Annotated in this window: 50 protein-coding genes; 24 read left to right on the top strand and 26 right to left on the bottom strand. The window is 52.0% G+C overall.

Annotation, left to right across the window (positions count from 1 at the left end):
• Positions 1-76 precede the first annotated feature (76 nt).
• From MED297_RS21545 to MED297_RS17405, 6 genes are all read left to right on the top strand, one after another.
• Positions 77-517, top strand: coding sequence for a nuclear transport factor 2 family protein (locus tag MED297_RS21545; RefSeq protein ID WP_008047259.1), 441 nt, complete (start codon positions 77-79; stop codon positions 515-517).
• Between the two features lie 2 nt (positions 518-519).
• A complete protein-coding gene (locus tag MED297_RS17425; protein ID WP_008047257.1) occupies positions 520-1,236 on the top strand; it encodes an alpha/beta fold hydrolase in 717 nt (238 codons plus the stop codon).
• Positions 1,215-1,703 carry an SAM-dependent methyltransferase gene (locus MED297_RS17420; protein WP_008047235.1) on the top strand — a complete coding sequence of 163 codons (489 nt, stop codon included), beginning with the start codon at positions 1,215-1,217 and terminating at the stop codon, positions 1,701-1,703. The genes MED297_RS17425 and MED297_RS17420 overlap by 22 nt, the downstream gene beginning before the upstream one ends.
• Before the next feature lie 67 nt (positions 1,704-1,770).
• The gene (locus MED297_RS17415) at positions 1,771-2,817 is read left to right on the top strand and encodes a TRAP transporter substrate-binding protein (protein WP_050762945.1); all 1,047 of its coding nucleotides are present in this window, start codon (positions 1,771-1,773) and stop codon (positions 2,815-2,817) included.
• A 24-nt stretch (positions 2,818-2,841) separates the two neighbouring features.
• Positions 2,842-3,330, top strand: coding sequence for a universal stress protein (locus tag MED297_RS17410; protein WP_008047231.1), 489 nt, complete (start codon positions 2,842-2,844; stop codon positions 3,328-3,330).
• Positions 3,331-3,498: 168 nt separating this feature from the next.
• Positions 3,499-3,768, top strand: coding sequence for a hypothetical protein (locus MED297_RS17405; RefSeq protein WP_050762944.1), 270 nt, complete (start codon positions 3,499-3,501; stop codon positions 3,766-3,768).
• Between the two features lie 81 nt (positions 3,769-3,849).
• Here the strand turns inward: MED297_RS17405 and pobA (MED297_RS17400) are convergent, their stop codons facing one another.
• Positions 3,850-5,070 (bottom strand): 4-hydroxybenzoate 3-monooxygenase, encoded by a 1,221-nt coding sequence (gene pobA / locus MED297_RS17400; protein WP_008047229.1) that lies wholly within the window; start codon positions 5,068-5,070, stop codon positions 3,850-3,852.
• Between the two features lie 104 nt (positions 5,071-5,174).
• Between pobA (MED297_RS17400) and MED297_RS17395 the strand changes: the two genes are divergently transcribed.
• A complete protein-coding gene (locus tag MED297_RS17395; protein ID WP_008047228.1) occupies positions 5,175-6,080 on the top strand; it encodes a helix-turn-helix domain-containing protein in 906 nt (301 codons plus the stop codon).
• Between the two features lie 45 nt (positions 6,081-6,125).
• Here MED297_RS17395 and MED297_RS17390 read toward each other — a convergent pair whose 3' ends face one another.
• Positions 6,126-6,974, bottom strand: a complete 849-nt coding sequence (locus MED297_RS17390) for a class III extradiol dioxygenase family protein (protein ID WP_008047227.1) — start codon at positions 6,972-6,974, stop codon at positions 6,126-6,128.
• Positions 6,967-7,326, bottom strand: coding sequence for a protocatechuate 4,5-dioxygenase subunit alpha (locus MED297_RS17385; RefSeq protein ID WP_008047226.1), 360 nt, complete (start codon positions 7,324-7,326; stop codon positions 6,967-6,969). Before MED297_RS17385 ends, MED297_RS17390 begins: the two co-directional genes overlap by 8 nt.
• A gap of 200 nt (positions 7,327-7,526) precedes the next feature.
• Between MED297_RS17385 and MED297_RS17380 the strand changes: the two genes are divergently transcribed.
• Positions 7,527-8,723 (top strand): LysR family transcriptional regulator, encoded by a 1,197-nt coding sequence (locus MED297_RS17380; protein WP_008047224.1) that lies wholly within the window; start codon positions 7,527-7,529, stop codon positions 8,721-8,723.
• A 9-nt stretch (positions 8,724-8,732) separates the two neighbouring features.
• Here MED297_RS17380 and MED297_RS17375 read toward each other — a convergent pair whose 3' ends face one another.
• Positions 8,733-10,652, bottom strand: coding sequence for an FAD-dependent monooxygenase (locus MED297_RS17375; protein WP_008047223.1), 1,920 nt, complete (start codon positions 10,650-10,652; stop codon positions 8,733-8,735).
• A 146-nt stretch (positions 10,653-10,798) separates the two neighbouring features.
• On the opposite strand from MED297_RS17375, the gene MED297_RS17370 reads away from it, so the two are divergent.
• Positions 10,799-11,233, top strand: coding sequence for a MarR family winged helix-turn-helix transcriptional regulator (locus tag MED297_RS17370; RefSeq protein WP_040557492.1), 435 nt, complete (start codon positions 10,799-10,801; stop codon positions 11,231-11,233).
• A 66-nt stretch (positions 11,234-11,299) separates the two neighbouring features.
• On the opposite strand, the gene MED297_RS17365 is transcribed toward MED297_RS17370, so the two are convergent.
• The 8 genes from MED297_RS17365 to MED297_RS17330 form a co-directional block, all read right to left on the bottom strand.
• Positions 11,300-12,250 carry a Gfo/Idh/MocA family oxidoreductase gene (locus tag MED297_RS17365; RefSeq protein ID WP_008047221.1) on the bottom strand — a complete coding sequence of 317 codons (951 nt, stop codon included), beginning with the start codon at positions 12,248-12,250 and terminating at the stop codon, positions 11,300-11,302.
• The gene (locus MED297_RS17360) at positions 12,247-13,143 is read right to left on the bottom strand and encodes an NAD(P)-dependent oxidoreductase (protein WP_008047219.1); all 897 of its coding nucleotides are present in this window, start codon (positions 13,141-13,143) and stop codon (positions 12,247-12,249) included. Before MED297_RS17360 ends, MED297_RS17365 begins: the two co-directional genes overlap by 4 nt.
• Complete coding sequence (locus MED297_RS17355) at positions 13,144-14,019, bottom strand: amidohydrolase family protein (protein WP_008047218.1); 876 nt, start codon at positions 14,017-14,019, stop codon at positions 13,144-13,146.
• A gap of 35 nt (positions 14,020-14,054) precedes the next feature.
• The gene (locus tag MED297_RS17350) at positions 14,055-15,101 is read right to left on the bottom strand and encodes a 4-oxalomesaconate tautomerase (RefSeq protein WP_008047216.1); all 1,047 of its coding nucleotides are present in this window, start codon (positions 15,099-15,101) and stop codon (positions 14,055-14,057) included.
• Positions 15,094-15,765, bottom strand: a complete 672-nt coding sequence (locus MED297_RS17345; RefSeq protein ID WP_008047215.1) for a 4-carboxy-4-hydroxy-2-oxoadipate aldolase/oxaloacetate decarboxylase — start codon at positions 15,763-15,765, stop codon at positions 15,094-15,096. The genes MED297_RS17350 and MED297_RS17345 overlap by 8 nt, the downstream gene beginning before the upstream one ends.
• A 24-nt stretch (positions 15,766-15,789) precedes the next feature.
• Entirely contained in the window at positions 15,790-17,076 is a 1,287-nt protein-coding gene (locus MED297_RS17340) for a TRAP transporter large permease (protein ID WP_008047214.1), read from the bottom strand.
• Positions 17,073-17,585 carry a TRAP transporter small permease gene (locus tag MED297_RS17335; RefSeq protein ID WP_008047212.1) on the bottom strand — a complete coding sequence of 171 codons (513 nt, stop codon included), beginning with the start codon at positions 17,583-17,585 and terminating at the stop codon, positions 17,073-17,075. The genes MED297_RS17340 and MED297_RS17335 overlap by 4 nt, the downstream gene beginning before the upstream one ends.
• Before the next feature lie 91 nt (positions 17,586-17,676).
• A complete protein-coding gene (locus tag MED297_RS17330; protein ID WP_008047210.1) occupies positions 17,677-18,699 on the bottom strand; it encodes a TRAP transporter substrate-binding protein in 1,023 nt (340 codons plus the stop codon).
• Between the two features lie 264 nt (positions 18,700-18,963).
• Between MED297_RS17330 and MED297_RS17325 the strand changes: the two genes are divergently transcribed.
• Positions 18,964-20,193 carry a LysR family transcriptional regulator gene (locus MED297_RS17325; protein ID WP_008047208.1) on the top strand — a complete coding sequence of 410 codons (1,230 nt, stop codon included), beginning with the start codon at positions 18,964-18,966 and terminating at the stop codon, positions 20,191-20,193.
• Between the two features lie 148 nt (positions 20,194-20,341).
• Complete coding sequence (locus MED297_RS17320) at positions 20,342-21,355, top strand: amidohydrolase family protein (protein ID WP_008047207.1); 1,014 nt, start codon at positions 20,342-20,344, stop codon at positions 21,353-21,355.
• Positions 21,356-21,436: 81 nt separating this feature from the next.
• Here MED297_RS17320 and MED297_RS17315 read toward each other — a convergent pair whose 3' ends face one another.
• Positions 21,437-22,411, bottom strand: coding sequence for an aldo/keto reductase (locus tag MED297_RS17315; RefSeq protein ID WP_008047205.1), 975 nt, complete (start codon positions 22,409-22,411; stop codon positions 21,437-21,439).
• Positions 22,412-22,751: 340 nt separating this feature from the next.
• Here MED297_RS17315 and MED297_RS17310 point away from each other — a divergent pair, with 340 nt between their 5' ends.
• On the top strand, positions 22,752-23,936 hold the full coding sequence (locus tag MED297_RS17310) for an MFS transporter (protein WP_040557491.1): 1,185 nt from the start codon (positions 22,752-22,754) through the stop codon (positions 23,934-23,936).
• Here the strand turns inward: MED297_RS17310 and pobA (MED297_RS17305) are convergent.
• The gene (gene pobA / locus MED297_RS17305) at positions 23,933-25,123 is read right to left on the bottom strand and encodes a 4-hydroxybenzoate 3-monooxygenase (protein ID WP_008047203.1); all 1,191 of its coding nucleotides are present in this window, start codon (positions 25,121-25,123) and stop codon (positions 23,933-23,935) included. The genes MED297_RS17310 and pobA (MED297_RS17305) overlap by 4 nt on opposite strands.
• Before the next feature lie 216 nt (positions 25,124-25,339).
• A complete protein-coding gene (locus tag MED297_RS17300; RefSeq protein WP_008047202.1) occupies positions 25,340-26,866 on the bottom strand; it encodes a winged helix-turn-helix domain-containing protein in 1,527 nt (508 codons plus the stop codon).
• Positions 26,867-27,013: 147 nt separating this feature from the next.
• Between MED297_RS17300 and MED297_RS17295 the strand changes: the two genes are divergently transcribed.
• Entirely contained in the window at positions 27,014-30,646 is a 3,633-nt protein-coding gene (locus MED297_RS17295) for a hypothetical protein (RefSeq protein ID WP_008047201.1), read from the top strand.
• A gap of 65 nt (positions 30,647-30,711) precedes the next feature.
• Here the strand turns inward: MED297_RS17295 and MED297_RS17290 are convergent, their stop codons facing one another.
• From MED297_RS17290 to MED297_RS17280, 3 genes are all read right to left on the bottom strand, one after another.
• The gene (locus tag MED297_RS17290; protein WP_008047200.1) at positions 30,712-31,242 is read right to left on the bottom strand and encodes a GNAT family N-acetyltransferase; all 531 of its coding nucleotides are present in this window, start codon (positions 31,240-31,242) and stop codon (positions 30,712-30,714) included.
• 36 nt (positions 31,243-31,278) lie between these two features.
• On the bottom strand, positions 31,279-32,064 hold the full coding sequence (locus MED297_RS17285) for a phosphotransferase enzyme family protein (protein ID WP_008047199.1): 786 nt from the start codon (positions 32,062-32,064) through the stop codon (positions 31,279-31,281).
• Positions 32,065-32,142: 78 nt separating this feature from the next.
• On the bottom strand, positions 32,143-33,057 hold the full coding sequence (locus MED297_RS17280; RefSeq protein ID WP_008047198.1) for a LysR family transcriptional regulator: 915 nt from the start codon (positions 33,055-33,057) through the stop codon (positions 32,143-32,145).
• Positions 33,058-33,161: 104 nt separating this feature from the next.
• Between MED297_RS17280 and MED297_RS17275 the strand changes: the two genes are divergently transcribed.
• The 9 genes from MED297_RS17275 to wrbA all read left to right on the top strand — a co-directional run bounded on the left by MED297_RS17275 (position 33,162) and on the right by wrbA (position 41,434).
• The gene (locus MED297_RS17275; protein WP_008047197.1) at positions 33,162-34,397 is read left to right on the top strand and encodes an acyl-CoA dehydrogenase family protein; all 1,236 of its coding nucleotides are present in this window, start codon (positions 33,162-33,164) and stop codon (positions 34,395-34,397) included.
• Positions 34,394-35,209, top strand: coding sequence for an SDR family oxidoreductase (locus MED297_RS17270; RefSeq protein WP_008047196.1), 816 nt, complete (start codon positions 34,394-34,396; stop codon positions 35,207-35,209). The genes MED297_RS17275 and MED297_RS17270 overlap by 4 nt, the downstream gene beginning before the upstream one ends.
• Positions 35,199-36,266, top strand: a complete 1,068-nt coding sequence (locus MED297_RS17265; protein ID WP_008047195.1) for a phosphotransferase family protein — start codon at positions 35,199-35,201, stop codon at positions 36,264-36,266. Before MED297_RS17270 ends, MED297_RS17265 begins: the two co-directional genes overlap by 11 nt.
• Positions 36,263-36,931, top strand: coding sequence for a histidine phosphatase family protein (locus MED297_RS17260; RefSeq protein WP_008047194.1), 669 nt, complete (start codon positions 36,263-36,265; stop codon positions 36,929-36,931). The genes MED297_RS17265 and MED297_RS17260 overlap by 4 nt, the downstream gene beginning before the upstream one ends.
• A gap of 22 nt (positions 36,932-36,953) precedes the next feature.
• Positions 36,954-37,703, top strand: coding sequence for an SDR family oxidoreductase (locus MED297_RS17255; protein WP_008047193.1), 750 nt, complete (start codon positions 36,954-36,956; stop codon positions 37,701-37,703).
• A gap of 69 nt (positions 37,704-37,772) precedes the next feature.
• Positions 37,773-38,306, top strand: a complete 534-nt coding sequence (locus MED297_RS17250; protein ID WP_008047187.1) for an NUDIX hydrolase — start codon at positions 37,773-37,775, stop codon at positions 38,304-38,306.
• Positions 38,307-38,383: 77 nt separating this feature from the next.
• On the top strand, positions 38,384-40,093 hold the full coding sequence (locus tag MED297_RS17245) for a formate--tetrahydrofolate ligase (protein WP_008047184.1): 1,710 nt from the start codon (positions 38,384-38,386) through the stop codon (positions 40,091-40,093).
• 69 nt (positions 40,094-40,162) lie between these two features.
• Positions 40,163-40,681, top strand: coding sequence for a BLUF domain-containing protein (locus MED297_RS17240; protein WP_008047183.1), 519 nt, complete (start codon positions 40,163-40,165; stop codon positions 40,679-40,681).
• A 153-nt stretch (positions 40,682-40,834) separates the two neighbouring features.
• A complete protein-coding gene (wrbA, locus tag MED297_RS17235; RefSeq protein ID WP_040557489.1) occupies positions 40,835-41,434 on the top strand; it encodes an NAD(P)H:quinone oxidoreductase in 600 nt (199 codons plus the stop codon).
• Positions 41,435-41,500: 66 nt separating this feature from the next.
• Here the strand turns inward: wrbA and MED297_RS17230 are convergent, their stop codons facing one another.
• On the bottom strand, positions 41,501-46,450 hold the full coding sequence (locus MED297_RS17230; protein WP_008047180.1) for an alpha-2-macroglobulin family protein: 4,950 nt from the start codon (positions 46,448-46,450) through the stop codon (positions 41,501-41,503).
• 76 nt (positions 46,451-46,526) lie between these two features.
• Complete coding sequence (pbpC, locus tag MED297_RS17225) at positions 46,527-48,797, bottom strand: penicillin-binding protein 1C (protein WP_008047179.1); 2,271 nt, start codon at positions 48,795-48,797, stop codon at positions 46,527-46,529.
• 231 nt (positions 48,798-49,028) lie between these two features.
• Here pbpC and MED297_RS17220 point away from each other — a divergent pair, with 231 nt between their 5' ends.
• Positions 49,029-50,180 (top strand): DUF7151 family protein, encoded by a 1,152-nt coding sequence (locus MED297_RS17220; RefSeq protein WP_008047178.1) that lies wholly within the window; start codon positions 49,029-49,031, stop codon positions 50,178-50,180.
• Between the two features lie 49 nt (positions 50,181-50,229).
• Here the strand turns inward: MED297_RS17220 and MED297_RS17215 are convergent, their stop codons facing one another.
• The 4 genes from MED297_RS17215 to MED297_RS17200 all read right to left on the bottom strand — a co-directional run bounded on the left by MED297_RS17215 (position 50,230) and on the right by MED297_RS17200 (position 54,427).
• Complete coding sequence (locus tag MED297_RS17215) at positions 50,230-50,505, bottom strand: hypothetical protein (RefSeq protein ID WP_008047176.1); 276 nt, start codon at positions 50,503-50,505, stop codon at positions 50,230-50,232.
• 72 nt (positions 50,506-50,577) lie between these two features.
• Positions 50,578-50,898, bottom strand: a complete 321-nt coding sequence (locus MED297_RS17210) for a DUF3301 domain-containing protein (RefSeq protein WP_008047175.1) — start codon at positions 50,896-50,898, stop codon at positions 50,578-50,580.
• Positions 50,895-52,676: an ABC transporter ATP-binding protein gene (locus MED297_RS17205; protein ID WP_008047173.1), complete on the bottom strand. Its 1,782-nt coding sequence runs from the start codon at positions 52,674-52,676 to the stop codon at positions 50,895-50,897. The genes MED297_RS17210 and MED297_RS17205 overlap by 4 nt, the downstream gene beginning before the upstream one ends.
• Entirely contained in the window at positions 52,673-54,427 is a 1,755-nt protein-coding gene (locus tag MED297_RS17200) for an ABC transporter ATP-binding protein (RefSeq protein ID WP_008047172.1), read from the bottom strand. The genes MED297_RS17205 and MED297_RS17200 overlap by 4 nt, the downstream gene beginning before the upstream one ends.
• A gap of 331 nt (positions 54,428-54,758) precedes the next feature.
• Between MED297_RS17200 and MED297_RS17195 the strand changes: the two genes are divergently transcribed.
• Positions 54,759-55,100 (top strand): carboxymuconolactone decarboxylase family protein, encoded by a 342-nt coding sequence (locus MED297_RS17195; RefSeq protein WP_008047171.1) that lies wholly within the window; start codon positions 54,759-54,761, stop codon positions 55,098-55,100.
• Between the two features lie 71 nt (positions 55,101-55,171).
• On the opposite strand, the gene adk is transcribed toward MED297_RS17195, so the two are convergent.
• Together adk and MED297_RS17185 are read right to left on the bottom strand one after the other, a co-directional pair.
• On the bottom strand, positions 55,172-55,822 hold the full coding sequence (gene adk / locus MED297_RS17190) for an adenylate kinase (protein ID WP_008047170.1): 651 nt from the start codon (positions 55,820-55,822) through the stop codon (positions 55,172-55,174).
• 294 nt (positions 55,823-56,116) lie between these two features.
• On the bottom strand, positions 56,117-57,671 hold a 1,555-nt coding region (locus MED297_RS17185; RefSeq protein ID WP_008047169.1), incomplete at its 5' end, for a phosphoenolpyruvate carboxylase.

Here is a 57,671-nt window from a genome sequence, read left to right as displayed (position 1 = left end):
TCATTTGGAACGATGCGTTCATCGCTACTTATTGTTTTCGGCTTTCGTTACTCTTTAGCCTTACTGGAGAGTAACTATGAATCAACACGAACTCGATTGCTGGCGCATTGAGCGAGCACTGGTGTCGGCACAGTACAACCTGGATCAGCGAGATTTTAATCGTTTTACCGAGCATTTCTCCGAACAGGGAAAGTTGTACCGACCAACGTCTGCGACCCCATTGATTGGCCGTGAAGAAATTGCCGCGGCCTATGCTAAAAACCCGGCAGAACGCTTTAATCGTCATACCATTTCAAACGTCTTTGTCTCGGACATTTCAGACAACGCTGCGCATTCCATTGCCTACGTCACCCTCTACTCCGCAAGTCAAAATGAAGGGGGAAAACCCACGTTTGGATGGCCTGTCCAGCGCTGTCTGATCGGTGAATACCACGATCATTGGCAACGTAATGGCGAGACCTGGCTTATCACAGAACGACGAGCACTTTTTACCATCGCTATGCTTCAGGAGGCTTAAGTATGAACAGCGCCCTTTTACTTCCGGGACTTATTTGTGACGGCGCCGTCTGGAGTGCTCAGGAAACCGCGTTGAACCAAGCTGATATCGCGACTCAGGTGGTCGACTTTGGCGATCTGAACCGTCTGCATCACATGGCCACCCACGCCCTGGCTGGCGCACCCGAAAAGTTCATTCTTATCGGACACTCCATGGGCGGCCGCGTGGCACTGGAAATCGCCCGGCAGGCCCCTGAGCGCATTCAGGCTTTGGTGCTCATGGACACCGGCTATCTGCCATTGGCCGACGGTGACAAAGGCCAGCAGGAAGTTGCGTCTCGTTTGGCTCTGGTTAAAAAAGCCAAAGAACAGGGCATGAGGGAAATGGGCCAGGAATGGATGCAGGGTATGGTGTTACCTGAGCATCTGCAAAATGAGCGATTATGTAATGACATTCTGGACATGATCGAACGGAAAACGGACACCCAGTTTGCAGCGCAGCAATCGGCATTACTTAATCGATATGATGCCTCCGATGTGTTGAAGACACTGACCTGTCCGACCTGTTTTATCTGCGGTGATCAGGATGCCTGGAGTCCACTATCGCGCCATTACGAAATGGCAAAACTCGCCAGCGATGCTCCGGTATACAGTATCCGAAACTCGGGACACATGACGACCATGGAACAACCCGAGCAGGTTAATGAGGTCCTTTTATCATGGCTGAACTCACTGAACTGACCATCGCCCCGGTTGGGGTTGTGCGTGGTGGTCGTAAAGAAGACAGCAAAGACTTCTGGGGTGATAACCTGAGTGTCATCGAACTCGATGCTCGTTTGCCGGAAGGCATGTTGGCAGGTATCGAGCAGCACTCCCACCTTGAAGTTATTTTCTATTTCCATTTGCACGACGACGAGCCCACCAGTATGCAATCGCGTCACCCCCGCAATAACCCTGAATGGCCTAAGGTCGGGATTTTCTCACAGCGCGCGCGAATGCGGCCCAACCGTCTTGGGCATACCATTTGCCGACTCCTGAAACGAGACGGCCGTCAGCTACATGTACAGGCCCTGGATGCCATTGATGGTACACCGGTGATCGATCTGAAGCCGGTATGGCAGGAGAACCTGCCCAGCCAACCCGTCATCCAACCCGACTGGAGCCATGAGCTAATGGCTCAATACTGGGCATCAAAAAAACCAACATAGGATCAACAAAAAACGACAGCACCTTGAAAAATCGAAAACAATAAAACAAAAAATAATGGAGAGTATTGTGTACCGAACTGCATGGTTAACCGGACTGTTGCTGATAGCCGTATCCGGCGAGGTTTTTTCAGCTGACTTCAATCTGAGACTGCATCATTTCCTACCTGAGGCGTCCAAAATTCAACAGGGTTTTCTGGAGCCGTGGGCACAAAAAATCGAGGAAGACAGCGACGGTAGAATTGCGATCAGCATTCATGGCGGCATGAGCCTGGGCGGTGCGCCCAGTGACTTAGTCTCTCAGGTGGAAGACGGCACCGTTGATATGGTCTGGACCGTCGCCGGTTACACCCCGGGAAAATTTCCGCGAACGGAAGTGTTCGAACTGCCCACCGTCCACTTTCGCAGCGCCTATGCCAGTAACCGGGCTATCTACGCTAACTTTGAACTGATTGCGCAAGACTACACCACGGTTAAACCCCTGTTGGTGCATGTTAACAGCGGCAACGCCATTCATTTGCAAACTCAACGGTCTGATGCTTTGTCCCCTGCAGACCTGCAGGGACTCAGTATCCGCAGTCCGTCACGCACCGGTAGTTGGTATATCGAAGCCTTAGGCGCTTCCCCGGTGGCGTTACCCGCTCCGGCCATTCGACCTGCACTGGTCGACAAAAGCATCGACGGTGCTTTGCTGCCTTTCGAAATTTTACCTGATTTGAACCTGACCACGATGGGACTGACGTCCTCAATGGGCAAAGACGGGAGTCGTTTTGGGACGTCGAGTTTTCTGTTGTTGATGAATCCTTCAACCTTTAACCAGCTGCCCGAAGATCTGCAGCAGGTTTTAAACCAGCATACCGGTTTAGAACTCTACAAAGCCGCGGGTATCATCTGGGATGAAATGGAAGTTCCGGGTATGCAAGCACAGAGAGATCGGCTATACACAATGGGCCTGGATGCTTTGGACCCTTTTGAAACCATCGGACAACAGGTTGTTAATCGCTGGATCGATGAGGTCAGCAAACAAGGCATTGATGGTCAACAACTGGTGGACAATGCGCGCAAATATGTCGGGCGTTACTCACGAATCATCACATCAGTTGATGTGAACTTTTAACTTGAATGAAAGGAGCCAGCAGCTATGTCTACTGAACTAAAACGCATTCTTTATGCATCGGATATCGGCCATGGCTCCCGCCCGGCCTTTCGCCACTCCGTCAGCCTTGCACATCAATATGGAGCTGAAATTGTCTACATCCATATTATGGACAAACTGAACTACTCCGCAGCGCAGGTTGCTCAAAAATATTTTACGGCGAAAGAACTGGTTGAAATGGAGAAAGGTGGTCTGGACTCGTTAGACAAAACCGTCCGCGAACGGATTCATAAGTTCTTCAGCGAAGAAATGAGCGAATGGGCCGATGAAATAGACATTTCGTTCATCGTCAAAAGCGGCGACATTGCTGATGCCATTCTGGAAACCGCCAACGAGTTAAACGTCGATATGATTGTTATGGGTGCCCGCAAGCATTCTCTGATGGAAAAAATGATCCTGGGATCGGTTTCGACGAAAGTCTTACAAAAATCCAGCCGACCGGTATTGATTGTTCCGTTAACCGGTCAGGATTGATCCTATTCAGCGCTTCACTTTTTTGGTGAAGCGCTTTTTTTTAGTCAAAAACGGATACTCCGGTGTCTATGTCACCTACCCTGTTCAAAGAACAGGCCATACAGCTGGCCGACGACCCTGATTGATCATTCGGACATCGCGGAACATTCAAAGACGGCGGACGGGATTGTGAACTGTTCGCCCGTTGGTCACGCTAACCATCCGGGCTGCCCAATCGATACCACTTTGATTCAGTCGCACCATTGGGTGTTTGATGCGGTTTACATTCCGGCGATGACGGAGTTTTTAACCGCGGAAACCGCGGTCGGTGCCGCCGAATTATCAGGTATTGACCTGCTCCTTTATCAGGGGCTCGATGCGTTTCAGCATTTCATCCGACCTGACCATGACAACGCCGATGTCTATGCCATTGCCGAGTCTCTGCGCCAATATTATTAAAAGGTCCTGCTGTCAACTCGATAGGGTTGACGCTCGTAGGGTGAAGTTCCAAAGTATCGAGCGCCAACCACAACGCCACCGTTAATAATCGGACAGTTCCTCATACGGCAACCCGACGTATTGCTGGGCGATCACTTTCCGCCCCTCTTCCGTGCCGGTGTAGTAACTGAGTTCAGATTCCATAAACCGCGTAAAGGTTTCCTTCGTCATATCCCCAACCTGAACATTGCCATAGTCATGCAACATATTGCTCATCCACCAGGAAAACCGCTCACCATGCCAAACCCGACGTAATGCGATTTCTGAATACTGCTGAAGATAACGTTTATCACCGGTCTCATAGACTTTGGTCAGTATTTTATATAAGGTCGCAACGTCTGAAGCCGCCAGATTTAGCCCTTTGGCACCGGTTGGAGGCACAATGTGAGCGGCATCGCCAACCAGAAACAGATTGCCATACTGCATCGGTTCGCAAACAAACGAACGCAATGGCGCAATGCTCTTTTCAATACTCGGCCCGGTCACCAGTTTGGAGGCGGCATCCGCCGGTAACCGTTTTTTAAGTTCGGTCCAGAACTTGTCATCGCTCCAGTCTTCAACTTTATCCGTCAATGGCACCTGCAGGTAATACCGGGAGCGGGTTTCAGAACGCATACTTGCCAACGCAAAACCGCGCGGTGTTTTGCAATAAATCAGTTCAGGGCTGACCGGAGGTGTATCGCTGAGTAACCCCAACCAGCCAAACGGATATACTCGTTCATGTTCGGTACGTAATGTCTCCGGGATGGTTTGCCTTGAAACACCATGAAACCCATCGCATCCGGCAATGTAGTCGCATTTAATCGTTACCGGTTCGCCGTTCTGAATAAATGTCACGGACGGTGTCTCGGAGTCTACGTCATGCAGTTCAGTTGACTCTACTTCGTACAGTGTTTCCAGGCCTGCCTCTGCTCGTGCATCCATCAGGTCTTTGGTGATATCTACCTGGCCATAACAAACAACCGTTTTTCCTCCGGTTAACCCAGCCATGTTAATGCGGATGCGTTCATCGCCCACAGCAATTTCAAAGCCTTCATGCACATCACCGAACTTATCCATGTTCTCGGATACTCCAGCTTCGCGTACCAGATCGGCAAACCCTTGTTCTAAAATGCCGGCACGAATACGACCCAGCACATAATCACCGGTCACACGCTCAACAATGATGTTTTGAATGCCTTGCTTGTGCAGTAGCTGACCGAGTAACAACCCGGACGGCCCAGCACCGATAATCGCCACCTGTGTTTTTATTGTTTTCATCATCTTCTCTCCTGATTGCTGACCCGCATTATCAGATTGCTACGACCTATAGACTATTCACTTAACAATCAAAAAATTGTACTTTTCTGTCATCTTGAGAGAGACACATGACGGATATATCAGACGCAAACACAGTGCCCATATACGGCTTGTACGGTGAAAGGCTTGGTGACACAGAACCGGGATTTGTTCATATCGAATCCATTGCCGAGCGTTCCAGCCAACAAGGCTGGCACATTCGCTCGCATCGCCACCATAACATGATTCAGTTGATCATCATGACGCAAGGCAGTGTCGACATACTTTTAGACAATCAACAACGGAGCTTGTCCGGCCATGGGCTTATTTACATTCCAAATGAAGTGGTGCACGGATTTCACTTTGAACCGGATACAACGGGCCATGTACTCAGCGTCGCGACGCCATTTCTGACCGACATCCAAACCCTTTTACAAACCGAGGTAAACCCGGCTTGGTCGTTAACACCCGCGGTTGTGAAGCTTCACTCTTCGTCTGAACTGGTACCGATCTTCATACATCTTCGTGAGTTGTTAGTCGGTGAGTTCCGACAACAAAAACAATACTCTCACGCATTGCTGAAATGCCTACTCGGGGCACTGTTTACCACCTTCGCCCGGACCAGCAATATCGCGGGCCTTCAGACCGGATCGGATCATCACATTGCCCAGTTACAGCGTTTTATTGCACTGATAGACGACCACTACAAAGAGCATTTGCGCCTGGACTGGTATGCTGGTGAGTTAGGCATTTCACTTTCCACCTTAAACCGCATCTGTCAATCGCTGTTGAATCAATCTGGAAAAAAGCTCATCGAAGAACGGTTGGTACTGGAGGCAAAAAGACGTTTGATTTACACCTTGGATTCGGTTGAGAACATCGCGTTTTCACTCGGCTTTGATGACCCCGCGTACTTTTCTCGTTTCTTTACCAAAAACACCGAGCTGTCACCGGGCCGATATCGCCGGCAGCACGCTCAAACCAGCTCAGTTTAACCGTACCGCCGCCGTGACTGGCCGAAATCATACGGCGAATACCTGTTAGCGTTTAGGGGTATGACGTAACAGCTGCAGACCAGCACCGGTATTGGAGATCGGCGCGACATAGTTGCGATGAATCTCTTCGACATGCCCGGTCATGGTGCCACGCATGCCTAACCACATGTTCAGTTCAACACCCTGAGAGCCGCCCAACCTGACCAGGTCGTAATTGGAGTATTTTGTCAAAGCTTTGGGATCACTGACAAGTTTATCCATGCACTCTTCATCAAAGTCGGCATTGATGAACCCGGCACGCTCGCCATCCAACTGATGCGATAACCCCCCGGTACCAAAGACCACAACTTTTTCATCGCCAGGAAAGGATTCAACCGCTTTACCGATGGCCTCACCCAAGGCAAACGTTCGGCTGGGTTTTGGCATTGGATGACGTTCACAGTTGATGCAGACAGGGATAACTTTTAAATGCTTGTAGTTCTGATCCGGGTACATCAACCGCAAGGGGACAGTTAACCCATGATCCACCTTAATGTCTTGGCAGACCGTTGGATCGAAATCGTGTTCAATCAACTCATTGACAATATGCCAGGAAAGTTCCGTTTCACCGGTTACCGTTGGTATCGTCGCAATGCCCCAGCCTTCATCCGCATTCTCATATTCCGCAGCGCAACCGATGGCAAAGGTTGGCTTTTTATCCAAAAACATTTCCAACCCATGATCGTTATAAAAAATGATGGCAATGTCGGGTTGCTGCTCTTCTAACCACTTCCTGACGGGTGGATACGCTGCAAAAAAATCCCGCCAGTAAGGAGTGTCTTCCAGTCCCCGTTCCATCGCATTACTGATGGCCGGAATGTGCGATGTAGTAATTCCACCAATAATTTTAGCCATGTGTTTTACCTCGCCCCTGACTGTCAAGATAGGCCTGAAACTCTTCCGTGCTTCGCCCGGTTTGCAATCCACCGACATCCTGAACATTCAGCCCCAGGACGCCGGCAAACTTCGCCATGTAATAAATACTGCCGCCAAGCTCAATCATCCTGATCAGGTCTCGATTGAGGACCGTTTCAGTCTGCTCCGGTGTTAACCGATATTGCTCACAGTAAGCCCGCTCGTCTGCTCGAAAAGCTTCCCGCCCGGCGGCGGAGTTGAGCGAATGAAACATCTTGTTCAGGTTATAACCCTTTGCCGCCATTTCACCGTTAAAAAAGGTGTTGCCCGGAATGTCTGGTTTGTAGTCCATGGTCAGCCTCGTTTATGGAGCGGACCAAGCAACGACTGGCCGCCTCTGTTGTTTTATGGCTTTAATCAATGTCATGTATGAACTGACACTCACTGAGAATTATCGTGCCTGATGACACCTTATGCCATTTCATTTTAGTGTTACGTCATTGGTTTTTGAGATAGGCTAGATAAAATCTGAGCTTCGATCAGGACCTTGCTATGGAAACGATGCCAAACCTGAGGCACTTACGTGCGTTTTGCTCCGTGGCGCAATGTCACAGCATCAGCCGGGCTTCAGATCAGGTCCACCTCTCGCAACCAGCGATAACTCAGGCGATTTCCAAGCTTGAAGCTGAACTCGACACTGCCTTGTTCGAGCGAAAAAGCGATGGTATGTACCTAACAGACGCCGGAACGATTTGGTTGACCCGTGTCAATCTAGCCATTAATTATTTAGAACGCGCCGTTTCATCTGTGCAACCTAAAGGGAGCAACAGCGCACAACTGATTCATCAGATCACGACGACTCAACTGCGTTCACTGACCGCCATCACCCGACATCACAGTTTCAGTGAAGCCGGCCGTCAGCTAAATATTTCACAGTCTTCAGTACACCGGTCAGGTAAGGAACTGGAGCTATGCCTTGGCGTTGTTCTCTTTCTTAAATCAAAACAGGGAGTCACCCCAACACCCGCTGCAGAGACCCTGGCGCGCGCAAGTAAGTTAGCATTTAACGAGATTCAACAGGGGTACCATGACATTCGCGCCCTGAAAAATATCGACACCAGCATGTTGACCATTGGCAGTATGCCATTGCCAAGGACGGTTTTGTTACCCGAGGTCATCAACCGGTTTACGGAAAAGAAACCCACGGTCAGTATTCGGCTCATCGAGGGCAGTTACGATGATCTGTTACACCATTTACGCTATGGGGATATCGATTTTCTCATTGGCGCTTTACGTTTGCCCGGGAAAACGGCGGACATCGTCCAGCATAGGCTGTTCGATGCACCGCTGGCGCTGATCGCCCGCTATGACCATCCGATATTCGCCACCCCCGACGTGACGCTTGAAACACTGAGTCGCTTCCCATGGATTGTTCCTAAACAAGGCACACCAACGCGATCCGCATTCGACAGAGTATTCAAAGATGCCGCGATGGAACAAGCCGGGAAGCTGGTCGAGTCGACGTCTCAGATTCTCATACGGGAAGTACTGTTGGGCAGTGACCGTTTATCCATCATATCGCCGCACCAAATCCGTTTTGAACTGGACAATCAGTTGCTGCGCACCATCCCGTACCGGCTCCCCCAAACCAGCCGACCCATTGGTTATGCTGTACGCGAAGGTTTTATTCCAACGGCCACGCAAAAGGCTTTCCTGGAGGAACTAAAAACCGTCGCGTCATCTTTTTAAACCGCCGAACTAAGGTTTCACAAACACCCCATCAAAAAACACTTTTAACTCACTGGTCGCACGGATCGGCAAAACATGAGCAATGTATTGATCCGGTCGAACAACAATCATGCATCCCTGAGCACGATTGATGCCCCGCATCTGAAAAATATCGCCCTCACCTTTATGATCCACGCAGAATATTTTTTCGTGATCCTGCAGGCCTAATCGCCCTTTCATCGGCCGCAACAGCGGCGGCATAGTTTCATAGTTCAGCGCTTCGAACGTTTGCTGGAAGATAGCGCGCACGTCGATCAGTGCATCAAGATCCTCATCAGATCGGGTATAACGCTGAATGGGCGAATCCGGGTGACTCTCCAGCCATTGACACACATCGGCAAGCACCGAAGGTGCTTCACCCGTATCGTTTTGTGGCGCAAAAAGATACAAACGCCAGCGCCCGTCCGCCTGCGCAACATGCCCTAGTTGCATCGGTTTCACATCCGACAAACGGACCACCGGTGCCGAGTGAAACCGTCGACCAACTTCCAGCCCTGTCGCCAATGCCTGATATTCAGACGAACCGACGATTCGCGAGGGTCCGTAATGCACCGCCAGGCCACCGGTAAACTCGAGATTCTCTTTAAACTGGCGCATAAAACGCGGTTCATCATCCCGGTCCAGGTCCGACTCTCCCGGCGGTGCAGACATAATTCTTGCCCATTCATGATCGGTATCGACCAGGCGTTTTGCTTCTGCCCAACGCTCGCTGGAATAGCTACGTAACAGACCCGGGTCACTTCGCCCCTGCAGAACATGCGCAAGTTTCCAACCGAGATTGAACGTATCCTGCATCGATACATTCATACCCTGCCCGGCTTTTGGGCTGTGAGTATGACATGCATCTCCTGCCGTAAAGACCCTTGGGTGTTGCTCACCGACAGCATCCTCAGCAACGTTATCAAATCGATTGGTCATGCGATGGCCAATTTCATAAATCGACCACCAGACGACTTCTTTGACATCAATGGTATAGGGACGAATGATTTGGTTAGCGACCCGAATCATATCCTGTTGTGAGAACTGTCGCTCGGCGGCCCGCTCGTCGTCTTTGAGTTTGTCGAGTTCAACGTACATGCGGAACAGATATCCGCCTTCACGGGGCAAAATCAACACATTGCCTTCATGGGCGGAGGTAATCAGACACTTCTGCCTAATATCCGGGAAGTCCGTGTTTGCCAAAATGTCCATCACCCCCCAGGCTTGATGCGCAGAATCGCCAGACAACTCACCACCAATGGCTTTACGAACATTGGATCGTGCGCCATCGCAACCAACCACATATTTGGCCCGAACCGTTTTGATTTCACCCCAGTTCACGCCGGTATCCTGAAGCGTCACTGAAACCGGAAACCCCTCGTGCTCATCACCAATGCTAAGGTCGACTACCATCCACCCATAATCCGGCTGTAGTCGTGAAGACGAGTTTTTCATAACCTCCAGAAACAACTCATGCACTCTCGCTTGGTTGATTAGCGTATGGGGCATTTCGGAGGAATCATCTGCCACATCCTGCACTCTGCCGACGCGTTTAATATTCGCAGGGTTTTCCGGGTCTGGCATCCAGAATGCGGTTTGATTCACCCAATAACTTTCCCGCTTAACCGACTCAGCAAACCCGAATGCCTGAAACATTTCCATGGTTCGGGTGTTGATGCCATCGGCCTTACCTTTGGCGATATTGCCGGGGCTGCGTTCAATGATCATGGTCGAGATGTCATCAAACTGGGACATCTGTGCCGCCAGACAAAGGCCCGCCGGGCCGGTTCCGGCAATCAGAACATCAACCGTTTCAGGCAGGGGTGCATGAGCGCCATACTCACGTCGATTGGGTTGGGCATTTTTTTGATCGGGGCTGCCACTGCGAAAACCGTCCAGATAATATTGCATCAGAATCTCTCTTACCGGTGTTGTGTTTATTTTTAGTATGTATACATATTATATCTACACTTACTATACAAACAATAAAATATGTATACTTATTAGTTCGGCAAATGCATGCTTAAAGTCGAAATGGCTATATTGAGGAAACACCGATGCACTTAAACACCATGCCAGGCCATATGATCCGACGACTTCACCAGATCTCGAGTCAGGTGTTTCAACATCGGCTCGCGGCGGCTGGCCTGGAACTCACACCGGTCCAGTTTGCCACGCTGACCATACTGGACACTCATCCGGTATTGGAACAGGCGCAAATTGCCGCATTGATCGCTTACGATCGCGCAACGATAGGTGGGGTGATAGATCGACTCGAACAACGCGGTTATGTCACCCGAAAAACCAGTGTCCGAGATCGACGGGCCCGCGACGTCAGTTTAAGTGACGCTGGCCTGAAAGCACTCAGACAAGCCGAACCGATCGTCACCGATTTGCAAAGTGAGATACTTAAGAACCTGACACAATCTGAACAACGCGACCTGATCGCCCTACTCACAAAGGCGGTTAAAGATACGGACCATGACGCCTAACAGGTCCGTATCTTCGCGACCCCAACGTCCTCAGATATCTCAGATTCTGGTCAGCGTTTTATGCGCTTAGTTTTCTAAAATGTGTTCGAGTGAGTTGAGCGTTTCCATCGCAGGCAGACATTGCGCAACGCTGGCATTCGGCTCATCGCCTTCACGAATCGCACGCACGAACTCACGGTCCTGCAGTTCAATGCCGTTCATCGAAACATCGACATCCGACAGGTCAATTTTGTTGCCTTGACCATCCTCAAGATCATCGTAGCGAGCCACATAGGTACCGTTATCGCAGATGTAACGGAAGAATGTTCCGAAAGGTCCATCGTTGTTAAAAGACAGGCTCAATGTACAGATCGCACCGTTCGGTGTTTTCATGCCAATCGCCATATCCATCGCAATGTTCAGTTCCGGATGAATCGGTCCCTGGAGCGCCTGCAGCTTAACAGCCTGCTCACCGACCTGATACTGAAAAAGATCGACCGTATGACAAGCATGGTGCCACAGCAGATGGTCAGTCCATGTGCGCGGTTTACCCAATGCGTTGGTGTTGGTGCGACGGAAAAAATAGGTTTGAACATCCATTTGTTGAATGGTCAGCTCTCCAGACATTATTTTATTTCTGATCCACTGGTGTGATGGATTGAAGCGTCGGGTGTGACCTGCCATAGCGACCAGTCCGGTTTCTTTCTGAACGGCTACCAGATCACGGGCATCGTCGATGTTATCGGCCATCGGAATTTCGACCATCACGTGCTTGCCGGCTTTCAGGCATTGGATGGCCTGCTGAGCATGCAACGGTGTCGGTGTCGCCAGAATCACGCCATCAACATCATCCCGGGCCAAACTCTCTGCCAGGTCATCGGTGGCGTGCGCGATCCCCTTTTCTTTCGCAAAGGCGTTAATTTCGGCTAAATCGTGACCTACCACTGAAGTGACCGACACACCGTCGATTTTTGCCACAGCGTCCATGTGTTTCATGCCAAATGCGCCGGCGGCACCGGCGATACATAATCGAATCATAATACCTCCTCTGGTAATACAAACGTTAACTCATGCAGTAAAGTTTGGGAGAGTGTTTGGACATCATCGGACTCGGGAACCAAACCGAGACCACCAATGCGTTGCTGCCAGTTCGCCACACTGTGTGTGATGGTGTCATAAAAGCCCAAATCATTCAGAAAGCTTTCAACTTCGCGCATTTCAGCACTGCGGCGCTGACCATGCTTAATCATCCGTTCCAGGTTATAGGTTGCCTTTTCCGGCCAGTCCAGACTGGGATGCGAATGCGCTAACGACTGCATGACATCTTCGGAGACGCCAGCCTTTTGTGCGCTGAGCAGACATTCGGCCGTCAAGGCTTCCATCCCTTTCACCATGACACTGCGAATCATCTTAACCGAGCTGGCTTTACCGACAGTTTCACCCAGATAACGACCGGACATTTGCAAAGGTTGCATCCATTGTTCCATGAGCATTTCTGCATTCGGCCCCGCAACTAACACCGGGGTTTGACTGCGCAACGGTAAAATCGGCGCCATGATCGCCATGTCGATATAGCGACCACCCAACTCCGTAATCCGCTGGGCGTTTCTCTGTTTCGTGGTAGGCGAACAGGAATTTGCATCGACAAACCAGACTGGATTTAGAGATACGCCTCCCAGCGACGTCACAACCGCCTCCGCCTGATCAGCAGTGACCAGTGAGAAGACCAGATCGCTTTGCATGCAAACCTGCCGGGCATTGGCGGCCGCAGTAAGACCCCGTTCACGCAGCTGTTCTCTCGTACTCACAGCCGTGTCCGGTTGATCCAGCTTCAGATCGTAAACAACGGCTTCAACATCATTCCGGCGATGCCAATCGGACCAGATCGCCTGACCGGCTTCACCAAACCCAATAAACCCGATCTTCATCATTTATCGAGCCCAATAAAGTTTCATCGGGTTATCAATCAAGAGCTTTTGCTGAAGTGCTTCGGTTGGCGCAATGCGGGGTATGACATCCACCAATACACCGTCGTCCGGTACATGGGATTTCATATTCGGATGAGGCCAATCGGTGCCCCATAGCACTCGATCGGGAAAAGTTTCGACCAGTTTTCGGGCAAACGGCACGACATCGTCGTAGTCCGGCCCTGCAACGGTTAACCGCTCCGGACAACTCACCTTTGTCCAGATGTTTTCGTGGGTTTGCATCAGTTCAATGAATCGACTAAAACCATCACTGTCGACGCCTTCAGATACATCCGGACGACCCATATGATCCACCACAATCGTGGTTTCAAACTGCTCCAATAATGGGATCAGACCCATCATGTCGGGCGCTTCGAAATAAACAACAATATGCCAACCGAAGGGTTTTATCTTTTCGGAGATTTCCAGAAAATGCTCCCACGGGGTGGTATCGACCAGACGTTTAACAAAGTTAAAACGCACGGCTCGTACCCCTGCGGCATCTAACGCTTTCAGTTCTTTGTGAGTAATGTCTTTGCCAACGACGGCGACACCGCGTGCCAGCTCCCCGGCGTGGGTCAGTGCATCGACCAGGGCGTCATTGTTTTTACCATGGCAAGATGCCTGAACAATGACATTGCGGCTGAAACCTAAAAAGTCACGCAGCGCAAATAACTGATCCTTGCCGGCGTCGCATGGTGTGTATTTACGTTCCGGGGCATAAGGAAACTCCGCGGCCGGACCAAACACATGACAATGCGCATCAACAGCTCCCGCCGGTGCAACAAAGTCCGGTTTCTTAGGATCCGGATGGAAGGGCAAATAATCGGGACTCATCATAGTTCTACTCGCTTTCTTTTAGGAGTGTGGTTTGGTTAGCCGAACACCACACCGTCCATTAACTTTCGCGCCGTACGCAACATGGCGGCGCTGACCACATCGCCATTGGCATCTCGCGACAACACAACATTAGTCATGCCGGTCGGATGTTCGATGCCGACTTCGTTACCTGTCATTACCGCCAATTGATGAGCGATGGACCCTTTAATAGCACAGGCCGTTGCAACAGAGACGGCACCTAACACACCGATGGACGCATGCAACCGATGCGGAATAAAGGTTCGCGTATCGATGGCACCGTCTGCTTTGGGCTCACTGACCAGCGTCATCTTTGGAACGGTTTTACCACTGACATCGCCCAGGTTCATCAGATACCCGGCCTGCAGTCTAATCCCTTCCAACTTTGCTTTCAGTTCGCTGTCGTTGTCGAGGTCTTCCCGACTCTCCGAACCATCCAAGCCAAAATCGGCCGCCCGCAGGATGACCGTTGGCATGCCATTATCAATCATGGTCACGCGAGTGCCTTCAATAATGTCTGAAGCATTTCCACTCGGCAGCAAAGCACCACAACTAGCACCTGCCGTATCCTGAAAAGTGATCAGCACTGGCGCTGACGTTCCGGGCACACCGTCGATCCGTGCATCACCATCATAGGTGACGACACCACCTGGCGTTTGTATCGTCGCAATGGCAACCTGCCCGGTATTCACCATAAAAATCCGGACATCGGTGGTGTCCGGTTCGGCTTCGACCAGTCCGCGTTCGATCGCAAACTGTCCGACACCAGCAAGAATGTTGCCGCAGTTTTGTGCGTCGGTGACGACCGGCTCATCGACCACCACCTGTAAAAACAGGTAGTCCACATCGATGTCATCCCGTTGCGACGCTTTAACCACGCCCACCTTGGAAGTCAGCGGGTGAGCTCCGCCCATGCCATCGATCTGTCGATCGTCCGGGGAGCCCATTACCCGCAACAGAAAAGCATCCCGCTGTTCCTGGTTTTGTGGCAAGTCTTCCGCAAGAAAGTAGCCCCCTTTGGACGTTCCCCCGCGCATCCACATGCACCGAATGCCTTCACTCATAGCGCAGCCCTTTCTCGGCTAAGCGTTCCCGCATGTTGTAGATATCGAGCCCCAGCTCACCGGCGGCGAGGCGCTTGCGCTTGCTTTCTTCATTGGCTTCACGCTGTCTGGATTTCTCCAGTACGTCGGCGGCCTCTTCACGTCGAACCACGCAAACACCATCGTCGTCGGCAACGATGATGTCGCCCGGATTAACCAGTTCATCCGCACAGATCACCGGTACATTAACCGAGCCCAAGGTTTCTTTTACAGTGCCCTGAGCGAAGACGGATTTCGACCAGACCGGAAAGTTCATGGCTTTCAGATCGGCGATGTCGCGAACACCGGCATCCACTATTAAACCGACACCACCACGGGCCTGCATCGAGGTTGCTAACAAATCACCAAAATAACCCGCGTTAGAAGGTGACGTCGTTGCCAACACCAGAATATCACCCGGTTTCACCTGCTCAATGGCAACGTGCACCATCCAGTTGTCACACGGCGGTGCCAGAATAGTGACCGCTGAGGCGGCTAACCGAGTGCCCGGAAAAATGGGACGCATGTAGTCCGCCAACAGCCCTTTTCGGCCTTGTGCTTCGTGCACGGTGGCCACACCGCACTCGGCCAGGCCTGCGATAATGTTATCGTCAGCTCGTTCTATGTTTTGTACAACAACAGACATTTCCTCTCTCCTTATTATTCTCTGCTACAGCAGACCTAACGCGAGTACCGGGAAGGCAATAAGCAACACCAACCGAACCACATCCGACAGCACAAAAGGAACAACGCCTTTAAATATTTCGCCGAGCTTGACATCCTGAGCAACGGACTTAATCACAAACACGTTCATGCCAATCGGCGGTGTAATCAGGCCCAACTCAACGGTAATCACCGTAATGATGCCAAACCAAACCGGATCGAACCCAGCCTGCATGGCCAAGGGGTAAACGATCGGAACCGTCAGCAACAACATGGCAATGGAATCCATTACCATGCCGAGTACAACGTATAAGCCCAGGATGCACAGGAGCACAACAAAAGGCGTCAGGTCGAGTGAACCGACCAGCTCAATCAGAGCAAAAGACACACGCGAGACAGACAGGAAAAAGCCAAAAATTTCTGCACCAATGACCATGAAGAAAATCATTGTCGACATCACCATAGCTTCCTGAATGGAGTCGACAAAATCTTTCCACGTCATGCCGCGGAACAACGCAATCACGAGGGTGCCAACGGCACCGACGGCGGCCGCTTCTGTTGGCGTAAAAATACCGCCGTAGATGCCACCAATGATGAGCGCAAACACCGTACCGAAGGGAATGAGGCCTTTCAGTCCGCGCAGTTTCTCCATGAATGAGGTTGCCAACCCTGGCGTAGCCAGTTCCGGTTTGATCCAAACCGTGATCGCTACCGCCAACATATAAAGCACCAGCCCCATGAGTCCGGGAATGATGCCGGCAATAAACATGTCACCTACCGACTGTTCAGTTAGCAGCCCATAAAGCAGCAATGCAATGGAGGGTGGGATCATGATCCCCAGGGTTCCGCCGGCGGCCAGAGTCCCGGTGGCCAACGAGTTGGCGTATCCGTTTTTCTGCATTTCAGGTAAAGCAACTTTTGACATACTGGCGGCTGTCGCCAATGAAGAGCCGGAGATGGCCGAAAAGATGCCACAGGAAGAGACGGCGGCTAACGCCATGCCACCGCGCCATGCACCAAACAGTGACTTGGCCCCATTAAAAAGTTCAGCGGACATTTTTGCTTTCGACGCAAAAACCCCCATCAAAATAAACAACGGCACCGGACTGAAGCTGTAGTTTGACAAGGTGTCGAACGCCCCGCTTTCTAATACGGAAATCGCCGGATCAAACGCGACAATCCAACCAAAACCAATAAAGCCTGTCATCGCCATTGCCAGGGCGATCGGCATGCGCAAGGCGATTGCGCCGAGCATGCCGGCCATGCAAATCAAACCGATAATCTGAGTACTCATGCCAGTTCTCCATCTCGGTCAAACCACAGAATTAAGGAAATGGAAACAGCACGTAATCCGAGGACCGCCATACCAACGGCGGCGAGATAATAGATATAAAACATAGGAATCATCAGATCCTGCGTGGTTTCACCGGACTGTTTAGCCAGTGATCCCGAATGAATGAGGTTTTCCGCCATCAGAAAACCGAAAGCAGCAAAAAACAACATATAGAATGCTGCGATTCGCGTTTTGGATTTGACTGACCAGTTATCAGTAAACAGATCAACCACCACCTGCCCACGATTCAATCCATATGGCATGCAATAGGCTAACGCGAACAGCAAACCGTATTTGACCATTTCAAAACTGCCCGGAAAGGTTAAATCCACTTCCCCTTTGGTCATGCCAAAAAGCGTTCGGGTCAGAATATCGGCAATCACGACGAGCATGATAAATAACAGACTGATTCCGCCAACGATGTTCAGGCTATAGGCAATACGGTTCACCCAGAGATTAAATTGATACACAACTCGGGCTCCTAACAGATAGAAACAGGTTTGGAAAATGCGGCTCAGACGAGCCGCATTGCTGCATCGTAAACGTCAGTGAATACGATGCTTACATGCCACAGGAAGCGGCAAGGGCAACCGCCTGATCATAGACGTCGCGTGCTGGCAGACCTTTCTCCTGCAGGTCATCCAGATAGGCTTTACGTGCATTCACGATGGGGGCTTTCCAAACCGGGTTTTCCGTGCCGCCTTCGATGGTCACGATGGTGTGACCGGCATCCACAGCTTGCTGTCGACCCAGGGAATCCAGTTCATCAAACACTTCACCCGCTTTATTGGCCCACTCCAAGCCGCTGTTGTTATCAATCACCGCTTTCAGATCGGCTGGCAGACTGTCGTAAACCTGCTTATTCATGGTCACAATGAATGTCAGCGTGTAGAGACCTTCAATCTCGGTATGGCTTTCAGCCAACTCGTTCAAACGGAACGACATCGCCCCTTCCCAAGGCAAGGCAACGCCGTCAATCACACCTCGTTGCATAGAGGTATAGCTTTCCGGTGCCGCCATACCGACGGGTTGAGCACCCAGTTGTTCAAGAATGTTCGCCACCACGGTGGTTGGACGACGCATACGCAGACCTTTCAAATCAGCCGGCTGCATAATGGCTTCACCCTTGTTGTGAAAACCACCGGAACCATGCGTGAAGAAAAACAGCGGGTGCGTATCACCAAATTCACTGTCTAATGCCCCGTTATCATACAGAGACTGGACGATGCAGGAGCCATTTACCGCATTAGACTGAACACCCGGCAGTTCGACCACCTGAGTCAGCGGAAAACGGTTTGCGCTGTACCCAAGGACGGTCGCAGTCGCATCCATAATACGATTTTTAACGGCATCGTACTGAGCCGGCGGAGCCGCCAGTGTGCCGCTGGGATAAATCTCAACATCAATGCGACCGTTGGACTCGGCCTCTACTTTCTCTTCCCAGACGCTGAGAAGCTTGGTGTGCGGTCCGGCTACCGCCGGCCAAAGGTGACCCAGACGAATGGTGACGTCTGCGGCCATGGTGGTTGTACTGATCGCCAGTGCAGTAACGCCGGATATGGCTATTCGGGTAAATGACTTCATAACTTCCTCTCTGACTCTTGTTTTTGTTTTATCTATTGTTGATGCGAGACGGTTATCAACAAACAGGACCGTAAAGTGCTTGGCCCTGCCGACGATAGCTGACTGACCTGAACGCGGCGTTAACCGTCTCAAACAGTTTGATATCGCAAACTTGTAAAATGCAGTATCCCCCTTTGATCTTAAAAAACTATTTAGAATTGTTTTACAGGTTATAAGTTTCTGTTATAGCATCGAACAGGATAAGCCCTGTCGAGAGGTTCAGTGATGCCTACAAAAACGATAAATTTCAGGCACTTAAAGCTGTTTTCAGAGGTTGCACGACTGCACAGCATTAATGCAGCTGCCGAGCAAAACTTTGTGACTCAATCGGCCTTGACCCAGGCCATTTTAAAAATGGAGAAACAGCTGGGAGCCGACCTTTTTCAACGCCGGCACAATGGAATGTTCCTGACCGATGCCGGAGACATGTTTCTGCTGCGTACCCGGCGCTGCCTTAACTTCCTCGATACCGGGGTTAAGGAATCACAAAACAATCGCAACCGCAGCAGCGCCAAACAAGCCCTGCTACACAGCGAAAACATGACTCATGTGCAGCTGAGAACGCTGATTGCATTGCAACACACAACGAGCTTCAGTGCCGCGGCGCGGGAAATGAATGTCAGCCAACCGGCCGTTTACCGCGCTGCCAGAGACCTGGAAAGCCTGCTCGATATGTCATTATTTGAAAAAACGAGCCATGGCATTGCCCTGACCAAAGCCGCGAAGAACCTGACCCGATACGTATTGCTTGCGTTTCGGGAACTGGAACTGGCGTTTACTGAGCTGGCCGAACTGAATGGGTCCGACATCACCCACATTGCCATTGGGTCGATGCCTCTGGCCCGTACGATCCTGCTTCCGCGTGCGATCGACCGTTTATCTTCACTCAAGCCCGATGTCAGCATTTCCATTGTCGATGGCCCCTATGACGATCTGTTGATGCGGCTACTCAATGGTGAGCTTGACTTCCTCGTCGGCGCTTTACGTGATCCGCCACCCAGCACAGACGTCGAACAGACCGCCATGTTTGACAGCCCTCTGCAGATTGCTGCCCGCAACGGTCATCCTTTAGTCGAACAAAGCGATATCCAGCTCTCCGATCTGGCGGAATACAGTTGGGTACTCCCGCGAACCGGTACCCCGACGCGCACCATTTTTGAAAATCTTATCGGGCAACATCTGGAAAGCCGCGGCGGTCTGATTGAGTGCAGTTCACAAAGCCTGATCCATCAACTGCTACACAACAGTAACCGACTCACTTTTTTATCCAGCCACCAACTGGAACAGGAAATTCAGGAAGGCCGCATGAAAGCGCTGGATTTTTCGCTCCCTGGTGCCACTCGCCCGATTGGGATCACCACGCGCAAAGACTGGCATCCGACAACAACTCAGCAACTCTTTATCTCGATTATTCGCAACCTGAGTAATGAGATGACAGCGGCACAGACCCATTAACCAGGCACTTTAAGGATCTTATCTCAGGCCAAGCCTGGTCACATATAACAAAAACTAATATCAAATTAAAAAGAACTAAATAGCCGCCTCCGCCCCGATCCTCAATACTCGCTGAACAATAAAAATCGATACGATTGGGGTTACAAAAATGATTATTGATTGTCATGGTCACTACACAACAACACCAAAAGGCGTTGAAGACTATCGCAACGCGCAGAAAGCCGCAGTCGCAAAAGACCCTTCATTCAAGGGCGAGAAAGGTCAGGTAGTCGTTTCTGACGATGAAATCCGGGAAAGCATTGAAAACAACCAGCTGAAAATGCAGCGCGAACGGGGTACCGACCTCACCATCTTTTCACCACGCGCCAGCTGGATGGGACATCACATTGGCAACGAGTACACCAGTCAGTTCTGGACTGAACACCAGAACGATTTAATCCGGCGGGTGTGTGACCTGTTTCCGAAGAACTTTGCGCCGGTTGCCCAGCTACCTCAATCGCCGGGCGTCGACCCGGCAAAATCCGTCCCGGAAATCGTACGCACAGTCGAACAGATGGGATTCATCGGTATCAACCTGAATCCGGATCCATCCGGCGGTTACTGGAAGGACACCTCATTAGCTGATCGCGCGTTTTACCCAATCTATGAAAAAATGGTGGAGTACGACATTCCGGCAATGATCCATGTGAGTGCCGCCTGTAATGATTGCTTTCACACCACAGGCTCACACTATCTGGGTGCTGACACCACCGGCTTTCAACAGTTGATCATGTCCGATGTGTTCAAAGACTTCCCGTCACTTAAAATTATCATTCCACATGGCGGCGGTGCTGTGCCCTACCACTGGGGACGTTTCCGTGGTCTCATGCAGGACCAGGGATACGCCCCATTGGAAGAGTCTGCGTTAAAGAATATATATTTTGATACCTGTGTGTATCATCAACGTGGCATTGACCTGTTACTCGACATTGTACCAACCCAAAATATTCTGTTTGCTTCCGAAATGATTGGTGCGGTGCGCGGTATTGACCCGGAAACCGGACACAACTTTGACGATACCAAACGCTACATCGATAACAACACAGCTCTGAACGCCGAAGAGAAAGCCATGATCTTCGAAGGCAATGCCCGTCGCGTATTCAGTCGATTGAAGACAGACTGAGCGATCGGTGTCGATGCAAATCGACACTTTCTGGAAACGACAAAAGCCCGTCGCTTTGATATGTGCCGGGCTTTTTATTAATTAAAAGTTTTCTGTGTCGATGTCTGCCTGGGCAGCATCATTGTAACGGCGCCCGTATACCTGTTGGTCGTTAATGGCTTTGTCTAGCCGTTGCCATTGAAGATCTGACAAGGTCACCCCGGTCGCTTCGAAGTTATCCTGCAAGTGCGATAAACGGGTAGTGCCCGGGATCGCGACGATATGAGCATCGCGTTGCAGCACCCAGGCCAGCGCCACCTGAGCCATGGTCGCGTTCAGTTCCTCGGCCACTTCCTGCAATGGGGTCAACAGTTCGAGATTTTTAGGATAATTCTCGGCACTGAAGCGCGGCATGGTGCGACGCAAATCCCGCTCACCCAGTGAGTTAACGTCCGTTAAAGTACCGCACAAGTACCCTCTCGCCACCGGACTGAAGGCAACAAAGGTCGTACCCAGCTCACGACACTTATCGATCACGGCAATATCGGCGTTGCGCGTCCACAACGAGAACTCAGTTTGCACGGCGGCAATCGGATGCACAGCATGTGCGCGTGCCAATGTTTCGGCCGAAACCTCCGACAGACCCACGGCTCCGATTTTACCGGCACTAACCAGATCGGCCATCGCGCCCATACTGTCTTCCAACGGTACATTTTTATCGTAACGATGTAAGTAATAAAGATCGATATAATCGGTACTCAGTCGTTTCAGAGCTGCGTCACAGGTTTTCTTAATGGTTTCCGGCCGACCATCCAGAGAGCGCTTACCGGCGTCATCCGGTACCAACACACATTTGCTGGCGAGAAAAAACTCATCCCGGCGATGAGACACGGCCTTACCGATGAGAGACTCATTGGCACCAAAACCATAAAGCGCCGCTGTATCAAAATGGTTGTAGCCAATATCCAGAGCCCTGTTCAACAGTGCTACGGCATCTTGTTCCGGTGGAGGCGTTCCATAGGCATGAGAAAGGTTCATACACCCTAAACCAATACGCGCTGTCTCGTTGAGTTTCATTTGTAATCCTTCTATTGAAATACGACGTCTTCAGACCGGCATCACCAAACGATATTCTGAAGCTCACCCGATCGATACCAATGTGGCTCATTGTACCGATGCTTTGTCTCGATAAAACCAGACAAAAGCCGACCGCAATAACTATCGCTGTTGGTAGTTGCAGGACAATTTCCGGGCACTCACCGCTAAAGCCCGAATTCTCCTTTGTTGCGACCATCCCGCCATTCGGCCCGATTGATTCGTTTCACAGCTGGGACGCTCCGTTTTACAGCAATGGTGTCAGCAAGGGTCATTTATGATTTGTCCCCTTTGGTATTTCACATACTTTGTGCAGGGCTTTATGCATTCCAAATCAGCGACGTTTTACATCACCCTAATTTTAACCATCAGTCTGTCCGTGATTGCCATCGACAGTATCATTCCGGCCATTCCATCGATGACGCTCGCCTTCCAGACGGATCCGGGTTTGAGCCAGCTGACAATCGGGCTGTATCTGGCCGGCTACGCCCTTGGACAAATTCCGATGGGGTTGTTGTCTGATCGTTTTGGTCGTCGCCCGGTTTTTCTTATTGGCATGACAGGTTTCACCCTGCTCAGCGTCGCAACCGTATTCGCCGACACCATCTCGCAACTGCTGGTCATTCGCTTTGTTCAGGGCGTTGCCGGCACGGTTGGGCCGGTCGTTGCCCGTGCCGTTGCAAGAGATACCCATCACGGCAAAGACCTCGACAAATTGATGGCCATTCTGGTGACGTCGCTCGCGGCCGGCGCCATGATTGCACCCATTCTGGGGACGCTCATTGTGAGTCTGTTTGGTTGGAAAGCCCCATTGATCCTCAATGCGGTCATTGGCGGTCTGTGCTTGATTCTGTTGCTGACATCGCTGCCGGAAAGTCATCGACCCAACCGAGACCTGCACCCCTGGGTACAAACCAAACAAAGTGCTCTGGCGTTTTTTACCAATCGTCAGGCGCTGGTCGCGTCTTTTGTTGTGTCCTTTACGTTCTTTGCCTATTTCTCGATTGCGACCGGCCTAGGGTCCATTCTTGTGGATTACTACCACTACCCTGCCCACGTGGTCGGTTGGGGGTTCGCGCTGGCAGTCACCTTCTACATGGTCTCTGCCCAAGTCTGTCGTTTTCGCATTCACCGACAGTCTGCGGAAAAGCTCATGCATCAAGGCAGTCTGTTTTATCTGCTGGCCGTCGTGGTTGCCGCCTTACTGATCGTCACGCTGCTTCTGGGCGCTCAATTGTCTGTCGTGGCGCTTTATGGTCTTTTGTTGTTGTTTTTGGTCGGTATGGGGCATGTTTTTGCACCGGCTTCGGCGGTGACCATGCAACCGCTAGGACACATTGCCGGCTTTGCGGCGTCCATGCTGGGAACCTTACAAATGGGCTTGGGCACCTTAGGCGCGAGTTTGACCGCTGTGTTTTATGATCAGACGCCGATCAGCTTGATCGGCGTTCTGATGCTGGGTGCATTGTTCAGTGCCATCCTGATTCGAACGCACTACCGCAGTTAACCCCAGTCCTCGATCGGAAACCCGGCATACTGCTCGGCGAGCCAGGCTTGCGCATGTTCCGACGCTTCTATGCTGTCCAGCTCTGCCGCCTGGGTACGATGATCAAAGGCTGAATGCTCAGGAAACACATGCAGCAGAGAGGTCATCCACCAACTGAATCGCTCAGTTTTCCATACCCGATCCAATGCCGTCGCTGAGTAGCGATCAATCAGTTCATCACTGCCGGTCTGCAGCTTGAGCGTCAATGCGCGCCAGAGATAGTAGACATCCGACATCGCCAGGTTCAGACCTTTTGCTCCCGTCGGCGGAACGATATGTGCCGCATCCCCGGCCAAAAATAAATGACCGTAGCGCATGGGTTCCGAAACAAAGCTGCGCAGCGGCGCAATGGATTTTTCAATGGAAGGACCGGTGGTAATCTGCGCGGCAATATCCGGCGGGAAGCGGGTAATCAGCTCGTCCCAAAAACGTTCATCTGACCAATCCTCGACTTTGTCGGTTATCGGGCACTGAACATAATAACGACTGAGCATTGGCGAACGTTGTGACGCCAGTGCAAAACCACGCTCGTGCTGCACATACCACAAGTCTTCCAGTGGCGGTGTTTCTGACATCACACCTAACCACCCGAAGGGATACACTTTCTCAAAAGTTTTCAGAACGGTATCGGGAATCGACTGACGACTGACACCATGATAGCCATCGCACCCGGCAATGAACTGCGCATCGACCCGGTACTCTTCACCCTGCCGTTTAAAGGTGACATAAGGGTTGTCCAGTAACTCATTCAACACAACGTCGTCACATTCATCGAGCACAAGTCCATCAATACTATCGACCGCCGCGTAGAGATCTTCGGTCACGTAGGTCTGACCATAGGCCATAAAGGGTTTTCCGGCCCACTTCTGCGAGTCAATCAACATATGATCGGCCCCGCGCCAAGCTACCCGGGTTCCGGCATGAACATGCCCTTCCCGGTCCATACGTTCACCAACACCCGCCCGTCGCAACAGCTCGACACTGGTCCATTCCAATACGCCGGCACGTATGCGGGACAGCACATGATCACGGCTGGAGCGTTCAATCACGATGCTCTCAATGCCTTCTTTTGCCAATAACAGCGATAACAACATACCCGATGGACCACCACCTACAATGGCGACCTGGGTCTTCATAGGTTTACTCATAACTCTCACCGTTTTTGTTTTTATTCGTCTGAAATTTACGATTCAGAACCATTAGCAAGAGAAAGATTACCATCGTCTGATGGGATTCCAGTGATAACCATTTGTTATCACCGAAAAGAATGCAAACCTAAGCGTCAGGTGCTTCCGGCAACGTCCGCGAATACTTTTGATACTCGAATGGGTCTCTGACTCTCAAAGCACGGATCGGTCGCGGGGTTACCGACCAAAGTTTGAGTACTCTGGCAAACTGGCCAGGATATCTTCGTGATTGGTGACGTAGTTGCGAAGATCGTACAGTGCATCGAGCAACGGTTTCATCAGGTTCATACGATGCGTTTCGTGCATAAAAGAGCGTGCCGATCCGATAAAAGTCAACCGGACGATACGATCAATGAGCGGGCGCGGCAGTGACTTCAGCAAAGTACGTTCAGCAAAGGTCATCTTTCGCTCACCGTCATATAGCATCAACGAGAGGATGGCCCGTTTACTCAGTTTCGGTTCCAGCATTTTCATGGCCTGAAACGCTTCTGACAAGGCGTCATGTTCGCGATTGGCTTTAAACAAAATCGCTTTCAAGGTTAACAGCATGTAATGGTAGGTACCGCCATTTGGAATCATGGCAATGGCCTGATCATAACAATCCAGCGCCTGATCAAAGCGTCCTTCAAAGGCGTGAATCTTTCCAACCGTCTTCAGCGTTGCGGCTGGATGACTCATCTGACCGTGTGCTTTTTCCGCCAACTGGCGACCGTGAGTTTTGTCGCCGCACTGATACAGCACTTCTGCGCTGGCGGCCAGATACAATGCTTCGTTATCGAGGTACGGCAGCGCCGTCTGAATCAATGACTGCATTTCACCTAAAGCTTTCTGATAGTGAGTCACATACCCCATTAATATTCGATTGCGCATGTTCAGTGCCATGAGCACTTTCGCGTGAGGGTCATCCGGTTGTTCGTGCATCAGATTGTTCAGGTACTGCTGTGTGACTCGATGCTGGGGTCCATCGTTTTCATACTTTGATGTGACGTTAAACAGCGCAACGTCAAGAGGGTTCGCGGTTAATCCTTCCGTCTGCATCAATAGATCACACCGCACCATAAACGAATGGACGGCGTCGACAACCGGGCTTGCTTGGTCAGTCAGTTCGGTAACAGAAAACTGGCCTAAGTTTTCGGACAGTGCACTCTGGTGGCGACGAATGTTCAAAACCATCTGCATCGTCTCCGGACCAGACAGAGGCAAGGCTTCAAGGTAATAATGAGTTGGGTCGGCACCGACATCGATTTCATTCGACGCCATGTGACCCAATCTCACAGTACATTCCAACTGAGAAGACAACTGTTGCTGCAGTGTTTGCAGCGCCCGATCAACGACAGGTCTATCCAATAAATTGGGGGCAGACAAGTCCAGCACAACCAGCGTGTTTTTATCCGGTTGCTCAACGTTAACAGCCGTGTCATAAACCCAGCGATAACCTTCGCCATAAAGCGTTTCAATCACTTGCGGACGCTTACCGGAATCGCCCAGTTTTTTCCGCAGCCGGCTAACAGAGTTATCCAAACTGCGACTGCTGAGATCCTCGAGACCGTCCTGAGATAAGGTGTCCAGCAGACGCTCACGACCAATGAGCTGGTTCGGGTGTGCAGCGAGAACTTCACAAAGGCGGGTTTCACGCCGGGTCAGCCGAACGGTTTTGCCGTTAATGTCGGCACTTCTGGACTCCAAACTCAATTCAAGCTTCATACAACCTTCCCGAATATTCCGTCAATTGACGACTTTTGCGACATTTTGACGACATTTTCCTGATAAAACTGGCCTCCAGCCTTCCAAATTGGGTCGCTAATACCGAACCTGCGGCCGCCCATAAGTACAAAAGCAAGGACAGACAGGATGAACATCGCGACCACACTTCGCCATTTCAGTACCACCGCCCTGATCGGATTGGGTACCCTGATTCTGATCGGGTGCAACCCCGCTGCGGACTCCGAAAACGAGAACAGCCCGGGCAACGTCACCATCGGCGGCAGCATTACCGGCTTGCAAGACGGAACCATTACGCTGCAACTCAACGGTGAAGACACCTTATCACTCAGCCAGAACGGCAGCTACGTTTTCACCGGAGAGTTTCCGGAGGCATTCAGCTACGCCATTACCGTGTTCAGTCACCCGGACTATCAGCAATGCAGCATTCAGAACGACAACGGTACGGTGAGCCCGGACCAGCCCAGCGACAACATCATTGTAACCTGTGAGGACATCGACACTGACGGTGACCGGTTGACCGACCGCCACGAAGCGGCGTTGGGTACATTGATCACTGAAGCCGACTCCGATGGCGATGGCTATACCGACGGTGAAGAAGTCATTGATCGCAACTTCAACCCCGGCCCCGGCGCCAATAATTTCCAATACAACCCGATGATTGCGGATGTTCCGGAGTTTGAAATCGAGCTGCTGACCGAACCGGCCTTCTGGCTCGACATTTCGGGCAGTTCGGCCAGAACCATCGGCAGCACTCAGGGCGGCAGCCGCACCACCGGCAATACAACCAGTCAAAGCGGGTCTCATTCTATCGGGGCGGAAGTGACGATTGGCGTCGAAGCCAGTGCGGGCCTGTTCCAATGGGGTGGCGTTAACTCCAACCTGTCACTGTCCACGGAACATACCTTCAGCCACAGCTATGAGCAAATGGAAGAAAATGAAGACTCGTGGGAAGCCATTGAATCGCTGGAAACTACCGATGTGGTTGAGGGAGGTGGTGTGAACATGGCCATCAGCGTGCGCAATGTTGGCCATGTCAGCGTGTCGTTAAAAGGGTTGCGCGTGAACCTGTCCGAATACACCCTCGGCCATAGCGGGTTTTCTCATGTGACTGATCTTGCCCAGGACACCTTACCGGGTGACTGCCAGTGCATCACCTTAGCACCCGGTGCTGAGTCGGTACGCATCGATATGGAGAAAGACGGGCTTGATCAGGAGACTGTACAACGCCTGATGAAATCCAAAGCCGTCAGTGCGTCCATCGGCAACTACAACATTGACAACGCCTACGGCGATTATCTGGTGACCGCTGAAGAGGTTTACGCCAAAACGGTTAAAGTCACCATTGATTACGGTCCCAACAATCCGCCAACGGAACAGTTTTTTGTGGCCGCCGATTCAAACAACGAATCCTCCGCACAAACCTCGCTGGCTCAGATTCTCAGTATTTTTGATGGTGGCAACAATCAAGTCGTACTCGACTCAGCAACCGGTGCGATTCACAGCCTGCGCGCGACGTCCAACGGCGAGTGGCTCATCCTTGTCGAACAAAGCGATGACAGTCTACCGGAAACGATGTATCTCAATGAGGACACCTATATCGGTTATGAAGACAACGCCGACCTGAACATCGTCAAAGGCTACGATGTGGCTAACATTAAACTCAGTTCCGCCGACAACGTAGAGCTGATTTTCCTCGCCGATGCCGACAGTGATGGCGTACTTGATCGATTGGAAAGTCTGTTCGGCACCCTCGATAACACCAATGTGGCCTCGCCGACCGATTTTGATGGCGACGGACTGACCGACAAAGAAGAACTGAATGGTTGGGTCGTCAATAAGTTCCACCCAAACGGCTTGTACGCGGGCGGGCCGACTCGATACTCCGATCCAAAAGTCGCCGATACCGATGGCGATGGGTTAAACGACGCCGATGAAAAAGCCGCCGGACTGGACCCGAGAAACCCCGACACCGATGGTGATTTGGAATCCGACGGGCCTGTCGATCCGGACTATGTTGACAGCCAAAATGACGGTCCAATGATTGCCGGCCCCGACACTGACAACGAAGGTTATCTGATTGGACAGTTCACCGTTTCAGACCTGACCATGTGGAGTGCGAAGCTCAGCGGCACAGTTGTACCCATCGACGGTTTGACGTCTTTAACCTATGCCATGACATACCCGGATGGCACCGTTGTTGGCCCCATTGATATATCCACTCTGAACAACGACGTCGATTTCGAGTTTGTCACCCTAGTCTCATCGACCTTGTTTGGTTATGGCCAGGTTGAGTTTTCGATCCGGGCCGAAGATACGTCCGGGAAAATATTCGAAAGCGAGCACACCATTTACACTTATCAACCCTTTTCATCAGCATTTGTGTTTACGCCTTGGGAAGATTGGTTTCAATACAATCCTTGGGGGTATGTCAGTCAGGTATACAATCCTCTGACTGCACAGGACATTGATGGTGACGGCACCATCGAGTTTGTCGGCATCAACTCTGACGGTATTCGAGTCTATGACCCGGATACCGTTGATTACTACCTCGTTGAAAACTCAGAAAACTTTGCGACCAGCACCGGCTCTGACACGCTCTGGAACTGGGATAATCAGCGATTTCTGGCTCGAATGACTGACGATGACGTTCTTGATGTCATTGGCTTTTCCGAACAGGGCGTCTGGATTGCCACCGGCAGTATGGTTAACAACCGATTATCGCTCGCTTCAACGCCAGTCGAGTACGGCAACAATAATTATGCCTCGTCAGACTGGAATCACGACTACAAGTACTTAGTCGACATCGACAGCGACGGACTCGACGATATTCTCGGCTTTTCAAATAAGATCATTGCCAGCAAAAACGATGGCAACTGGAGTGCGGACATCCCGTCTCTGAATGTGATGTATGACGGTGGCAGTTATTGGGCCAATGGCACCTGGGGACTGGATTACCAGAACTACATTCGCCAGTTCGCTGACATCAACGGGGACGGTTATCTTGATATCGTTGGCTTTGGTCGCGGATCCACGGTGGTGTCCTTAGCACAGTTCGGTGACGACCTGGGTGCTGGCCCTGGCTCTGGTTCCTACCAACTGCGGGATCGGCGCTATGACATCCCGGAATACGCGATCGAATCGCCACTGAGTTATACCGCCGTGGACCACCCAAGAATGCTGGCTGACGTGAATGGCGACCGCAAGCTGGATCTCGTCGGCTTTGGCCCTTCAGGTATTGAGGTTTCGGTCAATAATATGCGAGACCCGATCCCCGGCGCCTCGCCAAACGGCGGTGAGTTCGATCCGGAAAACTACAGCGAAAGCTGGGATGCGGCTGATACTTCCACGCAGATATTTCTGGCAAAACAAACGGTCGGTTTGAATCACATCAATCGAAATCAGGGGTATCTGCACGTACCCGCCGGTAACCCCTGGTATACCCCCGCCATTCATACCCGGGAGATTGTGGACATGAATGAAGATGGCCTGAACGACATCGTGATTTTTCATGACAATGCGGTTGAAGTGTTTTTCAACACGACGGAGGCGCCGGGCGCCAGTAATGTGCAGTTTGCAGATGCCGTCGTATGGTCTTTAGGATTTAAAGCGTCGGAAGAGATTTGGTATGAGCAATCCGGAGAGGTTCGTAAATACCGACAACGAGGCGTCGCCGATGTGAACAATGATGGCGTGATGGACTTCTGGGGCTTTGCAACCGATGGGTTAAAAATCGAGTACGGTACTCGGCTATTGCCCTGATCGAAAAAAAGATCTCAGCTAAAGTCAAAACCTGACGTCCCCGGCTAACGACCGGGGACGCCACATTAAGAACGCATGAGTGCGTATTTCTTATGCGACAGCAAACGGTTATTGATCCGCTCCGCATTCGCCATGATGCCTTCCAATGTCATTCCCGCCCGTTCACACACCCGTTGACTCTTGAAATTCTCAACGGCCACCGACGCTTCGATTTTGAATAAACCCAGCCGATCAAACCCGATCTGAACCAGCGCCTGAACGACCTGTGTTGCGATGCCCTGACCTTGTGCAGACTCAGCCAACCAATAACCGACCTCGGCTTTTTCCAAATTCTTATTCAATTCGACAAAGCCCGCCGTCCCCACCGGGGTTTGATCCATCAGGATGGTAAAAATCAGAGACTCTTCGTTCGCATACTCAATCAGCGAACGTTTAATAAAGGCCGAATAGTCCGCTTCGGACTGAATGAACTCAGGCCATACTAACCACTGCCTTAAGTAGCGCCGATCTCGATCCACTAACTCGAACAATGACTGGGATCGTTGGTAAGAAATCAGTTCCAGTGAAAGGCGCTCAGTCACTTCAATCGTAAACATCCGTTTTCTTTATCCTTTTGGTTATGTTGTCGTTTTTTAGTCCGAACGTTGACTCGTCATCGAGTGCCGAATGGTCTCTCGGTATTGGTCTAAGAACGAAATGTCCCGTTGATATCCAAGGTGATGACCTCGTTCAAGATCGCGAATGAACTTTTCATCGCCACGGTCGGCTTCTTGATGCATAAAATCGACTAGCGATGTTACTCGGTCAATCATGACCTCGGGGAGCTGACGTCTCAGTTCGTTACTCGCTCCATAACCGTCACAAAACAACCGGGCTCGATGAAGCTGCTCGTTTAAGTCTAATGTTCTTTCACCGTCGCAGGCCTTCATTGGTGCCCAGCAGTATACGGCAAACGCCAGGTCCCAGCTTCTCGGAGCCGGGTGGGCGGTATCAAAGTCGAACACACCGACCACGTTATCACCGTTTAGGGCTACATTGTATGGCGCAAAATCACCGTGACAGATCACCTCGAACGGTACACGTGGTGGCAGCATCCAGGTGAACGACGTAACGTCGTGTTCAGCCATAAATGACGCACTGGTCTCGTGAAGCTTGCGTAGTAACGTGGCGGCGGTTTGCAAAGCCTGCACACTGGCTATCGGCCCGGTCAACGGATAGTTATATGTTTGCCCGCGAACATAACTCAACATTTCCTGATTTTCGTCAACACCGATCACCTTCGGTACCTGGTAAATGCCCTGAGCTTGCCAATGATTCAGAACGCGATGAACGGTTGCACTCCAAGGTTGCAGTGGCCGGTAGACGATATCGCCTTTGCGAAAGATTTCTCCGGGTCGGCCTCCGGTGAGTTCATCCATGTGTTTTGCCTCTGCGTTATTCTGCTGATGTGACAGTGGGTTTAAACGGCAAGTTTGCCACAGTTCACTAATCGATAGTCACAAGGTTGTATTGACCGCAGTCATGATTCGTTGCCTCGCCCAAAGCAGTAAAGGATCGTCCACGCTGAGCGCATGCCAGTACAGTCGGGTTTCGGTCTGCGGCACCTCAAAGGGTAACGCCACTCGTTGTAAACCGCTGGTTTCCCAGGCAATGGCGATCGATTCTGGCAGCGTTAATAACAACGGCATCGTTTTTACGATGCGGATGGCCGTCGGGTAATTCTGGCAACGGACCACCACCTTCCGGTTAAAACCCAGTTGCGCAAACGCCAGGTCTTCAATCACTTTTCCGGTTGGCCGGTTCGATACGACAATGTGTTCGGCTTGGCCGTATGTCTCGGTGGTTAACTCATCCGTCGGAATGATCGATTCGTTGCCTAACACACAGAAACCGGACTGCGACAATGGCAGATGTTCTATCGGTGCGCTGAGCGGTCGGGCGATATCGATGGCGAAGTCCACTTCGCCGATCTCAAGCTGATGCTCCAATTGACTGCGATCCAGTTTCACACTGCTCAACGAAATGAGCGGTGCCGTATTACGAAAAACCGTTAACAACAGCGGGAACAACAGCGGCTCCAAAGCATCATGAATGGCGATCTGCAAAGCCTGGGTGCTGGTTTCCGGCGAGAACTCGCCGAACGACTGCAACGACCGCCGCAGTGTGTTCAGTGTTTGTAAGACCTCCGGAACCAATCGGCGGCAGACCGGAGTCGGCGTCATTTGCTGGCCACGACGCTCAAACAGCGGATCATCCAGACTGTCCCGCAACCGTTTTAACGCGTGACTGACGGCCGATGGCGTAATGTTCAGCGCTTCGGCGGCCCGGGTCAGGTTACGATGCTGATACATGGCTTCCAGCACTTTAAGCAGGTTGAGATCCAGCTGATTAAGAGTTTTCAGTGACGCCATAATGAATAAAATTCACACCTAAGATTTAATAACTTTCATTTCATTCACAGTATGGACTGACATAAACTGCGAGCACAAGAACAAAAACTTCAAGAGAGCATCGCATGGATTTCAATCACAGCCCGGCTTCACAGGCGGCTCTGGCGCGTCTCAAAGCCTTCATGACAGAACGGGTTCTGCCCGTCGAATCTCAACTGTTGGACATCAATCGGACGTTGAATGCCGGCGGCGACTGGACCCGCTGGAGCCTGATTCCTGAAATAGAAGCCCTGAAAACAGAAGCCCGGGAAGCCGGACTGTGGAACCTGTTCCTGCCGGATGCCGAGCTCGGTCAGGGGCTCAGTTGTACCGACTACGCACCTTTGGCGGAAGAAACCGGACGGGTGCTGTTTGCACCGGAAATCTTCAACTGCAATGCGCCGGATACCGGCAACATGGAAGTGCTTTATCATTTCGGGTCTGAACAGCAGAAAGAACAATGGCTCAAACCGTTGCTGAATGGCGACATCCGCTCGGTTTTCTGTATGACAGAACCCGAAGTTGCCTCCAGCGACGCCACCAACATGCAGGCCACCATTAAAGAAGATGGCGAATCGCTGGTACTGAATGGTCGTAAATGGTGGTCGACCGGTTTAGGTCATCCGAACGCAAAAGTCGCCATTTTCATGGGATTATCCAACCCCGAGGCGCCCAAACATGCTCAGCACGCAATGGTCTTAGTGCCGTTGGATGCAACCGGCGTTGAGATTGAGCGAATGCTGACCGCCAATGGCGATTATGACGCGCCTTATGGCCACGGTGAGGTGTCATTCAACAATGTCCGGGTCCCGCGGGAAAACCTTATCTGGGATCTCGGCAAGGGCTTTGCCATTGCACAGGGGCGCTTAGGCCCGGGTCGCATTCACCATTGCATGCGCGCCATCGGTGCAGCCGAGCGTGCATTGGAATTGGCCGTACAACGCGGACTGTCGCGTGTCGCCTTTGGTAAACCTTTAGTTAAACTCGGCGGCAATGCTGAGCGAATTGCCGATGCCCGCATGATGATCGATCAGGCCCGTTTACTGACACTGAACGCGGCGTGGAAAATCGATACCGTGGGTGTCAAAAATGCTATGACTGAAATCTCCGCAATCAAGGTGGTCGTGCCGAACATGCTGCAACAGGTCGCTGACATGGCAATTCAGATGCATGGTGGCGCAGGCGTGTCACACGACACCCCCCTGGCCTCCTTTGCCGCCGCGGCACGTATGTTGCGCCTGGCGGACGGTCCGGATGAAGTCCATCGACACATGGTCGCTCGTCTGGAAATTGCCAAACATCTGCCGGAGGGCCGAGCATGACCAACTTAGTCATTACCGGAGGCGCCTCCGGCTTGGGGCTGGCAATGGCCCAACGCTGGGCAAAAACCGGCACGAACATCTGTCTGATCGATCGGAACGAAGACGGCGCCGAGTTTGCATTACAGAAACTCCAGCGTCTGGGGGCCACCGCTTTCTTTATCTGTTGTGACGTCACCGACGACAACGCGGTGGCCGCGATGGCCGCCAAGGTGAAACAGCAACTGGGGACGATCGATATTCTGATCAACAGCGCCGGTGTTCCGACGGCGGGCAGCATTGAAGCGGAATCCATCGACGTCTGGCAATGGGTACTGAACATTAACCTGATGGGAACCGTTCGGGTCACCAAAGCCCTGGGACCATTGATGCGTCAGCAGGGAAAAGGACACATCATCAATGTGGCCTCGCAAGCCGGATTGACGCCAATGCCGATGATGGGGTCTTACAATGCCACGAAAGCAGCAGTCATCGCCTTCAGCGAAACCCTGCGTTTAGAGATGGCACCCTTTAACGTGGGGGTCAGCGTGCTCTGCCCGGCCTTTGTAAAAACCAATCTGGACAAATCGTTACCCGATGAGCAAAGTCAGATGCAAAGTGTGGTCACTAAACTGGTTCAGAAAGGCAATGTTTCCGCTGACGCGGTTGCAGACATGACGCATCAGGCGGTGCAATCGAACCAGTTTTTGATCACCACTCACCGTTTCGAACGACGGATTTACCGTCTGAAACGCTGGTTACCTAACCTGTATTACTGGTTGATGCAGCGCCGAACCAAAACGTTCACGCTTAAGGGGTACCATCATGACGGCTAGCTCAGTACTTGATCAGGCTCGCGACGTGCGAGCTGGTGAAGAGCTGCCGGTTGATTCGATTAACGACTGGCTGAAAACGCACCTGTCGATGCCATTGACCGGGTCACCAAAGGTCACGCAGTATTCAGGAGGCGCCTCGAACTGGACTTATTGCCTGAGCTATCCCGAACGGGACCTGATTCTCCGCCGCGCGCCAAAGGGCACCAAGGCTAAAGGTGCGCACGATATGGCCCGGGAGTTTCGGCTGCAGAAAGCCCTGAAACCCGTGTTCCCGGCGGTCCCGGAAATGTTCGCCCTCTGCCAGGACCCATCCGTGCTGGACAGCGATTTTTATATTATGGAGAAACTTCAGGGCATCATACCCCGGAGAAACTTTCCCAAGGGCTTGTCGGTATCCGAAGATCAGGCACGTACATTATGCCTGAATATGCTCGACCAGTTGGTGCAACTGCACGAGGTTGATCTGGAGGCGACCGGCCTGCATGACCTCGCCAAAGGCGAAGGTTATCTTGATCGTCAACTCAGTGGCTGGTGCGACCGATACACCAAAGCCAAAACCTGGAATGTGCCCAGTGCCAAAAAAGTAATGCGCTGGTTGCAGGAAAACAAACCGACGGATGAAAACATCTGCTTAACGCACAATGACTTCCGTCTCGACAATCTGGTGCTGGCGACTGATGACCCGACACGCATTACCGGCATTCTGGATTGGGAGCTGGCGACGCTGGGCGATCCGCTGATGGATCTCGGCAACGCCCTCGCCTATTGGGTCGAAGCGAAGGATGATCGGCTGGCCCAAGCCACACGCCGACAGCCGACACACTTGCCCGGCATGCTCACTCGCGCTGAAATGATTGAGACCTACCTTGCTAAACGAGGTTTGGAACACACCGATTTCCGCTGGTATGAAGTGTTTGGACTGTTTCGTTTAGCCGGCATTGCCCAACAGATTTATTATCGATACCACCACAAACAGACCCGCAATCCGGCTTTTAAAAACTTTTGGTTTTTTGTGCACTATCTGCTGTGGCGGAGTAAAAAGGCGATGCGAACATGACCAAGGTGATTTATCTAGTTCGTCATGGTCAGGCAAGCTTCGGTCAGGCCAACTATGACGAACTGTCACTGTTGGGCATTGAACAAAGCCATCGGGTCGGGTCGGCGCTGGCACAAAAACCGGAAGAGACCGACACTCTGTTCAGTGGTACCTTGCAACGTCACCGGCAAACGTTTGAACACGCTTGTCCATCCTGTCCTCCACCAACGGCGTTACCGGAATGGAATGAGTTTGACCATGAGGCTATTTTCAAAGCCCACATGACCCGGACAAACCTTTCCCGTGAAGCAGCAATGAGTTTCTCAGACTCGGAACGTCTGGCATTCTTTAAGGCCGCCGTACTTAACTGGGTCACTCAGGTTGACGAACCGGATAACGGAGAAGAGTCCTGGCGGGCCTTCCGTACCAGAGTTCAACAGGGATTGTTGACCACGATCGAAGCGACCGATAAAGCCTCGCTTGTATTTACTTCGGGCGGACCTATTGCCTCCATTGTCGGAGAGCTTTGGCAGTTCAGTGCCGAACAAATCCTGCGGCTGAATCAATCCTTAATCAACACCGGCATTACCAAACTTCTAGTGCACGCAAAAGGGATCGACGTGGTGACGATCAACGAACATGTTCATCTGGAGCATGCCGGCAAACGTTTGATTACCTACAAATAAAAACAAAACAGAGAGTATAAGCATGAAACGGAAAACCATACTGATTACCGGCGCCAGTTCTGGTCTGGGTCTGGGCATGGCAAAACTGTTTGCGGCCGACGGCCACGACCTTGCTCTGTGTGCCCGTCGCACCGATCGACTGGAGACGCTAAAAACCGAATTACTGCAGGCAAACCCAACCATCCGGGTTGAAATTATGGCGTTGGATGTCAATGACCACGACGCTGTCTTTCAGGTGTTCCGAGCCTTTAAGGCGTCATTCGGCACCCTCGATCGAATCATCCTCAATGCAGGCATGGGCAAAGGTGCATCGCTGGGGACCGGCTATTTTGAAGCCAACCGGCAGACCGCGATGACTAACTTTGTGGCGGCCATAGCACAGGCTGAAGCCGCCATGGAAATCTTTCGGGAACAGAACGCCGGGCATCTGGTGACCATGTCGTCCGTCAGTGCCGTGCGCGGTTTTCGACGGGCACTCAATGTCTACTCGGCCACCAAAGCCGGGCTGACGACACTCACCGAAGGATTGCGAGTCGACGTATTAGGCTCCCCGATTCGGGTTTCCTGCATTCACCCGGGCTTTATTCGTACCGAACTGAATGAAAAAGTTAAAAAGGTTCCCTTCATCGTTGACCTGGAAACCGGATGCCGAGCCTTGGTAAAAGCCATCAACAAAGAAAAACCGACGGCCTATGTGCCCGGATGGCCGTGGCTATGGATGCAGGCCATTATGCGAGTGCTTCCGGCCAAAATGCTGAGAGGGTTCAGTTAATCGTCAAAAGGGTTGAAGTTAACGGTGATGTCCCGATAAGGTTCGGAAACAATCATCTCAGGAAAGCCCATGTTTAAAACACTGTCGCGGAAGACGGTTTACCAGAACCGATGGATGAAACTGCACGAAGACATCATTGAACGACCCGGTGGTATCGAAGGTCTTTTTGGTGTCGTGGAAAAGCCGGACTTTTCGGCGATCATTGCCGTCGACAACGGTCACATCCATTTGGTTGAGCAGTACCGCTACCCCATTGGGCAGCGCAGCCTGGAACTGCCCATGGGCGGCTGGCCGGAACAGCCGGATGCTGACCCGTTAGCCCTGGCCCGTGGTGAGTTGCAGGAAGAAACCGGCTATGTCGCCGAGCACATCGAACAGATTGGTTATCACCATGTCGACAACGGCGGCGGCACTATGGGCTGCAATGTGTTTTTTGCCACTGGCTTGACCTTTTCCGGCCGAAACCCGGACCCGGAAGAAGCCGACCTTGAACCGATGACCTTACCGCTGACCGAGTTTGAACGTCGCATCAAAGATGGCGAAATTTTGGATGCCTGCACCATCGCCTGTTATGGCCTGGCCAAACTGAAAGGCTTGGTTTGACAGGCACCCCTTAACTTGAGCGATTCCAGACGACATGCCAGACTGAACTCAAAATAACAACAAACAGGCGGAAAACCATGTCCGACCGTCGTCAGCAACATTCCCACCCGCTTTCTGATCTGGAGATTGCCCGGCAGGCAACGATGCAACGCATTCTGCCACTGGCTCAAACTCGCCTCGGTATTCCCGAAGACCAGTTGGAACCCTATGGTCATTACAAAGCAAAAGTGTCACTGGACTATCTGAACACGCTGGACAATCGACCCAACGGTCGGCTGATTCTGGTCACGGCCATATCTCCCACGGCCAGCGGCGAAGGTAAAACCACCACGACTGTCGGCCTGACGGACGCTTTCAATGCGCTGGGGACTATGACCATGGCCTGTTTGCGGGAACCGAGCCTCGGTCCCTGCTTTGGTATGAAAGGCGGTGCCGCCGGCGGCGGCTACGCTCAGGTGGTTCCCATGGAAGACATCAACCTGCACTTTACCGGCGACCTGCATGCCATTGGAGCGGCCAATAATCTGCTGGCTGCGATGATCGACAATCACATTAACTGGCATCAAAACGATGAGTCCGGACTGGATAACCGTCGCATTACCTGGCGCCGGGTGCTCGATATCAGTGACCGAAGCCTGCGCGAGGTCATCACGTCACTGGGTGGTGTCGGTAACGGCGCGCCCCGCGAAGGCGGATTCGACATTACCGTCGCGTCTGAAGTGATGGCCATACTCTGCCTGGCGACCGATTTGAAAGACCTGGAACGTCGACTGGGCAACATCATTGTCGGTTACAACCGAAAGAGCGAGCCAATTACCGCACGAGACATTCAAGCGCACGGCGCCATGACGGTGCTGCTCAAAGACGCGATGAAACCTAACCTGGTACAGACGCTGGAAAACAACCCTGTGCTGGTGCATGGTGGCCCTTTTGCCAACATCGCCCATGGCTGCAACTCATTAGTGGCCACACAAGCCGCGTTAAAACTGGCCGATGTGGTGGTCACCGAAGCCGGTTTCGGGGCCGATCTCGGGGCCGAAAAATTCTTCAACATAAAATGCCGTAAAGGTGCTTTACAGCCTGAACTGGCCGTTCTGGTCGCGACCATACGAGCGCTGAAGCTCCACGGTGGCGCTACGGCCGATACGCTTGATCAGGAAAACCTGACCGCATTAGCGAAAGGCTTCAGCAACCTGGCACGGCACGTGGACAACCTGCGTCGCTTCAATGTTGACGTCATTGTGGCCATCAACCGGTTCAGCAGCGATACCGAAAAAGAGCGTTCTGAACTCATGGACTATTGTCGCGAGCTGGGTGTGCAAGCCATTGAAACGGACCACTGGGCTCAGGGCAGTCAGGGCGCTGTCAATCTGGCAAACGCTTGTCTGACAGCCCTGTCTGAAACCACTCCCGACCGGTTTAAAACGCTGTATCCGGATGACATGTTTCTATGGAACAAAATCAGCATGATTGCGACCGAACTTTACGGTGCCAGTGAAATTGTCGCCGATCAAAAAGTACGTGATCAGATCCGCAGCTATCAAGCCCATTATGGTCACTTTCCGATCTGCATGGCCAAGACACAATACAGTTTCTCGACCGATCCTCATCTGAAAGGCGCACCCAATCATCATGTCGTTCCCATTCGTGAAGTCCGGCTGTCGGCCGGTGCTGAGTTTTTAGTCGTCATTTGCGGAGATATCATGACCATGCCCGGCTTGCCAAAAACGCCGGCTGCGAATCAAATCGGCCTGGACGAAGACGGTCAGATTATCGGGTTGTTCTGAGCAAACCGACAGATCCAACCGCAATAGGTGTGCGTACCCTAGGGTTGTTGTAAACCAAAGGTCCCTGACATGTCACAACCACTTGTTCGACTCACCTACGCCAGTACCGCGACGTTTCAAAGTGATATCAAAGGAGGTATCGAATCGGAAGTCGCCCGCGTATTGTTGGAATCGCGCCGAAACAATCCGAAAGCGAACCTCGGTGGCGTCCTGCATTTTGGTAACGGGTACTTCTTTCAATGTCTGGAAGGTCCGAGGGATCAGGTGAACCGGGTTTATCAAAAAATCAGTCAGGATACCCGACATCGAAATGTCCAGGTACTGAGCACTCAATCGGTCGATCAACGCTTGTTCAATGACTGGTCGATGAAATATCTCCCATTGGAGGAGAACCTCAGCCGGTTACTGAAAACTCATGGCCAGAAAGCGTTTGATCCCTATGGCCTAGACGACACCACCATTGATGCTCTGCTCTATGCCTGTGTCAATGGCGTTGACCCGGTTGCCGAACTCGGTCAACCGTCGGCTGACCAGTCTGACAATGCGCTGACAGCCTGGTGGAAAAAATTATTTCAACGGCGTAAATAGCGCCGAATCACTACCTCGTAAGCCAGACATCCCGGGCTTTACAGACAACCCTTCAATTTTTTTGATGAAATAATTCAGGTTTCTTTGCTGGTACGAAGCCCGCATCGATCAGTACAGTTCACGCGTCAAACAAATACACGAGGAGTGATGGTTATGGCAAAAGTACTGGTTCTGTATTATTCATCCTATGGTCACCTGGAGCACTTCGCGGGTGCCGTCGCTGAAGGGGCGGGTTCCGTTGAAGGCACTGAAGTTCATATCAAGCGAGTACCGGAAACGGTTCCTGACCACATCGCAAAAGAAGCGGGCTTCAAACTGGACCAAACACCACAGGTGGCTTCTCCTGAAGACCTGGCCGAGTATGACGCGGTGATCTTCGGTGCACCGACTCGTTTCGGTAACATGGCGGCGCAAATGCGCAATTTCCTGGACCAGACCGGTGGTCTTTGGGGTCAGGGTAAACTGATCGGTAAAGTCGGCAGTGTATTCACCAGCACCGGAACCGGTGGCGGTAACGAAACAACGATTCAGTCGTTCCACACCACACTGTTCCATCACGGCATGGTTGTCGTGGGCTTGCCTTACTCCTGCCCTGAACTGGCTGACATCAGCGAAGTCAAGGGTGGCACTCCTTTAGGTGCAGGCATGATCGCTGGCGCAGACGGTTCGCGACAGGCGTCGGAAAAAGAACTGGCCATGGCTCGTTTCCAGGGCCAACACGTAGCAAGCATTGCCAAACAACTGCACGGCTAAAGTCGAGCGGTTAAACAGAAAAAGGGGAGCACTGCTCCCCTTTTTTCCGCTCTATGCTTTGGCAATTTACGGTGCGGCGATCACGGTGACCTGCCCGGGCGTAAAGCTCATCGCCTGAAACTCAGGCCGATACATGTCTTCAACATACGCATTGGGATAAGCGTACTCACCTGGCGTTACCGCTCTGACTAAATAAAACAGTCGGGTCGCAGACCATTCACGTAACGAAACGCCTGCGACAAACCGATCGTCGCGATATTCCTGGAACTCCACATCCCAGTTACGGAAAAACTCACCGACATTCTCGCCTTCAATGCTGACGTCATCAAGATTAACCGACGCATTTAACAGGTTTTGGTTTTCCAGTTCAAACCCAGCCGGTAACAAATCGACAATCAGTGCTTCCGGGAAACGCTTTTCAAGACTCTGTGCTTCGAGCCGAACGATGAACAAATCACCGGACTGAACCGGCGCACTGAAATCAATGCGATTGCCATCCAGGTCATAGACCTGACGGCTGATGCGCATGCCCAACTGATAAGGCTCGGGTGCCTGAGTCGGTACACCTTGCCACGTCAGGTTGGCATACAGGGTCTTGTCATTCGCTTCTATCGACTGAATGGATCGCAACTGCTGCCCATTCAGTATGGTATTAAAAGGCTGCGTCTGATTAAGCGGCTGGACAAAGTTATCCGTCACAATACTGCCCTGCCAACTTTGACCATCCGCAGCAAAGGCTTTGGCCAGTTTCAGCAAGGCAATGCGTTCTTGCGTGCTCATCCAGCGTCGCTCGGCCAGACCCGCTTCCAGTTTTTCGACCAAACCATCCGTTGCAAAGCCATGCGTCAGCGCGAGCTCAAGTGTCAGAGCATAATCGCGAACTTTCGAGCCATAATCGGCGTAATAACGATGGGCTTGTCGGTCTGTGGTCAGCGCCAACGCTGCCGCCTGTTCACTGCGTCCCTGATCTCCGGAGAGTTTGAAGGCGACCGCCATCTGCATCCACGGTAACGGTGAATATCGGTTGTCATCCTGCTGCATCAAATCGAACAGCCGACGCAGATCACTGAGGCTGGCCTTATTGGATTGCGCCAACACATAGCCCGCAAAAGCGCGGTAACTCTGCTGATAGGCGGTCGCATTATCGGTCCAGATATCCGATGACGTACTGCCACGCAGCATTCGCTGCAATGCTTTCTGCGCATTGCTCAATGCGGAGTCACTGACCGCAACGCCCAGAGTCTGTGCCTCCTGCAGAATCTGAGTGGCATAGGCGGTTCCCCACATCGAGACATGCGAGTTGGCATTCCAGTAACCAAAGGCACCGTCCGGTTTTTGCTTAGTCAACAACCGCTCAACACCGGCTTCGATCTGTTCACGACGGAACGCATCGGTGTAGTCAACATCAAATCGCTGGCGGAACATCCGGTTCAGATTCAGCTCATTGAACAGCATGGAATCCACCAGCAGCCAGGGATAGGTAGAGCTGATCGTTTGCTCCAAACAGCCGTACGGGTAACGCAACAGATAGTCCATGTGGGACTCAAACGGGATCGCCGGTCGATCCGACAGCGTCAATTGAGCCTTAATCGAGTCTTCATGCAGATGGCTCAGTACGGGGGTCGGCTGCCATTGTGCTTCCGGTGCGATTTGAGTTTGTGCACGCAATGTTCGCAACGGGAACGGTGCCCGGACACCCAGACGCCATTCACGCTCCAGGCTTATGTCCTGACCGTTGGTGACCGACAGCCGGACAACGCCCTGACCTTGATAATCGGTCGCCGTGACCGGAATCACCAGACTGGTTTTTTCCTGATCGGCAAGGTCTACTTCCGTGTTATTAAAGGCCGATGAGACGCTGCCCTCGACAACAACGTCAACACTGAAGCGATCATCTTTGCCGGACAGGTTATGAAGATCCAGTGTCAGCTGAGACTCATCTCCCATGGCCATGAAACGCGGCATCGCGATCTGTGTCACCAGCTTGTCGGCGATGGTGGTTTCCTGCTCATCGCTGCCATAACTTTCATCAGACCAGACGACAACCATCCACTTTACCCGGCCGTTGAAAGACGGTACGTCGAACGTGACGTCTGCCTTCCCGTCGATCAATTCAATCGGATCAGAAAACTCCGAGATGATTTGCACTTCGCTTTGTGGCTTGTCGCCACCGCGCGACAAATCATCATCTGAATCGGCAAAGCCGCCACCAAACTTCTGAGCCAGCGTCTGTAACCCGGCGTTATTGATCACCCGACCGTAAAGGTCCAGATAGGTGTTTTCGAAACGCCTTGGGGCAAACAATGAGACTTCCGGTTGCGGTCGCTCATAATCCGTAATGTTCAACACACCCATGTCGACCATCGCTACGCTGGCCCACACGGTCGCAGAGCCGGCAACTTCGACATTGTTCACCTGAATCTGTGCGGTGACTGGTTGATTGGGCTCGACCCGGTCCGGCGCCGTCACGTCCACATCGAATACGGCGTTGTCGCGAAGGATCGGTAAATGGCTGATACCCAGTGCCCGCGTAGGCGCGGTGTTGCTGACCTGGTCAGCTGGCGTTAAGACCATTAACGTAACGTAGAGGTCATGACGCAACCAGCCCTCTTCGATCGCAAACGACAACGAGGTCGTGTCTTCCGCCAGGTTGAACGTATCGGTGTACAAGACACCGTCACTGCTCTCTACCTGAAGCACCGCCGGACCGGAGGAGTCCGTTTTAATTGAAAGAGTGGCAATGTCACCCGGTGCGTAGTGAGCTTGATCCAACATCAAATCAATCATCTCCGGCGATTGGCCATTGCTCTGCTCGGTACTCCAATAGTATTGGGTCCTGAATGGAAAGACCGTTAATACGTCATCGCCCGAGGTTACCTGCAGTTCGTAATCCCCCCATTGCAGCGGCAAATCAATCATCTGCCCCTGCTCACTTAATGTCAGCGACTGTGCCCAGGCCACGTAGGAATCCCCGCGCCAGCGATAGGTCCAGCCATCGGTATCATCAAAGTACCAGTAATAATCCCGGGTCTTTCGCACCAGGCGCACTGAAACGTCGTCAATAGCCGCGATGCCGTCGGGCGTGACGCTTTGCAGATGAAACTGCACGTTTTCATTCGAGGGCGCCCGACCGTCAAACTGCGGGTCCACACCCACCAGTCGTTCATCATCGTACCCAAGGGCAATCACATTCTGCGTTCGGGTAACCGGGCGTCCGCCTTCCTCATAAACACTGGCCGTTACGCGGTACTGTACCGGCGTCCGAATACGGGACCAGACGGATGGCATTTGCAACTCACCGGCGCCTTGCTCGTCAAGCCGGATGACGTCCAGACGATAGGTGGACGGTTGTAACGTTTCTGTCGGGTTACCAAAGCGATGCTGCGGCCACTGTGCAAATACATCTGTCGCCGCTCGAACCGATACGACCGCATCCGCTCGGTTACCGGCCGCGGGTGCGCCATAGAGGTATTGCGCATTGATCGGCACCGAATCGGTTCGGCCACTGAGATAGCGATGAGTCTGTACGCCGTCGTCGTAAAAACTCAGCGACATTCGTTCCGGTAAAAATTCTTCGACCTGAAAGCGATACTGTCCGGCAAAGGGACGGTTGCCATTGACCATCAGCAACCATTCCCCGGTAGGCGCGTTCGTATCGAGCCGGATCTGGTGGCGATAAACCTGACCGACCGAATCCGGGCGCCAGGTAAACTCATCAACGCGACTGCCGCGTCCGTCATACAAGGCCATACTGATCGGCAGGCCCGGCAGGGACTGTCCATCCAGGTCGCGCAGCAGCATGTTAATGTCCACGGTTTCACCAGGGCGATACAAGTCTCTCGGCCCCCAGAAAAATCCCTGCATCGGCTGATGTCGCTCAGTGACGTTCGGATAGGCGGACAAGTCAAGCTGGCTTCGCGCATTTCTCAGAAAGCTGATCTGATTCCCTTGACGGGCAATGATCATGGTTGGCTGTTCGTTACTGTTCAATGACGCCATACCTTGGTCATCGGTGGTGACCGGTCGGCGTTGCAATCGATCGGCCGAGTTCAGGTCGGTCCAGTAAAACGTCACGTCAACATTAGCCAGGGGCTGACCCGTCACGATGTCATTTGCAAAGACCTGAACCTGATTGCCAAAGAACCGTGCGTGCAGCCCGAGATCCGATTGCGTAAAAAAGGTGGTGTCGTACCGGTAATCATACGAACCGGCCTGACGCAGAACAGCGACATACACACCGTCGTCGTATTTGTTCAACGCAGGCAGAACATCCAGGTTCAGAGTGGCTCGCTGATTCGCTCGAATATCGGGCTCATAATTGGCGGTATGTACCAAATCGGCCCAGTTTCGCAGGTTGTCGAGATTACGGTAGGTTTCCCGACCGTCATAAAAGGTGTCACGGATGAAGGCGTCCAGGCGGTTATCACGGACCCGGAAAATATCGAGCGCGATTTCATCGACATTAACCACAGAGACTGGCAGAGCCGCAGGCGAATGGGTTGTCAGGTATTGCCCGTCCCGGGCAAACGAGGCTGACGGTTGCAGCGGACGAGTCGTCACCGACCACCGCGAAGCTCGTTGATCCTCATCGGCATTGATCCATACATTGCTGAAACTCTGCCCATCGGCGCTCGGCAGGCTCCGATCGATCTGAATCTGATAGGTTGTATTCGGTTCAACAAAAGGCAACGTCCAACTGTAGCCATCATCGAGGGTGAGCCATTGACTGCCATTATCCAAAGTTGGCGTCACGGTCACATACTGGTCCAGTTCGATATTGGCCGATAGTGCAGCGGTAAAACGAAGTACCAGTGCGGGCGAGCCGTCGTAAGTGGTCTCCCCGGCTTTGGAAGCGTAAAAGTCAGCCACAGCCGGCATAAAGATTGAAATCAACAGGGTCAGCAGGGCTGCCTTGCAACTCCTTAACATCATGATCAGTTCCTTGGGTAAATAGCCGGCGCCTATTCTGACACAGGTCGACGCCATCGGCAGCCGATCCTTGTCAAAACTACTCATGAGTGCGCTGGCTTATCTGTAAACGAAAATTGAGTAACCCAGGATCAATGCATCATCACAGTGTTAATCATTAGGCTCAATTCGACTCAATGGTCTGGCGGTCGAGTTGACCCTGATAATCCATCAGGACCACTTCATACTGAAATTGAGGATCGGGTAAAAACTGGAATACCGAAGAACGCTCGGACTGCAGTTGACCGTTGAGATACCAGAAGTAAGGCGGCTGGCCGCCCTCGGCCCATAACCGGACCGGAATCGGCGCCTGTGGGTTGGCGGCAATGACATCCCCTTCGCGAATCCCCGCCAGCGTCAGTGGAAGCCGCGCTGCGGTGCGCAGGCGCGCGTTACAACGCGGGTCAAAACCCGGCAATCGGCTTTGTACGCGCTGTTCAACCGGTCGCCAGGCGTTTAATGGCAATGGCCACAACACGGTGGACACGGTTTTCGTGGCAAGCTCACATCCGAACGGCACCTGCAAGCCAGAATCGATGGCCAGGTTCAACAGAACCTGACTGGAATGTGAGGTTCCCTGCCCGGCCGTCATCAGGCTCGGTGGGTAGGTATCCTCCAGAATCCAGGCCCGGCGGCGCTCATCGCACAATGACTCAGGCTCGGGCTTCCCGGTCGGCCAGCAGATGGTGTCGGCCTCCACACTTTCAGGTCTGGCAGGTAATGCATTACCGGTTATGACCGGCAGTAATGTATTCACCAGTAACGGGACGGCTGTTCGCGAGCCAAAATGTCCAGTCACCGGTGCACCATCAGGCCGGCCGACCCAGACACCAATGGTATAGCCGTCAGCCACGGCGACAGCCCAACTGTCGCGAAAGCCATAACTGGTCCCGGTTTTCAGGGCCAGACCATGAGGGGTGGATTCTGACGAAGACAGCGTTTGCCGAATCATCCACGCAGCGCCGGGACTGAGCAACGATTGCGTCACCACCGGTTCGTCTGGCTGATATCGCGGGCGAATGGTTTCTCCTGCTCGGTCCAGCGATGAAAACAACGTCACCAGACTTTCCAGATCGGTTCCCAACCCACCCAGGGCTATCGAAAGGTTCGGTGATTCGCCAGGCGGTAATTGCAGATGTGCGCCGGCCTTTTGCAGCGCGAGATAAAGATGCGCAGAACCAAGCTCATCCAATACCTGAACTGCAGGAACATTGAGACTACGCTGCAAGGCTTCGGACACCGACACCGCACCAGAGAAACCCTCGGTAAAATTGTCCGGCTGGTAATCTTGAAAACGCAATGGAACATCCATCAGCAGTGACTCGCTGTGTATCAATCCCTGATCCATCGCCAAACCATAAATAAAGGGCTTTAGGGTTGAGCCTGGCGAGCGGATTGCCTTAACCATATCGACATGGCCGGCACGCTGTTGACTTGCAAACTCCGCGCTGCCGACATAGACCGGAACCTCACCGGTGTCGTTGTTCATGATCAGTACGGCCGCCGACACATCATCGGAAATGGTTTCAACATAACCGCTAACACGGTTGGCAACCTGTCGCTGCCAACTCGCATCGATGTAAGTACTGAGGGTTGGTGAGATGCTTCGACCGGCCAGCCGACGAGCTAACAGAGGCGCATCCATGTATTGTTCGCGTGGTAATGCCGTAACGGTTTCCAATTCTGCGTCGGCAACACGTTCGGAAGACCAGACACCCAGCGCTTCGAGCCGATGCAGGACCTTATTGCGAGCCAGCTGCGCTTGCTCTGGATGAAGATCAGGACGATACCGGGTTGGCGCCTGCGGCAATACCGCCAACAACGCAGCCTGAGCATCGGTCAGGTACTGCGCATCATAGCCAAGATACGTCAACGACGCCGCCTGAACGCCTTCAATGGTGCCACCGAAAGGTGCGTGATTCAGATAATATGTCAGGATGTCTTGCTTGCTGTAGTGCCATTCCAGTTGCAGAGCGCGCACCATTTCTTTGAACTTACCCGTCAGCGTGCGCGGTTCCGGGTAGCGGAGCCTGGCCACCTGCATCGTCAAAGTGGACCCGCCAGACACCACTTCTCCATACCGGACGGCCTGTAAGAATGCTCGCATCAGCGCCAACGGATTCACGCCCGGATGCTGATAAAAATATTGATCTTCATAGGCGATTAACGCCTCAAGATAGTTCGGCGAAACCTGCGCTGGCGTCACCGGATATCGCCAAACACCCTGAGCATCAGCAAACGCGCGCAACGGTTGTCCGTTTGCCGCGAGGACCAATCGGCTGCCGCTCTTCGGGGTCAGATCGACGGGAGCGAACACATCAATAAGCACCAATCCCAGTAAAGGCAACACCAGAATCGAGGACAGGAAGGCTCTGCGAAACGAGTAAAATCTCATGAAATTTATGGAAACGCATGTCTGGAAAAGAGGCGGATTGTACCTGAAAAATGCACTTGCCCCCACTGAGGTCCCTGTACAAAAAACACTCATAATTACTCATTAACGGGCGCATCCTGTGAGGCATTCTATTTAAAACTTGCCAACTACATCACATTTTCTTTCCTGAAAAAGAGGAGTATAGTAACGTTAAAAATTGATTCTGAATCTGGCTAGAAAAGGAGTTCCGCCATGTCAGTTCTACAGCGCCTTGCTGTGGCTTTTGCCATTACTACGATTTTTTCCTGTTCGTCTTCCCCATCACCGTCGACAAACATCGACGATCAATCGTCAAACACCCCCTTTACCGTTCTTGTCGTCAGTCAACGGGCGGCGAATACCGACTGTCCGGCTGGCGGCGTTGATATCCAAAGTGGCTTTGACAGCAACGGGAACGGTGAACTGGATGCTACTGAAGTCACCGAGACCTTTACCGTTTGTCACGGTCAACAAGCCGGTACCACCTTGGTCACCATCGCAGATGGGGCTGAAAACTGTCTCTACAGCGGCAAAACCATTCAGTTCGGTATCGATGCAGATGCCAACGATGAACTTGCCGAATCAGAAATCTATCAGACGGAAGAACTGTGCAACGCCTTCGGTTCACTGATGACCGTTACCGACCTCAGCTTTGGCGACTCTGAATGTACTTATGGCGGCCGGCAAATTGATACCGGGTTGGATCTGAACGAGAACGAAATTCTCGACGCCAATGAAGTGAACTCCTCAGTGAAGCTTTGCGATGATCCGCAACAACTAACACTGACCATTGATGTTTCTCCAGGCGCAAACTGTTTGTATGGCGGTGAAGCGATCGTTGTGGGTTCCGACCTCGATGGCTCGGGCACGCTGAGTGAAGCAGAAATTGACGAAACGACTTATGTCTGTAACGCACAAAGCATGATCGTGCGTACGTATAGCTGTGCTGTTGATATCACCTCGGTGGCAGAAAGCCCATCAGGCGACATGACAGCGATTTATCGATTGGATGAGTACGCCAACTACGACATTTCCGTGACTGGTAAAATAATCACACCAGCGTTAAGTCTGAGTCATTCGGAAAACTATGGTCCCTATGTGCATGACGAAAAATGGCTCGACGCTCGGGTCAGCCAGGTTTATGACGTTAGAGGAACCGCAAACCGAGGTACATGGCTCTTTTACATTGATCGGGATGTTGATAACTCTGGAACCACACCTCTGTTTGTGGATATTGACGATACCCAACTCATCGTCGCTTACATTGATGATGACAACCCAGATGGAAGCGATACCGATTCCGACCCAGATGTCCTTGGCTCAACGTTTGATTTTACAAGCTGTACGTTGACAGAACTCAACTGAGAATCGATAGGCGCCCTCCTCTTCCTTGAGGGCGCCGCATTTTAATAACCTATAACTCTTCAACAATCACGATCGCGTTATAAATAATCACGCGTTTACCATCGACATCAAACAACACCTTATTGCCGAACTCAGAACTCTGCACATCGAACTTGCCTTCGTATTGAGCAATCAGATCGCCATCACTGGAATAAACCTTAGCCGATCGTGATAACCCTCCGGTAAACTCACTGACTGTGGTTTTCATTTCCCGCTGAAAGCTTTCCGTACAGGAGGCTAATACCAAGACGGCCAACAAAACTGATCCCAGACCTAACCGTTTCATCGCTATTTCCTTTACCGCATATTGAATACCAGACAGTTTACGACAATGTCTGTCACTGTCTGCGGTCGAAAGTCACGACAGATGATGAGTCTGGGTTTCAATGGATTTCAACAACGGTCCCTGAAGTTGCACCGTGCCCCGGTAACGATACTCACCGGTTGAAGAAAATTCGAAATACCAGGTCCGTTGCAGCACCAGCGAACCCGACCGACCGCGCACAGGCCATAGCCGGCGCAAAACCAGAGATTCATCCAGCAACTGTAACTCGTGCTGATCACAATAACGACGCACATGAGACAAAGCCCGGGCTTTCATGCCCTGCCCATGCCACCAGAGGCCACCGGCGGTCAGCACCAGGGCAATCAACAGGACATCACTGAGCATGAGATTCATGTCAGCACCATATCGCCACCATCCTGGTCGGCTGCCTGGTTAAGTAATCCGGCATACACGCCGTTACGGGCCAATAACTGTTCATGCGTACCCTGCTCGACCACCTGCCCCTGGTCCAAAACCAAAATCGTGTCGCTGTGTCGGATGGTGCTGAGCCGGTGTGCAATGGCGATCACGGTGCGTTCCTTAAACAATCGGCTGATGGCACGCTGAATCAGGTTTTCAGTCACCGAATCGACAGAACTGGTGGCTTCGTCAAGCATAATCACCTGCCCCCCTTGAGCCACAGCCCGCGCGAACGATATCAGCTGTGTCTGACCGGCGCTGAGGTTTCCACCATTGCCAGACAACGCCATGTCATAGCCATCCGGCAGGTTCTTAATAAACTCATCCGCGTAGACATAGCGCGCGGCTTCCTGAATGTCGGTTCGGCTGATGGACGCTTTGCCCAAACCAATGTTGAACGCAATGCTCTGATCGAACAGATAGACATCCTGTTGCATCAGTGAAAACAGATGCATCGAATCATCAATCGACAACGCTGACAGTTCTATGCCGTTCAATAAAATCTGACCTTCATAGTCCTGATACACTTTGGAAATCAGGCGAAGAATGGTCGACTTGCCTGATCCTGTTGTACCGACCAACGCTAACTGATGCCCTTTTTCCAGTTTGAAAGACACATTCTTCAACACATAAGGGCTGTCTTGGGTATAGCGAAAGGAGACATCGCGGAACTCAAGTGACTCGAACGTTCTTAACCGGTCACCAAAGTCGGCTGGCGACAGCAGCGTCCGGCCATCTTCCTCCAAGGGTTCCTGAAACAACTCATCCAGATGATCAAAGGCTGCAAAGGATCGCTGAATGGCCGCTATCTGCCCGGTGAAGTCCCGCAATGGAACAAACACCTTCTCCATGTTATTGATAAATGCAATCAACACGCCCAGCGTCACCGCTTCCTGAACCACTCGCCCGGACCCATACCAGATGATCAAACCAATGGTGATGGTGGTTACCCCGGTTATCACCGAGAACAACACGGCGTCATACTTATTGGAACGCATCTGAGCATGCAAAAATTCCTGCGTATACGCCTGGTACCGAGCTTCGACTTCTTCTTCGGCACGGTAAAGCTGCACGGTTTTTACGCCAAACAAACATTCCTGCAGATACCCTGTTCCTTTTGCCAGGGAGCTTCGGGTGATCTTATAAATCTCACGCAGCTTATTGCGAATCCAATGAGTGATGTACAGAACAGGTGGGAACACTGTCAACACGACCAACGTTAGTGGCCAGTTAATAAACAGCATCAGGATGATGAGGGCGACTGTATTAATCAGATCCCGAACCATCGATAGCACGCCCATCACAAACGAGTCCGAAATTGCTTCAAGATCGCTGGTCAGTCGAGACAAGGTCACGCCCGTTGGTGTGCGATCAAAATACGTCCGCGGCAAGTTCAGGATTCGCTGAAACAGTGACATACGAATGTCGAAAAGTGTGTGCTGTCCGGTTTTCCTGAGGAAATAGGAATAGCAGGAATCGGCAATGTAGTTGACCGCCACGACGGCAATCATGGCGCCAATTACCCACGGCAACCCGTCATAGTTTCCGGTGGACAGGTAATCATCGATAACCCGAATGGTCAGCCAAGGAAACAGCAAATTGGTCACGATGGACAGAGGTAACATGAGAATGCCAATGGTCGCCCACCCTTTATAGGGTTTGGCAAATACCAAAAACCGGCGAATGTATTGGATGTCGAGTCCCTTAATCATACCTGTTCCTCCACATCGTGCTGTTGCAGCTCCCAGGTTTCCCGATAGTAGTCGCTGTTGGCCAGCAACTCTTCATGTGTGCCTCGGGCAATCACTTCTCCTTCATGCAGCACCAGAATCTTATCCAACGACTCCAGTGCGCTGATTCGATGAGAGACCACCAACACAGACTGATCACCAATACGGTTGAACAACCCGCCAAGAATTTTTCGTTCCGTTTCGTAATCCACCGCGGACAGCACATTGTCCATAATGATCAAATCCGCCGGGCTTAACAGTGCGCGAGCAATGCTTAATCGCTGCTTTTGACCACCCGATAGCATGATGCCCTTTTCCCCCACCAGAGTCTGATCGCCAGATTGAAAACGTGACACGTCCTCGGCTAACTGGCTCAGTGACAGCACCTCTTCAACCTGACCCCGATCTATGGACTCGCCTTCGGTACCAAAGCGGATATTGGCCTCGACGGTGTCAGAAAACAGATAAGGTTCCTGTGTCATGGTACGGATAAATCGTCGCCAGTGACGCCGTGGCATCTGAGCGATGTCTTCCTCTCCCCAGAAAATATGACCCGCCGGCACATCCAGATGATGGTTGATGCAGTTCACCAGCGTCGATTTGCCAGACCCGATGCTGCCCAATACGCCCACTTTCTCACCGGGCTGAATATCGAAACTGACGTTTCGTAATGTCGGGCTATCTTGGCCGGGGTAAGCAAACGTCAGGTCCCGAACGGACAACGTCTGCGTCGTCGATGATTCGCTTTCAGAGGATGCCTGCAAATCAATTTTGGGAATCTCAGCATTTAAAATGGACTGAACACTTTCAACACTGACCATGCCCATTTGATAAACAACGGCGATTCGCCCCAGCTGTGCCAAAGGCAACGCCAGCAACGCCGAATAAGACAGAAACGCGGTAATCTCACCGAGCGTAAGATTCTGCTGCAACAGCATGTAGCCACCCAAACCTAAAATAACGACCTTCATCAGGTCGTTTGCGTAATCCAGCAAGGGCATGATGAAGGTCTGAATTCGGGTCACCCGCATGATGGTGTCGAGCAACTCCTCGTTCACCCGATTGATCTCCTGTTTAACCCAAGGCCCCATCTGTTGATTTTTGATCAGATCAATGCCGGATAGATAGTTCATCAACTGTTCCGACAATCGCTGCAACCGATGCATCCGCTGCGTGTGATACTTACGCATGCGGATAAAGCCCTGATTAAACACAAAAAACGCCAATACAACCGGAATAACCGAGTACAGCATTAAGGATGGAGAGATACGCCACATCCAGATCGGCGTCAGTGACAAGGCAAAAATCACATTGACCAACTGCAGGAAACCAATGCCATAAAACAGCCGGATACCGTTGAGATCATTATTGATGATGGAAATCAGTTTGCCGGATGCAAACTTCTGGTGAAACGCGTTCGGTAATCGATTCAACCGGAAAAACAGGTCGTTTTTGAGTTGCGCTTCGGTAATCCGCCCCGGGTTTAAGGCGAACATTCGCGACATAATGCGCACACCGACCATGATCAGTGAAAACACCACCACAAACATTACATTGCGGTTTAAGTCGTGTTGAGCGGCGGCCTCAGCCGTTCCCAACAGATCGATAGCCTGCTGAATATAACGGGGTATTTCGACTTGCAGCCAGTTCACCAGAAAAATACAGACAAAGGCGATCAGATAAGACCATTTGTTCAACAAAAAATAGTGCAGAATAAACTGACGCTTAGTCATTCGATTCCTCTGGCAGGCAATGAGACGGTGGTGTTATGCCATAATGGCTTTCGCAGGCTTTGATAATGGCGTGGCGCACATCGCATTCATCTTCGAGCGCATCAAGCAGCCAAACTGGTAAGCGGACCGGGCGGGTTTTGATGCCTGGCTTCCGACCACAACCGGGTCGAGCCCCTCCTCGGCCACAGCAGCCGGAGTTTTCAGATTGAGACATTGGGAGCAGCACCCACAAAAATTTTGATTAGTGTACACTTTTCAATTGAAATGTATAGACAACATCTCACCAGTTATTTTAGAATTATCTAATATTAACTTCAACAAAGAGACGACTATGAACCCAGTTGACAGCTTTAACGCCATCAAAGGCAACTTACGCGACATGCGCAATGAAATTCCAGACGTCTACAATGCGTTTCAAGAGGTTGGCAAAGCCACCTATAAGTCGGGTGCGCTGGACGTAAAATCAAAAGAACTGATAGCAACCGCCATTGCCATCGCCGAAAAATGCGGCCCTTGCATTGGCTACCACGTTCAGGCATTAAAACGTCAGAACACCAGTCGGGAAGAGCTCATGGAAATGCTGGAAGTTGTGGTTCAGATGGGCGGCGGTCCGGCGCTGATGACAGCCGCCGAAGCCATGTCCGCCTGGGATGAGCTGCATAAAGACGACTGATGGAATCGTGACCCATCCGGCATAAAAAAAGCGCCTGTTTGGCGCTTTTTTTTGTCAGTAACGGATTGCGCTCAGAGCGCGCCCAGTACTTTGGTCTTGATATCTTCTACGCTGCCGACGCCTTCGATGTAAACGTACTTAGGCGCAGACTCAGGCTCTTTCTCTGCCCAGGTGCGGTAATACTCGACCAATGGTTTGGTTTGTTCATGATAAACACTCAAACGTTTGCGCACCGTCTCTTCTTTGTCATCATCACGCTGAATCAGCGGTTCACCGGTAATGTCATCAATGCCTGACTCTTTTGGTGGGTTATGCATAACATGATAAACCCGACCAGACGCTTCATGCACACGACGGCCACTCAGACGCGCGACAATTTCCTCATCGGCCACATCAAAGTTGATGACAGCGTCAATACGGATGCCCTGCTCTTTTAACGCATCAGCTTGAGGAATGGTGCGCGGGAAGCCATCAAACAGGCAACCATTGGCACAATCAGGTTGCTGAATACGCTCTTTGATCAGGCCGATGATGATGTCATCGGATACCAGACCACCCTGATCCATGATTTCTTTTGCCTGTACGCCGAGGGGCGTTCCAGCCTTCACGGCCGCACGGAGCATATCACCAGTTGAAATCTGCGGAATGCCATATTTATCACAGATAAACTGAGCCTGTGTCCCTTTACCCGCACCAGGTGCTCCGAGCAAAATAATACGCATGGAATACGTACTCCTATCGTTATCTTTTTTTTGGTCATACTGGCGTGCCATTCAACATAGCGCCGAAAGGCCGCCAAGACGGTTACGAAGGCGGTACTTTAACGTTGCCTATGACGTTATACAACCTCAACAATCGGGCTAAACCATGACCTGGGCCAAATAGTCAGTATTTGTCAGAGCCACTAAAGACCTTTATGGAAATACCGCCGCCCTCTTCACGAAAAAAAGGCCTACCCAGGGTAGACCTTTCATAAATGAGAGTGGCAAAAGGAGCCAAACTAAAGTCTAACAACCTTAGCCGGTGTTCCGCATACCCGCAGAGATCCCTGCCATGGTTACTTTCAATGCCTGTTCCAGATCGTGATCAATCTGCCCCATCTTGCGCTCACGTTTAAGCAGTTCCGCCTGCAGGTAGTTCAGCGGGTCGGTATAGGGCGCTCGCACTTCAACGGACTGCGCCAATAGCGGATCACTGATCAGCAGTTCGTCCTGCTGTTTAATGCGATTCATCAAATCAGCACAGGTCTGCAGGTCAGCACGTAACTGCTTACCCAGATCCTGATAAGCCTCGTCCACTAATTGCTGTTCATAATATTCAGCAATCGAACAGTCGGCCTTACCCAGCACCATTTCCAGCAGATCGATGTAAGCAGCGAAAAACGGCCATTGCTCGACCATTTCCTGCAACAGCTCGGGTTCTTCATCAACCGCATGCTGCAGGGCCTGAGTTGCACCGAGCCAAGCAGGCAGGTTCAACCGCACTTGCATCCAGGCGAAGACCCATGGGATAGCACGCAGGCTTTCCACCCCACCGGTGGCTTTTCGTTTGGCCGGTCGACTGCCCAATGCCAGCTTGCCGAGCTCCTGCTCTGGCGTGAGTGAACGGAAGTACGGCACAAACCGTTCGTCTTCCCGAACAATCTGGCGATAGTGCTTCAGACTCTTTTGAGACATCGACTCAATGAGCGATCGCCAACTTTGTTTCGGCGCAGGATTGGGTTCCAGTGTCGCCCGCAAGGTGGCCGCGACATAAACCGCCAGGCTCCGCACCGCAACACGCGGTTGACCAAACTTATAGCGGATCATTTCACCCTGCTCAGTCACACGGATTTCACCCGGCACAGATCCTGGTGGTTGAGACGCCATCGCCTTTTCAACAGGACCGCCGCCACGCCCGACCGTACCGCCGCGTCCATGGAACAACATCAGTGCAATTTCATGCTCACCCGCCAGTTCGACCAACGCTTCCTGAGCTTTGTACTGAGCCCAGGTTGCAGTGATCTTACCGGCGTCTTTAGCTGAGTCAGAATACCCGATCATGACAGTCTGGCGGCCATGGCTGTACTGACTGTACCAATGGTTCGACCACAATCGCTGCATTACGTCCGGAGCCCGATCCAGATCGTCCAGGGTCTCAAACAACGGAACAATCGGAACGTTCCAGGTGACGCCCGCTTCTTTCAGCAACAAAGCAACGGCGAGTACGTCAGAAGGTTGCTGGGCCATGGAGATAATATAATGAGACAGGGTTTCTTCTGGCTCTTCAGCGACAACCTGACAGGTATCCAGCACTTCCTGGGTGTCTGCAGACGGCTGCCAACGACGTGGAATCAACGGGCGCTTACTTTTGAGCTGGTTCAGCAGAAACTCCTGTCGCTCATCTTCTGACCAGCTTTCATACTCACCCAGCCCGACATAACGGACGATTTCATCCAGCGCTTTTACATGACGCTCACTGTCTTGTCGTATATCGAGCGGCACCAGATTAATGCCAAAACAATGCACGCGACGGATAGTATCCAACAGGTCCGCATTGGCGACTCGATCGAGGCCAACGGCGATCAGAGAA

The sequence above is a fragment of the Reinekea blandensis MED297 genome, from assembly GCF_000153185.1.
Classification (GTDB): Bacteria; Pseudomonadota; Gammaproteobacteria; order Pseudomonadales; family Natronospirillaceae; genus Reinekea; species Reinekea blandensis.
The sequence above is the reverse complement of the archived record's forward strand: the minus strand, read 5'-3'. Positions and strand labels throughout refer to the sequence as shown.

Excerpts from the sequence above, each read along its gene's own strand:
- MED297_RS21545 (WP_008047259.1), top strand. The coding sequence starts at position 77 with ATGAATCAACACGAACTCGATTGCTGGCGCATTGAGCGAGCACTGGTG.
- MED297_RS17425 (WP_008047257.1), top strand. The coding sequence starts at position 520 with ATGAACAGCGCCCTTTTACTTCCGGGACTTATTTGTGACGGCGCCGTC.
- MED297_RS17420 (WP_008047235.1), top strand. The coding sequence starts at position 1,215 with ATGGCTGAACTCACTGAACTGACCATCGCCCCGGTTGGGGTTGTGCGT.
- MED297_RS17410 (WP_008047231.1), top strand. The coding sequence starts at position 2,842 with ATGTCTACTGAACTAAAACGCATTCTTTATGCATCGGATATCGGCCAT.
- pobA (WP_008047229.1), bottom strand. The coding sequence starts at position 5,070 with ATGATGAAAACAATAAAAACACAGGTGGCGATTATCGGTGCTGGGCCG.
- MED297_RS17395 (WP_008047228.1), top strand. The coding sequence starts at position 5,175 with ATGACGGATATATCAGACGCAAACACAGTGCCCATATACGGCTTGTAC.
- MED297_RS17390 (WP_008047227.1), bottom strand. The coding sequence starts at position 6,974 with ATGGCTAAAATTATTGGTGGAATTACTACATCGCACATTCCGGCCATC.
- MED297_RS17385 (WP_008047226.1), bottom strand. The coding sequence starts at position 7,326 with ATGGACTACAAACCAGACATTCCGGGCAACACCTTTTTTAACGGTGAA.
- MED297_RS17380 (WP_008047224.1), top strand. The coding sequence starts at position 7,527 with ATGGAAACGATGCCAAACCTGAGGCACTTACGTGCGTTTTGCTCCGTG.
- MED297_RS17375 (WP_008047223.1), bottom strand. The coding sequence starts at position 10,652 with ATGCAATATTATCTGGACGGTTTTCGCAGTGGCAGCCCCGATCAAAAA.
- MED297_RS17370 (WP_040557492.1), top strand. The coding sequence starts at position 10,799 with ATGCACTTAAACACCATGCCAGGCCATATGATCCGACGACTTCACCAG.
- MED297_RS17365 (WP_008047221.1), bottom strand. The coding sequence starts at position 12,250 with ATGATTCGATTATGTATCGCCGGTGCCGCCGGCGCATTTGGCATGAAA.
- MED297_RS17360 (WP_008047219.1), bottom strand. The coding sequence starts at position 13,143 with ATGATGAAGATCGGGTTTATTGGGTTTGGTGAAGCCGGTCAGGCGATC.
- MED297_RS17355 (WP_008047218.1), bottom strand. The coding sequence starts at position 14,019 with ATGATGAGTCCCGATTATTTGCCCTTCCATCCGGATCCTAAGAAACCG.
- MED297_RS17350 (WP_008047216.1), bottom strand. The coding sequence starts at position 15,101 with ATGAGTGAAGGCATTCGGTGCATGTGGATGCGCGGGGGAACGTCCAAA.
- MED297_RS17345 (WP_008047215.1), bottom strand. The coding sequence starts at position 15,765 with ATGTCTGTTGTTGTACAAAACATAGAACGAGCTGACGATAACATTATC.
- MED297_RS17340 (WP_008047214.1), bottom strand. The coding sequence starts at position 17,076 with ATGAGTACTCAGATTATCGGTTTGATTTGCATGGCCGGCATGCTCGGC.
- MED297_RS17330 (WP_008047210.1), bottom strand. The coding sequence starts at position 18,699 with ATGAAGTCATTTACCCGAATAGCCATATCCGGCGTTACTGCACTGGCG.
- MED297_RS17325 (WP_008047208.1), top strand. The coding sequence starts at position 18,964 with ATGCCTACAAAAACGATAAATTTCAGGCACTTAAAGCTGTTTTCAGAG.
- MED297_RS17320 (WP_008047207.1), top strand. The coding sequence starts at position 20,342 with ATGATTATTGATTGTCATGGTCACTACACAACAACACCAAAAGGCGTT.
- MED297_RS17315 (WP_008047205.1), bottom strand. The coding sequence starts at position 22,411 with ATGAAACTCAACGAGACAGCGCGTATTGGTTTAGGGTGTATGAACCTT.
- MED297_RS17310 (WP_040557491.1), top strand. The coding sequence starts at position 22,752 with ATGCATTCCAAATCAGCGACGTTTTACATCACCCTAATTTTAACCATC.
- pobA (WP_008047203.1), bottom strand. The coding sequence starts at position 25,123 with ATGAGTAAACCTATGAAGACCCAGGTCGCCATTGTAGGTGGTGGTCCA.
- MED297_RS17300 (WP_008047202.1), bottom strand. The coding sequence starts at position 26,866 with ATGAAGCTTGAATTGAGTTTGGAGTCCAGAAGTGCCGACATTAACGGC.
- MED297_RS17295 (WP_008047201.1), top strand. The coding sequence starts at position 27,014 with ATGAACATCGCGACCACACTTCGCCATTTCAGTACCACCGCCCTGATC.
- MED297_RS17290 (WP_008047200.1), bottom strand. The coding sequence starts at position 31,242 with ATGTTTACGATTGAAGTGACTGAGCGCCTTTCACTGGAACTGATTTCT.
- MED297_RS17285 (WP_008047199.1), bottom strand. The coding sequence starts at position 32,064 with ATGGATGAACTCACCGGAGGCCGACCCGGAGAAATCTTTCGCAAAGGC.
- MED297_RS17280 (WP_008047198.1), bottom strand. The coding sequence starts at position 33,057 with ATGGCGTCACTGAAAACTCTTAATCAGCTGGATCTCAACCTGCTTAAA.
- MED297_RS17275 (WP_008047197.1), top strand. The coding sequence starts at position 33,162 with ATGGATTTCAATCACAGCCCGGCTTCACAGGCGGCTCTGGCGCGTCTC.
- MED297_RS17270 (WP_008047196.1), top strand. The coding sequence starts at position 34,394 with ATGACCAACTTAGTCATTACCGGAGGCGCCTCCGGCTTGGGGCTGGCA.
- MED297_RS17265 (WP_008047195.1), top strand. The coding sequence starts at position 35,199 with ATGACGGCTAGCTCAGTACTTGATCAGGCTCGCGACGTGCGAGCTGGT.
- MED297_RS17260 (WP_008047194.1), top strand. The coding sequence starts at position 36,263 with ATGACCAAGGTGATTTATCTAGTTCGTCATGGTCAGGCAAGCTTCGGT.
- MED297_RS17255 (WP_008047193.1), top strand. The coding sequence starts at position 36,954 with ATGAAACGGAAAACCATACTGATTACCGGCGCCAGTTCTGGTCTGGGT.
- MED297_RS17250 (WP_008047187.1), top strand. The coding sequence starts at position 37,773 with ATGTTTAAAACACTGTCGCGGAAGACGGTTTACCAGAACCGATGGATG.
- MED297_RS17245 (WP_008047184.1), top strand. The coding sequence starts at position 38,384 with ATGTCCGACCGTCGTCAGCAACATTCCCACCCGCTTTCTGATCTGGAG.
- MED297_RS17240 (WP_008047183.1), top strand. The coding sequence starts at position 40,163 with ATGTCACAACCACTTGTTCGACTCACCTACGCCAGTACCGCGACGTTT.
- wrbA (WP_040557489.1), top strand. The coding sequence starts at position 40,835 with ATGGCAAAAGTACTGGTTCTGTATTATTCATCCTATGGTCACCTGGAG.
- MED297_RS17230 (WP_008047180.1), bottom strand. The coding sequence starts at position 46,450 with ATGAGTAGTTTTGACAAGGATCGGCTGCCGATGGCGTCGACCTGTGTC.
- pbpC (WP_008047179.1), bottom strand. The coding sequence starts at position 48,797 with ATGAGATTTTACTCGTTTCGCAGAGCCTTCCTGTCCTCGATTCTGGTG.
- MED297_RS17220 (WP_008047178.1), top strand. The coding sequence starts at position 49,029 with ATGTCAGTTCTACAGCGCCTTGCTGTGGCTTTTGCCATTACTACGATT.
- MED297_RS17215 (WP_008047176.1), bottom strand. The coding sequence starts at position 50,505 with ATGAAACGGTTAGGTCTGGGATCAGTTTTGTTGGCCGTCTTGGTATTA.
- MED297_RS17210 (WP_008047175.1), bottom strand. The coding sequence starts at position 50,898 with ATGAATCTCATGCTCAGTGATGTCCTGTTGATTGCCCTGGTGCTGACC.
- MED297_RS17205 (WP_008047173.1), bottom strand. The coding sequence starts at position 52,676 with ATGATTAAGGGACTCGACATCCAATACATTCGCCGGTTTTTGGTATTT.
- MED297_RS17200 (WP_008047172.1), bottom strand. The coding sequence starts at position 54,427 with ATGACTAAGCGTCAGTTTATTCTGCACTATTTTTTGTTGAACAAATGG.
- MED297_RS17195 (WP_008047171.1), top strand. The coding sequence starts at position 54,759 with ATGAACCCAGTTGACAGCTTTAACGCCATCAAAGGCAACTTACGCGAC.
- adk (WP_008047170.1), bottom strand. The coding sequence starts at position 55,822 with ATGCGTATTATTTTGCTCGGAGCACCTGGTGCGGGTAAAGGGACACAG.